At 49.4% G+C, this 57,671-nt stretch carries 51 protein-coding genes, 1 tRNA gene and 3 pseudogenes (1 of these 55 running past the window's edge); 16 read left to right on the forward strand and 39 right to left on the reverse strand.

The features are described from left to right. Positions 1 to 108 (reverse strand): annotated as a pseudogene (locus SHD_RS21530) (transposase); the annotation flags it as partial. A gap of 157 nt (positions 109 to 265) precedes the next feature. Then, positions 266 to 364: pseudogene (locus SHD_RS21535) on the reverse strand (transposase); the annotation flags it as partial. Positions 365 to 570: 206 nt separating this feature from the next. Between SHD_RS21535 and SHD_RS03525 the strand changes: the two are divergent. Both SHD_RS03525 and SHD_RS03530 read left to right on the forward strand, forming a co-directional pair. Next, the gene (locus tag SHD_RS03525; RefSeq protein ID WP_023265875.1) at positions 571 to 1,212 is read left to right on the forward strand and encodes a DUF3157 family protein; all 642 of its coding nucleotides are present in this window, start codon (positions 571 to 573) and stop codon (positions 1,210 to 1,212) included. Positions 1,213 to 1,348: 136 nt separating this feature from the next. Next, positions 1,349 to 2,338 (forward strand): DUF481 domain-containing protein, encoded by a 990-nt coding sequence (locus SHD_RS03530; protein ID WP_039977408.1) that lies wholly within the window; start codon positions 1,349 to 1,351, stop codon positions 2,336 to 2,338. 2 nt (positions 2,339 to 2,340) lie between these two features. On the opposite strand, the gene SHD_RS03535 is transcribed toward SHD_RS03530, so the two are convergent. Beyond that, positions 2,341 to 2,904 carry an MliC family protein gene (locus tag SHD_RS03535; protein ID WP_412084512.1) on the reverse strand — a complete coding sequence of 188 codons (564 nt, stop codon included), beginning with the start codon at positions 2,902 to 2,904 and terminating at the stop codon, positions 2,341 to 2,343. Between the two features lie 434 nt (positions 2,905 to 3,338). Between SHD_RS03535 and SHD_RS03540 the strand changes: the two genes are divergently transcribed. After that, the gene (locus SHD_RS03540) at positions 3,339 to 3,953 is read left to right on the forward strand and encodes a hypothetical protein (protein WP_023265878.1); all 615 of its coding nucleotides are present in this window, start codon (positions 3,339 to 3,341) and stop codon (positions 3,951 to 3,953) included. Positions 3,954 to 4,069: 116 nt separating this feature from the next. Continuing rightward, positions 4,070 to 5,413, forward strand: a complete 1,344-nt coding sequence (locus SHD_RS03545; RefSeq protein ID WP_023265879.1) for a M48 family metallopeptidase — start codon at positions 4,070 to 4,072, stop codon at positions 5,411 to 5,413. A 65-nt stretch (positions 5,414 to 5,478) separates the two neighbouring features. Here SHD_RS03545 and yedF read toward each other — a convergent pair whose 3' ends face one another. From yedF to fdhD, 3 genes are all read right to left on the reverse strand, one after another. Beyond that, entirely contained in the window at positions 5,479 to 5,712 is a 234-nt protein-coding gene (gene yedF, locus SHD_RS03550) for a sulfurtransferase-like selenium metabolism protein YedF (RefSeq protein ID WP_011070517.1), read from the reverse strand. Beyond that, complete coding sequence (yedE, locus tag SHD_RS03555) at positions 5,712 to 6,926, reverse strand: selenium metabolism membrane protein YedE/FdhT (protein ID WP_023265880.1); 1,215 nt, start codon at positions 6,924 to 6,926, stop codon at positions 5,712 to 5,714. The genes yedF and yedE overlap by 1 nt, the downstream gene beginning before the upstream one ends. 125 nt (positions 6,927 to 7,051) lie before the next feature. Then, positions 7,052 to 7,888, reverse strand: a complete 837-nt coding sequence (gene fdhD, locus SHD_RS03560) for a formate dehydrogenase accessory sulfurtransferase FdhD (protein ID WP_023265881.1) — start codon at positions 7,886 to 7,888, stop codon at positions 7,052 to 7,054. Positions 7,889 to 8,029: 141 nt separating this feature from the next. Here fdhD and SHD_RS21780 point away from each other — a divergent pair. Then, a tRNA-Sec gene (locus SHD_RS21780) sits at positions 8,030 to 8,124 on the forward strand. 69 nt (positions 8,125 to 8,193) lie between these two features. On the opposite strand, the pseudogene selB reads toward SHD_RS21780, so the two are convergent. From selB to hutC, 9 genes and pseudogenes are all read right to left on the reverse strand, one after another. Continuing rightward, positions 8,194 to 10,017: pseudogene (selB, locus tag SHD_RS22420) on the reverse strand (selenocysteine-specific translation elongation factor); the annotation flags it as partial. Beyond that, the gene (gene selA, locus SHD_RS03570; RefSeq protein ID WP_039977414.1) at positions 10,014 to 11,435 is read right to left on the reverse strand and encodes an L-seryl-tRNA(Sec) selenium transferase; all 1,422 of its coding nucleotides are present in this window, start codon (positions 11,433 to 11,435) and stop codon (positions 10,014 to 10,016) included. The gene selA and the pseudogene selB, both read right to left, overlap by 4 nt. Positions 11,436 to 11,492: 57 nt before the next feature. Continuing rightward, positions 11,493 to 12,401 carry a formate dehydrogenase accessory protein FdhE gene (fdhE, locus tag SHD_RS03575; RefSeq protein ID WP_023265884.1) on the reverse strand — a complete coding sequence of 303 codons (909 nt, stop codon included), beginning with the start codon at positions 12,399 to 12,401 and terminating at the stop codon, positions 11,493 to 11,495. Next, complete coding sequence (locus tag SHD_RS03580) at positions 12,402 to 13,043, reverse strand: formate dehydrogenase subunit gamma (protein WP_023265885.1); 642 nt, start codon at positions 13,041 to 13,043, stop codon at positions 12,402 to 12,404. Continuing rightward, positions 13,040 to 13,954, reverse strand: a complete 915-nt coding sequence (fdxH, locus tag SHD_RS03585) for a formate dehydrogenase subunit beta (protein ID WP_023265886.1) — start codon at positions 13,952 to 13,954, stop codon at positions 13,040 to 13,042. The genes SHD_RS03580 and fdxH overlap by 4 nt, the downstream gene beginning before the upstream one ends. Before the next feature lie 2 nt (positions 13,955 to 13,956). Further along, positions 13,957 to 16,971 carry a formate dehydrogenase-N subunit alpha gene (fdnG, locus tag SHD_RS03590; RefSeq protein WP_084294827.1) on the reverse strand — a complete coding sequence of 1,005 codons (3,015 nt, stop codon included), beginning with the start codon at positions 16,969 to 16,971 and terminating at the stop codon, positions 13,957 to 13,959. A 607-nt stretch (positions 16,972 to 17,578) separates the two neighbouring features. Then, positions 17,579 to 19,120 carry a histidine ammonia-lyase gene (gene hutH, locus SHD_RS03600; RefSeq protein ID WP_039977417.1) on the reverse strand — a complete coding sequence of 514 codons (1,542 nt, stop codon included), beginning with the start codon at positions 19,118 to 19,120 and terminating at the stop codon, positions 17,579 to 17,581. 47 nt (positions 19,121 to 19,167) lie between these two features. Continuing rightward, positions 19,168 to 20,838, reverse strand: coding sequence for a urocanate hydratase (hutU, locus tag SHD_RS03605; protein WP_039977419.1), 1,671 nt, complete (start codon positions 20,836 to 20,838; stop codon positions 19,168 to 19,170). 123 nt (positions 20,839 to 20,961) lie between these two features. After that, positions 20,962 to 21,669: a histidine utilization repressor gene (gene hutC, locus SHD_RS03610; RefSeq protein WP_023265890.1), complete on the reverse strand. Its 708-nt coding sequence runs from the start codon at positions 21,667 to 21,669 to the stop codon at positions 20,962 to 20,964. 197 nt (positions 21,670 to 21,866) lie between these two features. Between hutC and hutI the strand changes: the two genes are divergently transcribed. Next, positions 21,867 to 23,093 (forward strand): imidazolonepropionase, encoded by a 1,227-nt coding sequence (hutI, locus tag SHD_RS03615; RefSeq protein ID WP_039977422.1) that lies wholly within the window; start codon positions 21,867 to 21,869, stop codon positions 23,091 to 23,093. Positions 23,094 to 23,159: 66 nt separating this feature from the next. Here hutI and SHD_RS03620 read toward each other — a convergent pair whose 3' ends face one another. The 5 genes from SHD_RS03620 to SHD_RS03640 form a co-directional block, all read right to left on the reverse strand. After that, positions 23,160 to 23,912, reverse strand: coding sequence for a siderophore-interacting protein (locus SHD_RS03620; RefSeq protein WP_023265892.1), 753 nt, complete (start codon positions 23,910 to 23,912; stop codon positions 23,160 to 23,162). A gap of 35 nt (positions 23,913 to 23,947) precedes the next feature. Further along, positions 23,948 to 24,376: a MarR family winged helix-turn-helix transcriptional regulator gene (locus tag SHD_RS03625; protein WP_023265893.1), complete on the reverse strand. Its 429-nt coding sequence runs from the start codon at positions 24,374 to 24,376 to the stop codon at positions 23,948 to 23,950. 69 nt (positions 24,377 to 24,445) lie between these two features. Further along, positions 24,446 to 24,988, reverse strand: a complete 543-nt coding sequence (locus SHD_RS03630) for a protein tyrosine phosphatase family protein (RefSeq protein WP_023265894.1) — start codon at positions 24,986 to 24,988, stop codon at positions 24,446 to 24,448. 254 nt (positions 24,989 to 25,242) lie between these two features. After that, positions 25,243 to 25,806 carry a hypothetical protein gene (locus SHD_RS03635; protein ID WP_039977424.1) on the reverse strand — a complete coding sequence of 188 codons (564 nt, stop codon included), beginning with the start codon at positions 25,804 to 25,806 and terminating at the stop codon, positions 25,243 to 25,245. A 51-nt stretch (positions 25,807 to 25,857) separates the two neighbouring features. Further along, the gene (locus SHD_RS03640; protein WP_023265896.1) at positions 25,858 to 26,466 is read right to left on the reverse strand and encodes a hypothetical protein; all 609 of its coding nucleotides are present in this window, start codon (positions 26,464 to 26,466) and stop codon (positions 25,858 to 25,860) included. Between the two features lie 266 nt (positions 26,467 to 26,732). Here SHD_RS03640 and SHD_RS03645 point away from each other — a divergent pair, with 266 nt between their 5' ends. Beyond that, positions 26,733 to 28,628: a DUF885 domain-containing protein gene (locus tag SHD_RS03645; RefSeq protein WP_235056938.1), complete on the forward strand. Its 1,896-nt coding sequence runs from the start codon at positions 26,733 to 26,735 to the stop codon at positions 28,626 to 28,628. A 91-nt stretch (positions 28,629 to 28,719) separates the two neighbouring features. Here the strand turns inward: SHD_RS03645 and SHD_RS03650 are convergent, their stop codons facing one another. The 3 genes from SHD_RS03650 to SHD_RS03660 form a co-directional block, all read right to left on the reverse strand. Continuing rightward, positions 28,720 to 29,448: a hypothetical protein gene (locus SHD_RS03650; protein ID WP_084294828.1), complete on the reverse strand. Its 729-nt coding sequence runs from the start codon at positions 29,446 to 29,448 to the stop codon at positions 28,720 to 28,722. A gap of 131 nt (positions 29,449 to 29,579) precedes the next feature. Then, positions 29,580 to 30,593: a DUF3137 domain-containing protein gene (locus SHD_RS03655; RefSeq protein WP_023265899.1), complete on the reverse strand. Its 1,014-nt coding sequence runs from the start codon at positions 30,591 to 30,593 to the stop codon at positions 29,580 to 29,582. Positions 30,594 to 30,685: 92 nt separating this feature from the next. Then, positions 30,686 to 31,108, reverse strand: coding sequence for a hypothetical protein (locus SHD_RS03660; RefSeq protein WP_023265900.1), 423 nt, complete (start codon positions 31,106 to 31,108; stop codon positions 30,686 to 30,688). 375 nt (positions 31,109 to 31,483) lie between these two features. On the opposite strand from SHD_RS03660, the gene mtnC reads away from it, so the two are divergent. Next, complete coding sequence (gene mtnC / locus SHD_RS03665; RefSeq protein ID WP_023265901.1) at positions 31,484 to 32,164, forward strand: acireductone synthase; 681 nt, start codon at positions 31,484 to 31,486, stop codon at positions 32,162 to 32,164. A 61-nt stretch (positions 32,165 to 32,225) separates the two neighbouring features. Here mtnC and SHD_RS03670 read toward each other — a convergent pair whose 3' ends face one another. Beyond that, complete coding sequence (locus SHD_RS03670) at positions 32,226 to 32,621, reverse strand: GFA family protein (protein ID WP_023265902.1); 396 nt, start codon at positions 32,619 to 32,621, stop codon at positions 32,226 to 32,228. 149 nt (positions 32,622 to 32,770) lie between these two features. Here SHD_RS03670 and SHD_RS03675 point away from each other — a divergent pair, with 149 nt between their 5' ends. Then, positions 32,771 to 33,199, forward strand: coding sequence for an acyl-CoA thioesterase (locus SHD_RS03675; RefSeq protein WP_039977447.1), 429 nt, complete (start codon positions 32,771 to 32,773; stop codon positions 33,197 to 33,199). Positions 33,200 to 33,259: 60 nt separating this feature from the next. After that, positions 33,260 to 33,523 (forward strand): GNAT family N-acetyltransferase, encoded by a 264-nt coding sequence (locus tag SHD_RS03680; protein ID WP_023265904.1) that lies wholly within the window; start codon positions 33,260 to 33,262, stop codon positions 33,521 to 33,523. Positions 33,524 to 33,543: 20 nt separating this feature from the next. On the opposite strand, the gene SHD_RS03685 is transcribed toward SHD_RS03680, so the two are convergent. The 7 genes from SHD_RS03685 to SHD_RS03715 all read right to left on the reverse strand — a co-directional run bounded on the left by SHD_RS03685 (position 33,544) and on the right by SHD_RS03715 (position 41,853). Continuing rightward, positions 33,544 to 34,092, reverse strand: a complete 549-nt coding sequence (locus SHD_RS03685) for an HPP family protein (RefSeq protein WP_039977429.1) — start codon at positions 34,090 to 34,092, stop codon at positions 33,544 to 33,546. A 118-nt stretch (positions 34,093 to 34,210) separates the two neighbouring features. Continuing rightward, the gene (locus tag SHD_RS03690; RefSeq protein WP_023265906.1) at positions 34,211 to 34,621 is read right to left on the reverse strand and encodes an acyl-CoA thioesterase; all 411 of its coding nucleotides are present in this window, start codon (positions 34,619 to 34,621) and stop codon (positions 34,211 to 34,213) included. 107 nt (positions 34,622 to 34,728) lie between these two features. After that, a complete protein-coding gene (locus tag SHD_RS03695; protein WP_023265907.1) occupies positions 34,729 to 37,218 on the reverse strand; it encodes a toxin-antitoxin system YwqK family antitoxin in 2,490 nt (829 codons plus the stop codon). Positions 37,219 to 37,358: 140 nt separating this feature from the next. Continuing rightward, the gene (locus SHD_RS03700; RefSeq protein WP_023265908.1) at positions 37,359 to 39,152 is read right to left on the reverse strand and encodes an AMP-dependent synthetase/ligase; all 1,794 of its coding nucleotides are present in this window, start codon (positions 39,150 to 39,152) and stop codon (positions 37,359 to 37,361) included. Positions 39,153 to 39,280: 128 nt separating this feature from the next. Next, positions 39,281 to 40,591, reverse strand: a complete 1,311-nt coding sequence (locus SHD_RS03705; protein WP_023265909.1) for a hypothetical protein — start codon at positions 40,589 to 40,591, stop codon at positions 39,281 to 39,283. Then, a complete protein-coding gene (locus tag SHD_RS03710; RefSeq protein ID WP_023265910.1) occupies positions 40,588 to 41,451 on the reverse strand; it encodes an ABC transporter ATP-binding protein in 864 nt (287 codons plus the stop codon). Before SHD_RS03710 ends, SHD_RS03705 begins: the two co-directional genes overlap by 4 nt. A gap of 30 nt (positions 41,452 to 41,481) precedes the next feature. Further along, positions 41,482 to 41,853, reverse strand: coding sequence for a GntR family transcriptional regulator (locus tag SHD_RS03715; RefSeq protein WP_023265911.1), 372 nt, complete (start codon positions 41,851 to 41,853; stop codon positions 41,482 to 41,484). 92 nt (positions 41,854 to 41,945) lie between these two features. Between SHD_RS03715 and SHD_RS03720 the strand changes: the two genes are divergently transcribed. The 4 genes from SHD_RS03720 to SHD_RS03735 all read left to right on the forward strand — a co-directional run bounded on the left by SHD_RS03720 (position 41,946) and on the right by SHD_RS03735 (position 45,844). Then, positions 41,946 to 43,553, forward strand: a complete 1,608-nt coding sequence (locus SHD_RS03720) for an alpha/beta hydrolase (protein WP_039977432.1) — start codon at positions 41,946 to 41,948, stop codon at positions 43,551 to 43,553. Between the two features lie 3 nt (positions 43,554 to 43,556). Further along, positions 43,557 to 44,291, forward strand: coding sequence for an ABC transporter ATP-binding protein (locus tag SHD_RS03725; protein WP_023265913.1), 735 nt, complete (start codon positions 43,557 to 43,559; stop codon positions 44,289 to 44,291). A gap of 88 nt (positions 44,292 to 44,379) precedes the next feature. Further along, positions 44,380 to 45,519 carry an ABC transporter permease gene (locus tag SHD_RS03730; protein ID WP_023265914.1) on the forward strand — a complete coding sequence of 380 codons (1,140 nt, stop codon included), beginning with the start codon at positions 44,380 to 44,382 and terminating at the stop codon, positions 45,517 to 45,519. A gap of 64 nt (positions 45,520 to 45,583) precedes the next feature. Then, complete coding sequence (locus SHD_RS03735; RefSeq protein WP_023265915.1) at positions 45,584 to 45,844, forward strand: phage shock protein B; 261 nt, start codon at positions 45,584 to 45,586, stop codon at positions 45,842 to 45,844. Between the two features lie 172 nt (positions 45,845 to 46,016). Here SHD_RS03735 and mog read toward each other — a convergent pair whose 3' ends face one another. The 4 genes from mog to SHD_RS03755 all read right to left on the reverse strand — a co-directional run bounded on the left by mog (position 46,017) and on the right by SHD_RS03755 (position 51,684). Next, the gene (gene mog / locus SHD_RS03740) at positions 46,017 to 46,550 is read right to left on the reverse strand and encodes a molybdopterin adenylyltransferase (RefSeq protein WP_006083754.1); all 534 of its coding nucleotides are present in this window, start codon (positions 46,548 to 46,550) and stop codon (positions 46,017 to 46,019) included. A 206-nt stretch (positions 46,551 to 46,756) separates the two neighbouring features. Continuing rightward, on the reverse strand, positions 46,757 to 47,716 hold the full coding sequence (locus SHD_RS03745) for a carbohydrate kinase family protein (RefSeq protein ID WP_023265917.1): 960 nt from the start codon (positions 47,714 to 47,716) through the stop codon (positions 46,757 to 46,759). A gap of 92 nt (positions 47,717 to 47,808) precedes the next feature. Then, positions 47,809 to 50,205, reverse strand: coding sequence for a TonB-dependent receptor domain-containing protein (locus SHD_RS03750; RefSeq protein WP_039977434.1), 2,397 nt, complete (start codon positions 50,203 to 50,205; stop codon positions 47,809 to 47,811). Positions 50,206 to 50,463: 258 nt separating this feature from the next. Next, complete coding sequence (locus tag SHD_RS03755; protein WP_023265919.1) at positions 50,464 to 51,684, reverse strand: MFS transporter; 1,221 nt, start codon at positions 51,682 to 51,684, stop codon at positions 50,464 to 50,466. 257 nt (positions 51,685 to 51,941) lie between these two features. Between SHD_RS03755 and gtfA the strand changes: the two genes are divergently transcribed. Further along, on the forward strand, positions 51,942 to 53,426 hold the full coding sequence (gene gtfA / locus SHD_RS03760; RefSeq protein ID WP_023265920.1) for a sucrose phosphorylase: 1,485 nt from the start codon (positions 51,942 to 51,944) through the stop codon (positions 53,424 to 53,426). Positions 53,427 to 53,486: 60 nt separating this feature from the next. On the opposite strand, the gene SHD_RS03765 is transcribed toward gtfA, so the two are convergent. From SHD_RS03765 to SHD_RS03780, 4 genes are all read right to left on the reverse strand, one after another. Then, positions 53,487 to 54,515, reverse strand: a complete 1,029-nt coding sequence (locus tag SHD_RS03765) for a LacI family DNA-binding transcriptional regulator (protein WP_023265921.1) — start codon at positions 54,513 to 54,515, stop codon at positions 53,487 to 53,489. 89 nt (positions 54,516 to 54,604) lie between these two features. Beyond that, positions 54,605 to 56,074 carry an MFS transporter gene (locus tag SHD_RS03770; RefSeq protein ID WP_039977437.1) on the reverse strand — a complete coding sequence of 490 codons (1,470 nt, stop codon included), beginning with the start codon at positions 56,072 to 56,074 and terminating at the stop codon, positions 54,605 to 54,607. 24 nt (positions 56,075 to 56,098) lie between these two features. Then, a complete protein-coding gene (locus SHD_RS03775; RefSeq protein ID WP_039977464.1) occupies positions 56,099 to 56,563 on the reverse strand; it encodes an NlpC/P60 family protein in 465 nt (154 codons plus the stop codon). Positions 56,564 to 56,678: 115 nt separating this feature from the next. Next, complete coding sequence (locus tag SHD_RS03780) at positions 56,679 to 57,416, reverse strand: sulfite exporter TauE/SafE family protein (protein ID WP_023265925.1); 738 nt, start codon at positions 57,414 to 57,416, stop codon at positions 56,679 to 56,681. A 134-nt stretch (positions 57,417 to 57,550) separates the two neighbouring features. On the opposite strand from SHD_RS03780, the gene SHD_RS03785 reads away from it, so the two are divergent. Then, a protein-coding gene (locus tag SHD_RS03785; RefSeq protein WP_023265926.1) for a pirin family protein crosses the window boundary here: on the forward strand, positions 57,551 to 57,671 show its beginning. It continues 806 nt past the right edge of the window; 121 of the gene's 927 nt are visible here — the first part of the coding sequence; it begins with the start codon at positions 57,551 to 57,553; its stop codon lies beyond the right edge, outside the window.

Genomic DNA, 57,671 nt, shown 5'->3' on the forward strand with positions numbered 1-57,671 from the left:
CGAAAAGGCATCATCACCACATAAAAATGCCCGCCGCACCACGCGGCTACAGCAATGATAATAGGGCGTGTCTTCAAGACTTATCTGAGTTCTGCGAGGGCGCGGCATACAAACCTCCTTGTTCAATGCTTAACCAAAGCATAGTCGGAGGTTAACTACCGCGCTATTAAAGCTGGGTGTCCAAGTTTAGTTACTTAACCAAAGCATAGTCGGAGGTTAACTACCACGCTATTAAGGTTGGGTGTCCAAGTTTAGTTCTAGTTCAGTCATCACCACATAAAAATGCCCGCCGCACCACGCGGCTACAGCAATGATAATAGGGAGTGTCTTCAAGACTTATCTGAGTTCTGCGAGGGCGCGGCATACAAACCTCCTTGTTCAATGCTTAACCAAAGCATAGTAGGAGGTTTACTTCCGCGCTATTAAGGCTGGGTGTCCAAGTTTAGTTAAGTTAAATCCAGACTAACTCCACTTTATTCACCAAAACACGACTTAGACAGTGACGACTATGCTGCAAATTGTTTATGTTAGGGCAAATTATTGACTCGACTGATATCGGAGCCAGAAACCATGCCCAATTCATTTCGCCTCAGCGCGCTCAGCTCATTATTGCTACTATCTTCATCTGTGATGGCCGCCGATGTGGCAACTATCACCCTAGAGAATGGCGCTCAGGTCAGACTCAAGGATGACTTTACTTGGGAATATATCATCACAGAGACCAAAGTCGCGGCAGCGCCAGCGATTGCCACTGTTACAGCCCCAACTACCGAGGTGACATCAACCCCAGCGGCAACAGCCGTAGCCAGCAATACGCCCGCGGTTGCAACTGCTGCGCCAGTCACCACGCTAACTGCCAATGCCATTGCGCGCCCAGAACTCTTGGGATCAACCGCCAAAGATGGCATTAAGGTCACCTTCAGCGAGAGCCAATGGAAAAAGGATAAACTCGGCCTAACTTTCGAGCTTGCTAGTACCAGCGGTGAGCATGTGACCTTAGTAGAGGTAGAAGCTAGCTTCTTTGCCGACGATGGCACCTTGCTCAAAACCGAAAAACTCGAAGTCTGGGAAGCCATTTTCCGTATGCCGGAAACCTACCTACGTAAAGGCGAGCAACGTAAGAGCCCTGTGATTTGGGTTGAAGGTGTCGATAAAAACCGTTGGCAGAAACAACTGATTAATCTCAAAATCACCGAAATCAATTCTCGTTGATCACTTACTTAAGAGAAGAAATTGGGCGGTAATGCCCAATTTCTGTTGTCGCTATTTATTGATCTTGCCTTACTGACCGCTATATAAGCTAGAATGCCCAAATCTTCGACACTGTTTATTTTAGAGCCAGTCATCAATGCCTAATCGCCACTCACTGTTATCTATGGCCACGTTTCTGGCAATCATAAGCTGGCCAAGTGTTGCAGATACCGTCTTATTAAAAAATGGCGATAAAATTACTGGTGAAATTAAAAAATTCGACGAAGAGCATTTAGTCATTAAGCCCAGCTATTCTCCTAAAATATCCATAGAGCGAAGCGCGATTAAAAGCTTTGAAACCGATCAAAAGCAGCATTGGAGCATTAATCGCACGCTGAAGGATGTGAGCATACAGTCTTCCGAACTTGATGGTTTTGTGTTGGTTAACAATCAACAAACACCTATTAGCGAGTTGGTTTTTTCAGACCGAAAAAGTGACTCAGAGTGGCGCTATAGTGGCAGTGTTGAAGCTGCAATTGATGTCACCAGCAACACTAAAAATACCCAAAAACTCCATGCTAAAAGTGATATTACCGCCGAAACCTTACAATGGCGTCATAACCTTAAAAGTGAAGTGCGCTACGAAACTGAAGAGAAAACCACTAAACGCAATACGCTTGAGGCTCACTACAGCCTTGACTACCTTATCAGTGAGCATTGGTTATTGCGGCAAGAGGATTATTTTCAAGAAGATAGGCGCGATTTTCCGATAAGTAATTATTACGCCGCACTCGGTCCAGGTTATCGATTTTGGGGTATAGGGCGAGATAAACTAGACTTTGTTGTTACGTACAACCATTTTTGGTTGGAGACCCAAATTTTTACTTATCAACTCAACGCTTGGGCAGCCACACTTAACTACAAGCAATATTGGTTCGATGGCGTATTGGAGACCTATGCCGATCTCCAAATTGCCTTTCCTGATACGCCAACCATTGATTATATTTCTGACGCAACGCTAGGGCTTAAGTATCTGCTAACACAACAGATTTATCTCTCATTTAAATATGATATCAATCAGACTAAATCTGCTGCGCAGCATTCTCGGGATATTTCCTACAACCTAGGCTTAGGCGTTAACTTCTAAATTTACTGAGGTTTTACCACGCAGGTCATTTCTGGCGCTTCGTATCCCCAAACAATTTTAGCTTCGCCATGGTGTTCCCATAGGCTTTCGTTGCGCCCCTGATACTTAGCGCCGCTGCCACTTGGCTGAACAAACATCAAGGAGGTTTGATCGCCACGTTCGGCTATCAGAGTAGCTGGCTCAGTCTTAAAGTAACTCACCACGACTTCATTCGTAGGATTGCCATCGCAGGCATAAAATACCGGCCCAGTCATTTCCACCAAACGATATTGCGCCTGTAGCTCGGCAATCCGCGTCTGGTAACTCGACTCGATACAGGCACGTTTATCTTCACTCTTCCAACATTCATTGCGACCTTTGACCCAGCCCCGCTGCATGGCTTTTAATACTGGAGGTTGTTCATTTTTGGCTTTATCAGTGGCCTTGGCATACACCTCAGCCAATTTTTGGTCGAGTTTAGTTAAGCCTTCATCCTGACACACCATCTCTTCGATACTGCCCGCTTCAACCTTGCCACAGTCAAAGGAAGGCTTTTCTGCGGCCATAGCAGACATACTCAAGGCCATGGCTAACAGCCCTACTATTCCTGCGTTTTGCGTATTGATAATCTTAGTTAACGTCATACTTTTATTCCCTTATATCAACGACCAATCACTATTCATTGCCATAGCTAACGCCATACCAGCTTCACCTAAGCTGACTTAAGCAAAATACGCTTACCGAACAGGCAAAAATCAGCACTAATGCACAAATACCACTCAATGCCAGCTCTACATGCTAACGGCTTTTCACAAACTCGAGTAAGTGTAGTGCAGCCTTGTGGGTTATCCCAAAAGTGTCCACTGAATCGGACACTTTTAAACTGAACACGCGGACACATTCAGGCCGACTAGGCGGACACCATTTTTATCGCAATGATAAATAAGGAATATTTTATTGGCACGGACTCTGCTTATACCGGAGTGTTAATCACAAACTCTCATTCATACAAGGAAGCATTATGAACACTCGCACTAAAGTATTCGGCGGTTTATTGATCCTCGCACTTATCCCCTGTGGAATTTGGGCTGCACAGCAGGTAAGTACTCAGTCATCTAGCGACACCAACATCTCGATCAATAGCCGTAACTATCCTGACTTTTCGTGGATTTATGTACGCCAAGGTGGCGAGCTCACGATTGGCGCGGGAGAGAGCCAAGATTGGAATAAACTCAAACGCCAAGGCAATGCATATCAAACCGACTATCTGTGGGTCAAAACCGCCGGAAACAGCTATGTGATTACCGATCCGGCCCTTGTAAATCAAGTGAAAGAGGCAGTGCGTCCAATGCAACTGCAAGGCGAAAAAATGCAGCGACTGGGTGAACAAATGCAGGTTAAGGGTGATGCCATCAGTGCCGAAACCAGCAAACTCTTAATCAATCTCACCTCAAATGAAAAAGATACTGAGGTTAACACTCAAATCGAAAGTCTAGGCACGTCGATGGAAGTGATGGGTAAAGAGATGGAACAACTCGGCGAAGAACACCAAGCATTAGTCGATGTGGCCGAGAAGCAGGTTTACGAGCTGGCGCAAAACGCGATAAAAAATGGCACCGCCGTATTGGCACCTTAAGCCATTTTTAGCACTTAAAGGTAAATTATCGGTTATTCCAGTTATAGAGATTGAATTTCCTAGTGAAATTGACTATTTTCACGCCGCTTTGTTATTTCACTAGGAAAAGGATCAACATGGAACAAGCGATTAGCACAGGGAACGACAACCCCATTCAAATGGCCGATACCGTCTATTCGAAAGAAAAGTCACTGTTTGCAATTTTAGCGATTATTTCAGGGCTAATTTGGGCCGTGCTGATCTTAGCCACCAAAGGTCTCGCCCTGATTTATGTGCTGATGTTTTTTATCATTTACCTCTTTACCCACTCGGCGTTTATCAGCTACCTAAAGGGCACGGCGGTTGAAATCAGCCCTGAGCAGTTCCCCGATTTACACAAACAATACCTCGCCTGCTGCGAGCGTTTAGAGATTAAAGAACCGCCCCGCGCCTACCTGTTAGCCGCCGATGGCATGCTAAATGCCCTCGCCACCCGCTTTTTACGCCGTAATTACATAGTGCTGTTCTCATCGATTGTGGATGCACTCGAGTCCGATAAAGATGCCCTTAACTTCTATATCGGCCATGAGCTTGGCCATATTCGCCGTAACCATATTGGTAAAGAGCCGCTGTTAGTGTTCGCCACTTGGCTGCCGTTAGTGGGCGCAGCCTATGCTCGCGCCTGTGAATACACCTGCGACTTACACGGCTTGCGTTGCTGCAATAGCTTACGCTCGGCCACCAATGCGGTTGCGGTACTCGCCGCTGGGGTTGAGCAGTGGAAACGGATGAATGTGGATCAATATATTCGCCAAACCCAAGAGTCGAGCGAATTTTGGATGTCCTTCCATGAGCTCAATAGCAGCTATCCATGGCTGACTAAACGCATGGCAAGAGTGCAAGCAACCGCACAGGGCAAAGTGTATGCAGCGCCTTCTCGCAGCGTATTCGCCTACCTCTTTAGCCTGTTTATGCCACGTATGGGCACCGCGGGCGGCGGGATTATCATCCTTGCGGCCATTATCGGTGTGGCCGCTGCGGTCGCGATTCCCGCATATAAGAAATACCAAGAGAAAGCGGGCGCAGCCAGCATTAACTATGATGATGCCAACTACGCTACCAGTACTCCGCAAATGGAGACTGAGCCCGCTAACGTGCCCGATGCCGCACTGGCTATCGAACATATCGACCAGTTACATCAATCATTAGCGCCGATTACTGGGGTGCTGACTCAATACTACCAAAGCCATAAAGCTTGGCCGACTGAGTTAGAGCCGCTAGGTTTTAGCGATGAGCAGCTAACCACCTTTAACCTTTATTCCGAGGGGATTGTTGGTTTTGTTGCCGGCGAAGCCTTAGGAGATTATCAAGGTTATGAGGTGTATCTGTCGCCCCAAGTTGACGAGCAAGATAATGTCACTTGGGTATGTAGCAGTAACGGTATTCCCGACGAATATTTACCTGCCGATTGCCAAGGCTAAGATCAAAAAGCGCTGCCAATGCAGCGCTTTTTATTTGCCTTAATGGCCCTATTCGAATAACTCAATTAACGCTGGATCAGATACCTAATCGTTGGCCCATTTTGCTCAATTTCTAGCACTTTATAGCCATGATTCTTGGCATCGAGTGGAATGTTATTGATTGACTGTGGGCAGTCACTGATCACTTCTAATATCTCCCCTGGCTTCAATGTCGGCATAGCCTCAAGGGTTGCCACTGCGGGATAAGGGCAAGGCTCGCCCACCATATCGAGTTGATAATCTGGAATATATTGACTCATTACGCCGCCTCCGCGATCAGTTGTTCATCCCGCTTCGCCTTACGGGCAAAGAAACGTTTTTCCCACAGCAACATGGCCGCAAACGACAGCGCCAGCAGCAGATAGGTCAGCAATAAACCGCCCTTATCGCCAAAGCTTGAGAGCAAGTTAACCTTGTCCCAACTTGTGGCTAATGGCTGGGCTAAATCATCCCAGTAATAGGCCAGCAGGGTTGACCCCAGCACGTTGCCTAAACCAACCCACCAGAAATGCACTTGGCCTTCGACGGCGCGATACATCCAACCCGTCTCACAACCACCCGCCAGCACAATGCCAAATCCAAACAGCAGGCCACCAATCACCGCATTCGGGCCAGCCCACATGATTTTCGGCGGCACACCTAATTGCACATAGCTATAAATCCCGATGGCACTCACCGCCATACCGAGAATAATCGCCTTAGCCATATGGGTACGCCCGGTGATCCACATATCACGAAATGCCGAGGTAAAGCAGATTTGCGCCCGCTCAATCAACAGACCAAAACCCACACCGCAGAGCATGGCGATACCCAGTTTAGGCGCATTGAACATCGTCAATAATCCCCAGCCGATAATGGCTGCGAACACTAACATACCGATACGAAAACGTCGTCTGGCTTGGTTTTCATCCTGTTTAACCGAAGTCGCCTTATCGACTTTCTTCAATTTCACCGGAATGCGAAACATGGGCAGCAGGGTAAAACGCGCACCAAAGTAAGAGCCCGCCGCCGTCGCCAAAGCAAAAAACCACGCATGTAAGGAAAACTGCGGAATCCCAGTGAAGAAGGCCGCTAAGTTACAACCCATCGCTAAACGCGCCCCAAAGCCAGCAATAATGCCGCCAATTAACGCCTGAGCGATGCGGATACGGCTCTGTGGCATACGCAGTTTAACGTTATTGGCCCACAGCGCCGCCGCAATACAACCACCAAACATGCCGATGATCATCATGCCGTCGATACGGTCTAAGGGAGAACCCTGTAAACCAATCACCTTGAAATAACCCCAAGTTTCAGGGTTCGCGCCTATAAGTTGCAATAAGTGCCCACCCCAGCGAGTAAATTCCCCCGTGACAGCCCAAAAAGTGCCAGTTAAACCAAAATAGTAAGTAGAAAGGATACCGGCGGCGATAACCGCAGGCATAGGAGCCCAAAAACGGACTAAATATTGTTGTTTAAATTGTTGCCATGTCATGTCATTACCCTAATGAACGAGACTATAAAAAATAAGCGCGGAGCTTATACCTGTTGCCACACAAGCAAGGCACAATTCCTTAAAAAATAAGGCGCTAAAGAATCTTAATTGTGTGGCGACACGCTTTAGATAGCTTTTGCTAAACAGGCACGATTCTGCCCCAATAGCCGATAGCCGTGGGTGTAGAGCGTAGCTCTGCCATTACGACAAAAACCGATAAGCGTGATGTTGCTTTTCTCTGCTAATTCCAACGCCAGTGAGGTCACGGCGGACATAGCAAACAGAATTTGGATATTGGCACTGGCGGCCTTTTGCACCATTTCGAAACTGGCGCGACTGGTGAGCAACACGGCGACAGGTCGCTCTGCCTTACGCATTGAAAATCCACCGATTAATTTATCCAGTGCGATGTGCCGACCTATGTCCTCAAAGGCGGCGATGATTTGTCCTTCCGCATCTAAGCCCATGGCAGCGTGGGTCGCCCCAGTAAGCTTAAAGTGATGCTGATTTTCCTTAAGTTGCCCAAGCGCGACTTGAAGATGATCGATATTAAATCTGGCGTCCGAGTCTACGCGGATAACGGGCTTAACCGCCTCTTCTAGCTGCGCAACACCACAGAGTCCGCAACCCGTGCGCCCTGCCATATTACGCCGCTGCTGCTTGAGTTCCATAAAGCATCTTTGGGTGATCTCTACCTGAATGAGCACGCCTTCGGGGGTGAACTCCAGATCCACACCTTTGATTTCATTCACATGGGAAACAATTCGCTCCGACAAGGTAAAGCCAATCGCGAACTCTTCGAGATTTTCTGGGCTGGCGAGCATCACAGTGTGGGCGATGCCGTTATACACCAGCGCCACTCGCACCTCGTTAGCCACATAATCGGTTAACTCGGAAGCCTGTCCCTGTTCTAAAAGGGTCACCTTTCTTTCAGTAACCACGGCGTGTGAATGATATTCCATAGCGACCCTCTAAAATCATAAATTCAAATAAAAACAATTGGTTTGCCAATAATGTTCGACTCAAGTCACAAAGTGGCTAACTAAATACGAATGCACTTGATTCAGGTTTATGCATTTTCTACTATCGGTTTGTCTTCTATTGGAAGAACGTCGTCTCCGGTGAGGCGTCCGGACTTCAAATCCGGGTAGGGCTGCCAGCAGTCCTGGGTAGGTTCGACTCCTATGTTCTTCCGCCAATTATCATGGGAATAAAATAGTTCCCCATCCCGGATCTCCCGACTGTTACTGCGATACTTCCTACGGGTAAAACCACTGCGGTCAAAAAACTCCAACAGCTGAATACTGACCTTGCGGCCTAGGCCAATCAGATCCTTAAACTCTGCGGTTTCGAGCTTGCCGTGGGTTTCCACATGCTCACGCACCAGATTGGCGTAATGACACAACTGCTCGCTCAGCAGATATCTGTCCTTCACTACGGCGGTAATAAAGCCCTGTTGCACTAGTTGAAAACACAGCAATCTGAGTTTGGCGGGCTCGAGTTCCAGATATTCCCCCATCTCAGTCACCCACACAGGCGAGGTTTGCAGCGCCAACCAAGGGGCCAAGCGTTGCCAGCATTGCTGCGCCTCACTATCGAGGACAATCCTGTGATCCGCCAACTGTAGTAAGGCGCCGCGCAGCACCATCTGTCCGTCTTGGCAGAGGCTATCGAGCACCTTATTGGCAAGCTCGCTAGGCAATACACTGTGGCTCATGCGTTGTAGGCGATTACGCCCCAGCCCTAATTGGTCGGGGTGCTGTTGGTGATATTCACGTAGCAGATCGATAAATTGCTGTTTTTCTTGCTCAAGTAACTGGGTCGATAGCCCATAGGCTCCGAGGCGAGTCAGCCCCGCCTGCGCCAGCATGGCAGCCAGCCCTTCATCGGTTAGCTGCCAGCGCCAACGGATTTCATCGATACCGAGCGCTTCGCTCTGACCGAGTAACGCCAGCACATTCACTGGGTTGGAGAACTGAGCCAGCTGTTGCAACTTACTGACACGCTCCGGCGTGCGCTTCTTACGATTAGGAACTTTTAATGCCAGCACCCGCCCCGCGCCCAGCGTTTGCTTGCCGCCAATATGCCTGAGCACTATCGGGTCGTCTTGGCATAACAGCAGTGGCTTATCGAGCACAATTTCGGCCAGATAACGCCCCTGCTCATCGGCCTCATCCAGAAGCGATACTCGCCCTAAAGTGTGGTCGGCTCCGTGGTGACAATGCACATTTTGCCAATGGGTTAAGGGTTCAAAACTGCGAATTTGCACTACGGGTCTGGCGCACAACTCAGCTTGAGGCAGACTGCTTAACCAGTCGCCGCGGGCGGGCGCCCTATGGTTATCAACACCCGTAAGATTTAAGGCGACCCGAGTGCCACTCAAGGCCCTGTGGACTTCCATCCCTTGGCAGTGAATGCCGCGCACCCGTAATTTCGCATTTTGCCCAGAGCTGTAGAGGCTATCGCCAATACACACACTGCCGCTAATCACAGTGCCCGTGACCACACAGCCGGCACCTTTAACGCTAAAGGCGCGATCGAGCGTCATCCTAAAGCTGCTGGCATCTTCCGCTTGGGTCGATTGCTGCTCGGCAATATCCAAAATATGTTGTTTAAGGGTTTCTACTCCTGCATCGCCTGCATCATTCGCGCAAACCTCAAATACGCCACTGGCCTCGATACCGTATTCGGCAAGCAGCGCCATCCCCTCTTGAGTCAACTTGGCGGCGGTTTGGTCATCGACCAGATCCCGCTTGGTCAGCACTAAGGTCAAACTGTTTAGCGGTAAAAGCGCGAGGATTTGCAGATGCTCGCGGGTTTGTGGCATCACGCCATCGTCACAGGCCAACACCAGCAGCGCGTGGCGCACATGGCTCACACCCACCAGCATGTTATTGATAAATTTTTCATGGCCGGGCACATCGATAAAGGCTAAGCGAGTGCCATCTCGCAGTGGCATAAAGGCGTAGCCGAGATCGATAGTCATGCCACGGCGTTTTTCTTCGGGGAGCCTGTCGGTGTTCATACCCGTTAAGGCACGGATCAACGTGCTCTTGCCGTGGTCGACATGGCCCGCGGTGACCATAATCATAGCTGCACACCCAAGGTGCTGAGTTCGGCTAACAATTCGGCCTCATCATCGATACCGCGCAGATCGAGGCGAAGTTGATCCTGAGCCATTCGGCCAATCACAGGGCGCTGCGCCTGCTTAAAATGCTGCTCGAGCAGCGTTAGACTGCCACCCTCTTGCGCGTTAAAGCACAGGGCGATTGAGGGCAAAAAGGTATCGGGCTGTGAGCCGCTACCGACTTGAGTTTGGCACTCCACTAATTCGATGCCATAGCTCGGGGCAAACAGTGGCGCTAAGGCACGCTGCAGGCGCTCACCGATTTGACGCAACTCTGCTTGGCTGCGGGCAAATTTCGCCATAATCGGCAGTTCCCGATCCAAGGTTTCGGGATTGAGATAGTGGATCAGCGTCGCCTCGAGCGCCGCGAGAATCAGCTTGTCGCAGCGCAATGCACGCTTGAGCGGATGACTTTGAAGCTTATTAATTAACGCCTGTTTACCGACAATCAAACCCGATTGCGGGCCGCCGAGGAGTTTATCGCCGGAGAAGCTAACCAAATCGACCCCATCCGCCAGCATGGCTTGGGGAGTCGGCTCTTGTTTCAGGCCAAAACGGCGTAAGTCGGTGAGTGAACCACTGCCAAGATCCGAAATGAGTGATATGCCACGCTCACGGCATAACTGACCCAGCCTAGCCTCCTCCACTGCGGCGGTAAAGCCACTGATATGATAGTTGCTGGTATGCACCTTCATGATAGCTGCGGTATTTTCGGTTATCGCCTGCTCATAGTCCTTAAGGTGAGTACGGTTAGTACTGCCGACCTCCACTAAGGTGCAGCCCGCTTGGCGCATAATGTCTGGAATGCGAAAGGCGCCGCCGATTTCCACCAGCTCACCGCGGGAGACAATCACTTCTTTGCCCGCCGCGACCGCCGACAACATCAGCAGCACAGCGGCGGCGTTGTTATTCACCACACAGCAGGCTTCAGCGCCTGTTAGGCGCTGGATTAATCCACTAATGGCATTATCTCGATGGCCGCGCTCACCGGCGGCTAATTCAAATTCCAGCGGAGTGGGATAACGCATCACAGAGGTCACCGCCCGAATGGCCGCCTCAGACTGCTGGGCGCGGCCAAGATTGGTATGCAGTATGGTTCCCGTGAGGTTCCACACGGGTTTTAGACTATGGCTATAGTCCTTAGACAATTGATCAACCAAATATCCGTTCAATAACGCCGGGTTAGCACACCAAGCGGGCAAGCGCCGCTCTTGGGCAATCAGCTCACGCGCCGTGCGTAACTGACTATCCAACGCCGCTTTTACTGCCGCTTTACCATAGCGTTGCAGCAAAGGGGCTAACGCCGCATCGGCGAGCAAACTGTCCATCGACGGCAGCGCACGGTACAGGGCTTGGGGTGTATCGGGTACTTGGGTCATCATTTGTATCATCTTGATAAATATAAGGGGAAGAGCTCAGTGAGCCCTTCCCGACTTTGGTTATTGCTCAGTTTCGTGGGCCAGCAGCAATGGATTGACCGTGGTCGCCCCAAAGCCCTTGGCATTTAGCTCACTGTCGAGCATCAGGGTCGCTAAGTCGTCGGCCGCAACATCCATCAGCGGTGACTTTTCGACGAACAGCATCTTGGTGTAACCATGGCATTCGTCGCAGCTCTCGATGCGCACCTGCGCCTTGGCATCATCGAATGACCAGAGTGTCGTCCCTTTATCCTGACCACAGCTAGTGCAATGGGCGCGAATGTAATGCCATTCGCTCTCACACAAACTGCAATGCAGATAACGCAGACCCGCTCTCGGCTGGTCGACGATCACGCTCGCCACGGGATGACACCCGCAAATCGGGCAGAGGTTCTGCTGCACGACTTTGCGTTGATCGATCCGTTTAATCACCATAGGTGCCCAATGGGACCAGTAGACCCCCATCGCCGCCCAGATAAACAAACTGAAGCGCGCGGGCACTTCGCTCATATGGCCCTGACGCAATGCACTGCCCCAGGAGGTGAGTTGTTCTGGGGATTGCTGCATCAACAAACGCAGCACTCGCGCCATATCCTCATCCACCTGCGGCAGCAGATCGCTTAACAGTTGTTGTAGCAGTCCTTGCCAATAGCTATCTGCCTCTGAACCCAAGTGGGAAAGCGGAATCGCTTCATCTTTCCCCCAAGCGAGAAGCTGACCGAAGTCAGCCTCCGCCGCCAATCTGGCCTGAATCGCAACCACACGGCGGCATAGCTCAAAGTAGTCGGCCAGCGGCGAGTCCTTAGCCAACGACAGCAAACGCTGCGCCCGTCTGTGATAAACAGCTTTAGGGTCCACCGCCTTTATGGGTTTAAGCTCCAGCGGCGATTCGCTGCCGGGGACCATAGGTATCTCGGCTGTATGACTCATTTAATGTTTCTCCACGTCCGAATGTTCATCCAACATCAGCGGATGATGTTTACGGCACCAAGCCTTAGAGACTTTGCCGTAAAGCATGCCTGTGATAGAACCTTCCACCCAGGTCGCCATCCAAAAGTGCACCATCACAAACATCAGCATGATCAAGGCGCTAATGGCATGCAGCACGATCGCCCAACCCACTACAGTGGCCGAGAAGTAAGGCGCAAAGTAGGGTTGCCACATGATGAATCCCGTCACGGTTAAGGTGATAGACGTCAGCACGAAGGCACGGAACAGCACTTTTTGACCAGGGTTGTAATGGCCGATAGGCGGGATTTTTTCCTCGTTCTCGAACATCACGTCCTTGATGGCAAGCATCCAAGCCAGATCGTGTTTTTCCCATTTGTTGTGGTGGTAATAACGCACCAACATCAACATCAGCGGTAAACACATCATCAGGCCGGCAATTGGGTGAATAAACTTCGCCAATTGCGGCGTGCCCGCTATCGCGCCCAACCATTGGAAGGAGGGATAGAAGAAGGAAAAGCCCGTCAGAAACGTGACTAGCCCCACGGCCACAATGAACCAATGACAGATGCGGTCGAACAGTTTGTGACGCACTAACATTTCTTGCTTGTTATGCTTGCTCATTTCTTGGCCTCCTCTTCCGCTTGCGCCTTGTCCTCTGGCGGCTGATAGCCGGGTTGGTCCTCTTCCACTATGTTGCGACCGACGGTGATCTTATGCAGGCAGGCCACAGCCGCCGTGGCAAGAAGTCCGACAGTACCTAGTGGTTTCACCCAGTCCTGCCACAGGGTGACAGATAATGGGATTTGCGGATCCTTTGGCATTTCGTAGGTTTCAGGCTGAGTGACATCGTGCAATATCATCAGCATGCCTGTGCCACCTACGCCCTCAGGGTTGTAGAGTCCCGCCTTGGCAAAACCACGTTCTTTCAGCTCGTTAACACGCTTTTCGGCGGAGAACAGCATGTCTTCGCGCGTACCAAAACGCAGCGCACCTGTGGTACAGGACTTAACGCAGGAAGGCTCAAGCCCAACAGCCAAGCGGTCAGAGCACATAGTGCACTTGTAGGCTTTGTTGTCGACGGCGCTGATCTTCGGGATATCGAATGGACAGGCACTGGCACAATAACCACAGCCAATACATTTGTCCGAATCGAAATCCACAGTGCCATTGGCATGTTGAACAATCGCGCCAGAGGTAGAACAGGCCTTTAAGCAGGCGGGATCCGCACAGTGCATACAAGCACTGTGGGTAAACTGCCAACGTAATTTGCCTTGGTCTTCGATCTCGTTGTACTTCATCAGGGTCCAGCACTCTGGGGACAGAGATGCTGGGTTTTGATAAGTCCCTTGGAACGAACCCACCTCTTCACGCAGGTCATTCCATTCGGAACAAGCGACCTGACAGGCTTTACAACCATTACACTTAGTCGCGTCAAACAGCTTCGCAATTTGCTTCACGCCACCGACTCTCGCCTGTGCAGGAGGAGTCGCTTGCGAAGTGCCGGAACGTTGAATGATATCTTGAGTCGCCATTATCAGACCTCCGCCTTTTCAACATTCACGAGGAACGCTTTGTACTCAGGCACACCCGTGTTGGCATCACCCATCTCAGTAGTAAGGACGTTACAGCTATAGGCCTTACGTGTGAGCGCGTTATGGCTGCCGTGACGTGGAATACCGAGTGTGTGTACCGTTTGACCATTGACCTGCAATGGGCGCATACGCTTAGTCACTAAGGCTTTGGTGAGAATGTGGCCACGTTTCGAGCTCACTTTCACCCAATCGCCATTCTTAATGCCTTTTTCTGCCGCCAATTGCTCATTCATTTCCACAAAGGTCTCTGGCATGGCAATCGCCGCTAAACGGCAGTGTGTCGTCCAGAAGTTAAAGTGTTCTGTGAGTGAGTAAGTGGTACAGGCGTATGGGTATTCCTCTTTAGTACCGATAGTGTCTTTCACCCCTTCGAACCAACGCAGCACAGGGCTGTGCACCACATTCGGATGCAGAGGGTTGGTGCCGATGGGCGATTCGACAGGTTCGTAATGCTCAGGGAACGGTCCTTCTTTCAGCAGTTTGAGCGCGAAGAAACGACCTACGCCTTCAGCCTGCATAATGAAAGGATGCGCACTTTCCTGTGGATTCAACTTGGCATTAAAGTCGGGCACGTCTATCCCTTCCCACTTGCCGTCTTTCCACTCGACAATCTTACGGTGCTCATCCCAAGGTTTACCGTTCACATCGCAAGAGGCACGGTTGTAGAGGACGCGGCGGTTAAGCGGCCATGCGAAGGCCCAGCCCGGTGTGATGCCCTTACCCGATGGGTCATGGTTATCACGGCGAGCCATTTGGTTACCGGCTTCGGTCCAAGACCCCGCGTAAATCCAACAGGCACTGGCGGTACTACCATCGGCCTTCAGTTCAGCAAAGCTGCTGATCTGACGCTTAGTCGCGACATCATAACCATTCAACTCTTTCGTCAATTCGATAGAGCTTGGGTTGTGCGGATCGGTATAGTTCCAGTTAATCGCTTCAATCGGCTCAGGCAGTTTGCCGCCCTCTTCACGATATAACCTTCTCAACTCCAGCAGCAGACCAGAGACAATCTCTGAGTCCGACATTGCTTCGCCTGGAGGATTAGCGCCTTTATAGTGCCATTGCATCCAGCGGCCAGAGTTCACGATCGAACCTTCTTCCTCTGCGAACACGGTCGCAGGTAGGCGGAAGACCTCGGTTTGAATACTGGCGGTATCGACCTCATTGAAACCGGGTTCGTTTTGCCAGAAGGTGGCGGTTTCCGATGACAAGTTATCAAGCACTACTAGGTACTTAAGGTTACTCAGTGCCTTGATATTCTTGTTGCGGTTAGGCATGGAGTTAATGGCGTTAACCCCTTGCACGATGCAACCGTTCACTTTGCCACGGTACATCATGTCCAGATGCTTACCGAAGTCATACATCTGATCCCACTTAGGTAACCACTGATAACCGAACTCGTTTTCAGGCGTAGCATGCTCACCCCAGAAGGCTTTGAGCAGGGACACATAAAACTTCGGATAGTTTTGCCAGTAGTTGGTTTGACCCGGACGCAATGGCTTAGGCGTATTCGCCGCCAAGTGAGCCGCTAAGGTAGGTTCTTTATCGTTTGGCAGTTTTAGGTAACCGGGTAAACTTTGGGCCAATAGCCCCATGTCGGTTGAGCCTTGAACGTTGGCGTGACCACGCAATGCGTTAACACCACCGCCTAACTGACCAATGTTGCCCAGTAATAACTGGATCATCGCCATAGAACGGATGTTCTGCGCACCTTTACTATGGTGGGTCCAGCCCAGCGCATACATAAAGGTTGCCACACGATCTTTAGTATGAGTGCTCGCAATAGCATCACATACCACTTGGTAATCAGCGATTGGCGTACCAGTGATATTAGTTACCGTTGCAAAATCATAACGTTCTACGTGTTGTTTGAGTAAGTTCCACACACAACGCGGGTGCTCAAGTGTTTCATCCACTTTGGCATAGCCGTCTTCGTCGAGTTGGTAGAACCAGGATTCTTTGTTGTACTCGCCTTTTGCTTCATCAAAGCCTGAGAATAGGCCGTCATGGAAGTCAAAATCATCCCGCACCAGATAACTGGCGTTGGTATAGGCTTTCACATAATCGAAGTTAACTTGATTGGTCGAAATCAAATAGCGAATCACACCCAGAAGGAATGCTATGTCAGTTCCTGAGCGGATTGGGGCATAGTGATCTGCCAATGACGCACTGCGGTTGAAACGTGGGTCAACCACAATCAACTTAGCATTGTTATGCTGCATAGCTTCTGTAACCCAGCCGAATCCGACAGGGTGAGCTTCTGCGGCATTACCGCCCATAATAATCACTACGTTAGAATTTTTAATATCGATCCAGTGGTTGGTCATGGCACCACGCCCAAATGTTGGAGCAAGACTTGCTACCGTTGGGGAGTGTCAGTTACGTGCAATAGTATCGATAGCTACAAGGCCTAAAGCGCGCGCAAATTTTTGTGTCGCTAAGCCGCTTTCATTGGCCATACCGGATGAGGTCATCATCCCTGTGGTTAACCAACGGTTAACTGTTACGCCATCGGCGTTTTTCTCAATCAGGTTCGCATCACGGTCATCTTTCATTAAACGAGCAATACGTTTAAAGGCATCATGCCAGCTGATCCGTTCCCACTTGTTGCTGCCGGGGGCGCGATATTCTGGATACTGTAAACGGTGTGGACTGTTAACATAATCCACAAGGCCTGCACCCTTAGAGCACAATGCACCGCGGTTTACTGGATGATCGGCATCACCCTCGATATGGAAAATAGCATGTTCAGAGTTTTTGCCCCCGCTGCCTTGGCTGTACATCAGCAGGCCACAACCAACCGAGCAATACGGACAGTTGTTACGGGTTTCTTTGGCTCCGATCAGCTTAAACTCTCGCACTGCTGCATAGGCCTTTTCGGACATCAATCCCAGCGCTGAAATCGCTGAGGTTGCCGCTCCGGCCGCACACAGTTTAAAAAACTGGCGTCTGTTCATAGCGTTCTCTCACACTTTTGTCGTTATGAGTTGGGTAATTGCAGTGGTAACGCTGCAATCGTTTGAGTGAGTCAATAAAGCCCCCACTTAATTTAAGATTATCCTTAAAGTGAAAATAGATAACAAATAATGACATGAGATCAAGATCTCAATTCACCAGCTACAGAATAAATGACCGTTAATCCAGGTTTAATTGAAAATATTTAGATTTTAACTTCAAAAACAAATAACAAATAAATATATAAACCCAAAACGCGCCAAAAGACATTTTGTCCAACAAGCAAGACCCATTTTGTCTCACATGGGCATGTTGAGGTTATATAAAGCATGAGTTTAAAGCCGAAACGAAATAAGAGATGGTTAAAAACACCTCAGATTTACCAGTTTTGGACGGATAGACAGCGATCAAAGCTGACAATGTAAAGATTGGATAAAAAAGCACTCATCCTGCGGTGTTAAACACACCTAAAGTACAAAGTGCAAAAACAGCGAAATCGCCGCATAGATAGACAAAAGGCATAGCAAATCGCTATGCCTTTCACTTTATTGAGCACTTACTTCGGCACTTTTCACCCCTGGATGGGTTATCGGTGCCAAAGACTGCGTATTACAGACTCGGCAATACGCCTAGGGGCAAGTAAGCATTGAAGCTGGCGGTATAAAGCAGATCCGTTGCCGCATCGATATCCGGCGCAAAGTATCTGTCTTTATCATAGTAGGCAACCACTTCGCGTAGCTCGGCCTTCGCCTGCGCCACTGCTTTGCTTGGCATTAACGGCGCACGGAAATCCAAGCCTTGGGCTGCCGCCAATAACTCAACCGCTAACACGCCACGGGTATTCTCGCTCATATCCCGTAAACGGCGCGCCGCGAAAGTCGCCATAGACACATGGTCTTCTTGGTTAGCCGAGGTCGGTAAACTGTCGACCGATGCTGGATGGGCGTAGGTTTTGTTTTCAGAGGCCAATGCCGCCGCCGTCACTTGGGCGATCATAAAGCCCGAGTTCACCCCACCGTTTTTAACCAGGAAAGGTGGCAGTTTAGACAGGCTAGAGTCGATAAGCAGCGCGATACGACGCTCTGCAATCGCGCCTAATTCGGCAATCGCAATCGCCAAGTTATCGGCGGCCATAGCAACCGGCTCGGCATGGAAGTTACCGCCGGAGATAATATCGCCAGTATCTTGGAATACCAGCGGGTTATCGGTCACACCGTTGGCTTCTGTGCCTAAGACCTCGGCCGCTTGACGGATTTGGGTTAAGCACGCACCTAATACCTGTGGTTGGCAGCGCAGTGAGTAAGGATCTTGTACCTTTTCGCAGTTGAGGTGGCTTAAGCTGATTTCAGACTCTTCGCCCAGCAGATGACGGAACACCATGGCCGCATCGATTTGTCCTTTCTGACCACGGGCCGCATGAATGCGTGGGTCAAACGGACTGCGGCTACCCATGGCCGCTTCGACGCTCATGGCGCCAATCACTGAGCTTGCAGCAAATAAGTCTTCAGCGTGGAACAGACCTTCCAGCGCCAGTGCCGTAGAAGCTTGAGTACCATTGAGTAGGGCTAAGCCTTCTTTCGCGGCTAAATCGATTGGCTTAAGGCCCGCGATTTCTAAGCCTTCGGCGGCCGAAATAATCTGCCCTTGATAGCTCATCTCGCCTTCACCCAACAGCGGCAAACACATATGGGCTAACGGCGCTAAGTCGCCAGAGGCACCCACAGAACCTTTTTCAGGCACGCAAGGATAAACCTCGGCATTCACTAGGCTGATAAGGAAGTTGATCACTTCTAAGCGGATACCCGAGAAGCCACGGCTTAGGGAGTTGATCTTTAACACCATCATCAGGCGCACGGTGGCGTCCTGCATGTATTGGCCCGTGCCCGCTGCGTGGGATAACACGATAGAGCGTTGCAGTAATTGCAGATCGTCCGGGGCAATCTTAGTGTTGGCCAGCAGACCAAAACCCGTGTTGATGCCGTAAACGGTGCGACCTTCATCCAGCACCTTTTGCACGATTTGCGCGCTGGTGTTGATCTCGGTAATCGCCTCTGGCGCCAGTTCGAGTGTCAGCTTATGGCGGCTGATTTCACGCAGTTGCGCCAGACTTAAACTGCCAGGCGTTAATACTAAATGATTGACTGATTTCATTTTTACATCCGTATTCTTGTCGTTGTTTTTCACGGTTTGTTGAACAGTTAGTCTTTAAGCATGGGCAGATCTAAGCCCTGCTCTTTTGCACAGTTTTTCGCGATCTCGTAACCCGCATCCGCATGGCGCATCACACCTGTCGCAGGGTCGTTCCACAGCACGCGGCCAACACGTTTGGCGGCGGCTTCAGTACCGTCACACACGATCACTACACCCGAGTGTTGGCTAAAGCCCATGCCGACACCACCACCGTGGTGCAGCGATACCCAAGTCGCGCCGCTGGCAGTGTTCAGCAGAGCGTTCAGCAATGGCCAGTCAGAGACTGCGTCTGAACCGTCCATCATAGATTCGGTTTCACGGTTAGGGCTGGCGACTGAACCTGAATCTAAGTGGTCACGACCAATGACGATGGGCGCCGACAGCTCGCCGTTTTTCACCATCTCGTTAAAGGCTTGGGCTAAACGCGCACGGTCCTTTAAGCCCACCCAGCAGATACGCGCTGGTAGACCTTGGAAGGCGATACGCTCACGGGCCATATCTAACCAGTTGTGTAGGTGTGGATTGTCGGGGATCAGTTCCTTCACTTTGGCGTCAGTCTTGTAGATATCCTCAGGATCGCCAGACAGGGCCACCCAACGGAACGGGCCGATACCTTCGCAGAACAGTGGACGAATATAAGCAGGCACAAAACCGGGGAAATCGAACGCGTTTTTAACGCCAGTTTCGAAGGCCATTTGGCGAATGTTGTTACCATAGTCTAAGGTCGCCGCGCCTGCCGCTTGCAGATCCAGCATGGCTTGCACCTGCACCGCCATCGAGGCTTTAGCCGCTTTTACGACGGCGGCTTCATCGGTTTTACGCATATCAGCGGCTTGCGCCATGGTCCAACCCTGTGGCAAATAGCCGTTCAACGGATCGTGGGCAGAGGTTTGGTCGGTGACAACGTCAGGGGTAATGCCACGCTTCACTAATTCGGCAAAGATATCGGCGGCGTTAGCCAGCAGGCCCACAGATACGGGTTTGCCCGCGGCATTGGCGTCGTTGATCATAACCAAGGCTTCGTCTAATGAAGTGGCCTTTTTATCAACATAACGGGTACGCAGACGAAAATCGATACGGGTTTCATCCACTTCACAGGCAAGCACTGAGAAACCAGCCATAGTACCGGCCAGCGTTTGCGCGCCGCCCATACCGCCTAAACCACCGGTGAGGATCCACTTACCGGCAGCCACGCCGCCAAAGTGTTGTTTTGCCACGGCCACGAAGGTTTCGTAGGTACCTTGGACAATGCCCTGAGTCCCGATATAAATCCACGAACCCGCGGTCATCTGGCCATACATGGCCAGACCTTGCTTATCTAACTCGTTGAAGTGCTCCCAGTTTGCCCAATGTGGCACTAGGTTAGAGTTAGCAATCAGCACGCGCGGAGCATCAGCGTGGGTGCGGAATACGCCCACAGGTTTGCCCGATTGCACCATTAAGGTTTCGTCATCTTCGAGGCGTTTGAGCACTTCGATAATCTTGTCGTAGCAGTCCCAGTCGCGGGCCGCGCGGCCGATACCGCCGTAAACCACTAAATCCTCTGGACGCTCGGCCACATCGGGATGTAAGTTGTTCATTAACATGCGCATTGGCGCTTCGGTTAACCAGCTTTTACAGCTTAGTTGGCTACCATGGGGCGCAATAATGCGGCGGCTTGGATCGTGTCGCTTGTCCATTGAGATGTCCTCTTTCAACCTGTTGAACTCACTCGCCATTCGGCTAAGTGCTATTGTTTTTATTGTGTTTTTGTCGCTAAACATCGGATGAATGCAATAAGCCTTCATCTCTGTTTGCGTACGTTATTTATTGAATGTCAGGTGTCCGCCGAGCTTAAAGCGGCTACCCGGGTGTACTAATTTGGCAAAACTCACCACCCCTTGGCGTGACCAAGTGCGGCGTGAAATCTGTAAACAGGGTTCGGTCGCCGGAATGGCTAACCTCTGTTGCAATTCGACACTGGCAATAATGGCTTCGATGGTATGGTGCGCCTCGGTCAGCGGAGCCACCTGCGACAGGTATTCATGGGGTGTCTGCTCGCTAAAGTCCTGCGCTAGGTAATCGGGCGCAAAGGCGGGATTCACATAACGCTCCTCAACTTGCAGCGGTACGCCCTGCTCGCAATGCACTAACACTGAATGAAACACCGGACTCCCGAGCTCCAGCGCCAGTGCGATAGCGATAGGCGCGGTGGCATTCACTTGCTCAAGTGCCAATTGCTGCACACTGTAACCATGACCACGGTCTTTGATTTCGTCGGCAATGTTGCGGATCGCCAACATGGAGGATTGCGACTTTCGCCCCGCCACAAAGGTGCCCAGCCCCTGTGAGCGCTCAAGCACGCCGTTGTCTGTCAGCTCAGTCAGGGCGCGACGCGCCGTCATCCGGCTACAGACAAACAGTTCGGCCAGCTGGTTTTCCGAGGGGACACGGGCATTTTCTTCCCACTCACCAGACTCGATACAGCCAATGATATATTGCTTAATTTCTGCAAACTTAGGCGTAGCCAAAACACTTCCTCAAGATAAAATCTACCTAGGTTTGGCGTGGTAGGTACTCACACACCAAAACACTGAGCCACTTTCAAACGTTCAAAATTGCGGCTACAATCCTAGCTTGTATATACAAGTAAATACAAGCTAGCTCACATAACTTTCGATAATAAAGAGTTTGCGGGGCCAAAAAGCCAACGCAGCGAGGGATAACAATGTCTTGGGATCAGGTTTGGATAGACGTTAACGTAGCAACAATGGACCCTTCCATATCAGCACCTTACGGCGCAATTACCAATGCGGCTATCGCAGTTAAAGACGGTAAAATTGCCTGGTTAGGCCCACGCAGCGAGCTGCCCGCCTTCGATGTGTTGTCCATTCCTGTTTACAGGGGCAAGGGCGGTTGGATCACTCCAGGGCTGATTGATGCCCACACCCATTTGGTCTTTGCCGGTAATCGTGCCAACGAATTCGAGCTACGCCTAAAGGGCGCCACCTACGAGGAAATCGCCCGTGCTGGCGGCGGGATTATTTCCACGGTTAACGCCTGCCGCGAAGCCGATGAAGCCGAACTATTTGACCTCGGGCGCCAACGTTTAAATGCCTTGGCGAAGGAAGGCGTTACCACGGTTGAGATTAAATCTGGCTATGGCTTAGATACCGAAACCGAACTCAAAATCCTACGCGTGGCCCGCGAACTCGGCCAACATCACCATGTGGATGTAAAGACCACCTTCCTCGGTGCCCATGCGGTGCCACCCGAATTTAAAGACAATAGCGACGGCTATGTCGACTTAATAATCAATAAAATGCTGCCTGCGGTGATTGCCGAGAATCTTGCCGATGCGGTGGATGTGTTCTGTGAGAATATCGCCTTTAACCTAGAGCAAACCGAGCGCGTACTGAGCGCCGCCAATGCGGCTGGCCTGCAAGTTAAACTGCACGCCGAGCAATTATCCAATATGGGCGGCTCTGAATTAGCCGCACGTTTAGGGGCTAAGTCGGTCGATCATATTGAATATTTGGATGAGGCTGGCGTTAAAGCCCTAAGTGAAAGTGGCACCTGCGCCGTGCTGTTACCGGGCGCGTTTTACTTTTTGCGGGAAACCCAAAAACCGCCTATCGATTTACTGCGCCAATACGGCGTACCTATGGTGCTCGCCAGCGACTTTAATCCCGGCTCATCGCCCATCTGCTCGACCCTGTTGATGCTTAACATGGGTTGCACCCTGTTCCGCTTAACCCCAGAGGAAGCACTTGCGGGTTTAACATTGAATGCCGCCAAGGCACTAGGGATTGAAGAGAATGTCGGCAGTTTAGTGGTCGGCAAACAGGCGGATTTCTGTCTATGGGATATCGCCACCCCAGCACAACTCGCCTATAGCTACGGCGTGAATCCCTGCAAGGATGTAGTGAAAAACGGTAAGTTAATTCATCAATAACTATCGGTTCAGCTAAACAAGGTCGCCATGGATACTGGCGGCCTTGTTTAGTCATCATATCTGCGGTTATTGAGCGCCATTTTCTAACTGCTCATCTTGTTGTTTTACCAGCTTATGCTCGCCTTCATTACAGCCGATTTTCCAGTAACTTGATGTATAAAAATGGCTTTTCGGTAAGTCGTATGTTTGCTTTAGCAGCTTTCTTAGGGCGCGCATACTGCTAAATTCGCAGGCGAGCCATACGGCGCCTTGCCCCTCAAGTTTTGGCAACTGGGCAATGCGTTCGGCTAAGGGCTTACCTTCTGGGTCGGCCTCTGGATTAATCACCCAATGCAATTGCACATGGCTAGGATGCTCTAAGGGCTGAATATCGGCTTCACTTAGCACCTCAATCACAGCGTAACCCACTGCATTGCTTGGCAATTGCGCCAAGTTCACGCTGATGGCGGGCAAGGCCGTCATATCCCCTGCCAGTAAAAACCATTCGGCATCTAAGTTGATCAGTTTTTTCAGTCCGGGGCCACCGATTTGGATGGTATCCCCAATCTCGGTCGACTTTGCCCAACGGGATGCGGGGCCATCGGTATCGTGCAGCACAAAGTCCACATCGATTTCGTTCATCCGCTGCTGACGAATGGTATAAGTGCGCATTAATGGCCGCTCATCCCCCGGCTGCGGAAATAGTAATTTGATATAGGCGCTTTCTTGATCGGCGGGAAAACCTGCAAAGCCAGCGCCGCCTAAGGTGATACGTAGCATATGTGGCGTGACTTGGGTTTTACCTATCACGGTCAATTCGCGCGGAGCGGGTCTGTTCATACTTAAACTCCAAAAAGATAAATAGCACTCAATTTTTAGCTTTCCGCCACGCTATCGCTGATCTGGTTGGCAATACGGATGAACACCGCAATTTCATCCTGATCGAGTGCTTGGGTCATATGGGCAACGGTGGCTTTTTCGGCGGCAATAATTTGCGTCATCAACTGCTCGCCCTGCGCCGTCGGTCTCAGCAACTGACTACGGCCATCCTTAGGATTATCGACCTTGAGGATATAACCACCCTGCTGTAGCTCATTGAGCACCCGCGTAATTTGGGCTTTATCCCGCTGCATACGCAGGGCAATAGACTGCGCCGTGGCCTCGGGATGACGGTAAATCCCCTTGAGCGCCCGAATATGGGTGACAGGTAATTCAATCTGCTGCGCGGCAATATCCGCACGCAGCTGTTTTTTGTAGGCATGCACTAATCTGTGCAAGGTTTCACCGAGGGAAATAGCAGACATAATGGCATCTCGATATAGTTGACAATATCAACAATACCGAGATTAATTGACAGTGTCAACCATTTGAAATTAGAAACCGTATTTTTGACTTACATCAGCTAGCAATGCCTGCCATTTAGGATAGTTTGATAACTCTCCATTCCATGGCGCCATTGTCTTTTCTATTTCTGGTTTTTGGCCTTGTTTTAACTGATATAAATAGGCAAACGCTGAAGCTCGATAATTAGCAAGGCAATGAACTAACACATTTTTCCCCTTATGCTGATCCATTGCTGTAAAGAAGGCTTCAACATCTTCTACTTTAGGGTTTTGCCAATCCACGGGAATATACACGTACTCCATTCCAGCCTGAGTCACGAGTTTTCTTTCATCTGGATGGGCATCTTTATTACTATCGGGCATAAGATTGATCACCACATCCACGCCCGCCTGTTTAAGCTGCGCAAACTGTTGCTCACTCGGTAAGCCCGAGCTTAATAACTGCGGCGCTTGCTGTTGTAATGCCCTCACTTGCTTTATCTTTTCAACCGATTCAGATTCAATAGTGGCATTCGCCAGCGGAGCCCCTAAAAGCAGGGCAAAAACAAGACTCGAAAGTGCGGTTTTCCTCATCTACAACTCCTTGGTTAACATAAAAAATCATAGGCTTGCTTAATGCTCTGATAATCCCTTATCAGCTAAGTTCAGCAAATATCGCAACCGATGCAAAAACCTTTGAGCAAGTACTCATTTTTGGCATTAGTCGGTTTTATAAAAAATGACTTGCTAGCCTTCATGATTGAGAAGGAATAAGACATGCTTTCTCTGTTAGATATGAATTAGGTGCTTTATTGTATTATGTCGATGGGAATCCATTTGAAAGCTACCTATTTGAGAGTGGTTGCCCTCGCCTCTGAAATAAACTGGCTAATGCGGCCTGCGCATTCTTTCGCTTCATGGTCCCTCATAAAACTACAGATATCGACTTTTAAACCATCAGGCATTTGTAAGGTGACAAAAGGTTGGTCGTAGTCAGAATTTTGTGCTGGCAATCCAACCTTTGTGATTTCAATTCGGTCGAGTGAATATACGGTTACTTGCTGGCTTATCAGGTTGCGCCGCGTTAGTACAACTTCATTTGTCACTGCATTAATCCGCAACTCTATCGACATGGCTAAGCCAGCAAACCAGAGGGAGAATATAATAATCGCAGTAGGTAACAGGCACAAAAACAAGGCATGAATACCGAGAAACAACAAAGCAGGAGGATTTGACCAATCTATTTGCAGCCAATGAGATAGAAAATACCCGAGCGGAAGCAGAGGAGTTAACCCCCCAACCAAACCTACTAATAACCTGAGCCAGCCCGGAATAGGATTATGATAAAAGATCGCCCGCTCTTGATAGAGCAGGCAATCATCTCTTTTTCGCAGTGAGTTAAGCCATGCCATTAATGCCATCCTAACGACATGCGGATAAGTAAAATATCTCAGAAGAGAAGCTTAGTTTAAAACCCTTTGCTCATCATCAACTTGATGATAAAACTTAACTTCTTTAATCTTTTGCTCTGACTCTTCTTCCGTTAGCACTTCTTGCTTAACTAGCCATTTGAATTTGTTGATCTCATTATTCAACTCATTCTCAGGGTTGATATCAGCATACCAATGGGCCAACTGTGCTTTGCGGCGCGCCATTAACTCTTCAATCAAGGCATCATGATGCTTGTCTTTGATAATAAAGATATTGGCACCCTCAGCTTTAAATACAGTGTAAGTTACCTTGGTCATTAGTGCCCATGTTAAGCAGGCAGCCCCAATAAATATCCACATGGGGTCAAAGTAAAAGGCGCCTCGCGTAAAACTGCCATAGCCACTTTGAAACAGGCCAAGCAAGATCCACAATACACCTACGTTTCTAAGCCAATCATTTTGCTCAGTTTGCTCTGAACGTTTAAGGGGTAAATCACCGTAATAAACTTCAACATCCCCTTTAGCGGATCCATCTTCATAGGCGTATTCAAACTGCTCTTGCCCTAAGCGAAAAGTATGTTTGTTTTTTCCCTTCTTTTGTATAACTTCCATTTTTTGTCCTTTTATTGCTCGCTCATCCAAAACAATGAGATTTAAGCAACTTATACATTAAGCCGTCAACAAATTAGCAACAAATTACGATTTAAAGCAGTAATAAAATGAAAGTCGTGGCTTACAGCGCTGGCTTTAATCCACTCAAAACGAGTAACAAAAGTTATACGGTTTGAGTGCAATAAACTGTTAGGATAACCGTTCAAATTTGAGCTTGATCACACTAATCACGGTTTAACGCTTGCGGCACAAGTCCAACAACGGATTTGCCACAATGTTTTTGTATGAGTAACCTGATGAAAAGAATAGTAAATGCTTTAATTCTGGCCATGTTAGCAACGGGCTGTAGCGATCCAAACCCAACACAGACTAATCAAACCGCTGAGCAGGCCAAGGCCGAAAAGGCCGTCCCAGTATTGAGCCTTAAGCAGCAACTCGCGCCAATCACCCAGCGTTATTTTGCCCTTAGACCCGAAATCGCCACCTATTATGGCGTGGCCGAGGATGAGGCAGGCAAGGATGTACTCTCTAAGCTGACCGATTACAGCCCGTCGGGTGAAAATCATCGCCGTAAAGCACTTAAGGCCATATTAACCGAACTCAATGCTATCGATGCCAGCCAGCTTAGCGCCTCGGAGCAAGTGAGTTTAGGGTCAATTAAATCCGAAATCGCTGGCGCCCTGCTGCCTGCCGAAACCGTGGCCTATGGCACTATGCTTGGCGAATACGGTGTTTGGTTTTTACCTTATGTCGTCAATCACTTATCCGGGTTGCATGTTGAGTTTCCGAGCTATATGGAAGATAAGTTTGCAGTCAGCACCCCAGAGCAAGCTAAGGCCTATCTCAACCGTTTAAGCATGTACCCTGCCGCCATGGGTACAGTTATCGATAAGCTGGATCAAGATGTGCAGATGGGGGTAATCCCACCCGATTTTATTATCGATAAGACCATAGCTGGCTTACAGCAACAGTTAGTCCACCATGCTAGTGAACATCCCTTAGTTAGCAGTTTTAAAGCCAAACTAACCGCCGCCCAAGTACCAGACAGTGAGGCGTTGGCGAACTCTGCCGCCGAACTGGTGGAGACTAAATATTACCCTGCGACGCGTCAGTTGATTTCCGCACTGCAAGCTGTGCGCATCAAAGCTACCCATTTAGCGGGACTTGGGCACCAACCTCAGGGTGCGAAACTCTACAAGGCGATGATTAAGCACCTCGCCAATTCGGATAAGACCCCAGATGAGATCCACCAACTGGGATTAGACGAAGTTGCCCGCATTACCGCCGAGATGGATGTGTTACTCAAACAAGTGGGTTACCGCAAAGGTACAGTTGGCGAGCGCATGCAGCGATTGCTCAAGGATCCTAAATATATCTACCCTAATACCACCGAGGGCAAACAGCAGTTAATGTCGGACATTCACGGCTATCTGGCGAAAGTAAATACCAAATTACCACTGTGGTTTGGGCAGTTACCGAATCAAGAAGTTGCAGTTGAAGCCGTGCCCGATAGTCGTGCCGCCGCAACCAGCGGTGCATTTTACGATGCGCCTTCTCAAGATGGTTTGCGTAAGGGCACTTTCTGGATAAGCCTATACGATATGGCGGCGCTGCCCTCCTATTCGCTGCAAACCTTAACCTATCACGAGACCAATCCCGGCCATCACTTACAGACTCTCATCGGTCTGTCGGATACCTTGCCGCTGCTGAGTACCATTTTTTACTCTAATGCCGCGGGAGAAGGCTGGGCGCTGTATGCCGAGCGGTTAGCCGCCGAGATGGGCATGTATAAGGATAATCCGATTAACGACCTTGGCCGCTTGCAGTCTGAGCTACACCGCGCGGTGCGCTTAGTGGTCGACACTGGGATGCATGCCAAGGATTGGAGCCGCGAGCAAGCCATTGATTATGCAGTGGCAACTGAGGGAATACACCGCTCAGAAGCTATGTCCGAAATCGAGCGCTATGTGGTTTGGCCTGGGCAAGCCTTAGGTTACAAGCTGGGTGAGCTGAAAATTATCGAACTGCGAGCTAAGGCCAAACAAGCCTTGGGCGATAAGTTGGATATCAAAGTCTTCCACGACAAATTGCTCGAAAATGGCGCCTTGCCCTTAGATTTATTGGAGCAAAAGATGGATCAATGGCTCGAATCCGCTAAGGCAGCCAATGCCGCCGCCGAGACCAAGATTTAACTCGGGTAAAACCGCTTAAATCATCTCAATATAGGGGCAGCTTAGGCGGCCCCTGTTCTTTTTACGGCTCCCTATGCTTTTACGTTTCAGGTTAATCCGCAAAACGACGCTGATACTTGCCGCTTAAATAGCGGATAACCACAAAACCGACAACACCAGGTAGTGTCCACGACAGCAGACGCAAATTGCTATGGTCGATAAACAAACGGCTGCCGCCAAAGGCAAAAAAGGCGGTGTAGCAGGCGATACCCGAGCCAATCATGGCGCCTAAATGCTCTATCCACCACTCAAATTTGGTCAAAGTCGCCTTAAAGCTATAACGCAGGAATCCCGCCCCAACCGTAGTGCCTAACAGACCGAAAATCACTGCGAGGATCAGCTTTTCTTGGTATCCCCATAGCGCCATCACGGGGCCAAGTAGCGTTAAGCTCAGCATTAACGACAGATGCATAGGCGATTTTAATTGCTGACGCTGCGCCTTATAACGCAAGACTAATACGCCATGCCTCACGGTCACTAGGGTTAATAAGCTGATATAGATGAGAAATATCCAAGCATTTTTACGATCCGCAATCTGCGCGGCTAAGGCGTCGGCACTGGCCGCAGGCTGTTTAATCACGGCGAGTGGATCAATGAGGCCCGTCGTTGCCATCGCCACGCCCGTCGCCGCCACTGTGTACATGGCATAAACATAGTAACGACCAAAACGACTGTGGTTCGCGCTGCCCTTTTTCAGCATGGCAGGCATCCAAAATAACACTAATGCCAGTGCGCCCGCGGTGATATGCACAAATTGCGACAGGGTGAAAATCGTGTTCATCATCTTGCTCCATCAAAGTTTGAAGCTTGATATTAACGAGCACGGGGAGTCACCCATAAGTGCCAAAAGTCATGTTTTAAGCTGTAGCATAAAGCAGCCACTTAATGTGGCTGCAATTGAGGCGACTGTCGCTATAACCCAGAATGTTTATCGAGCCTTAAGGTATCGATGATCGAGAAGGTATAACCTAACTCGGTAAACATCCGCTCGATATTGAGCTTAAAATCGATTGGGCGATCTAAATCGAGTTGATTGATAAAGAAATGGTGTTTTGTCGGGATCTTAATCAGCAATTGCTTTTGATAGAAACAGGCTTCAATCTCGGCATTTAGCTCGCGACCTAGGGCCAAGAGATTCTCCATCATCAAGGGATTGAGTAAGTAGCGCGCCTCGACTTGGTCGCTGCTATACACCTCAAAACAACGCTCGAAACGCACATCCTCAAGCTTGACCCGCGACAGCTTTGTCTTAAACCCCTCTATGCGATTTTTTAAACTGCCCTTATCCGTGACTAACAAGGTAGTGCCGTTGAATCGCTTAGGAATATTACACACCAGTAGCACACCATTGAAGATGGTCTCCCGCTGAACCGAGCCATTATCGTTCGACTTAGTGTTGTAAGCATCGACCTCATAAAACTGGAACGGCACCTTGTTATAGGTTCCTTTAAGGCAATTTTGCGCATACTGCTTATCGGTTTTAGGCAGCAACCCCAACTCCAGAAAGGTTGAGAAATCCACCTTAGGCTCCCTCGTTAACGCATAATCATTGCCGAAGTACTTAAGACTAATAGGGTAGAGTTTTTCAAAGGCGGCATTATAGAGTTCATTGCTTTCCTTGCCCGAGGCAATGGCCACTAGGGCTATCACGGGAATGGGCAGGAACGCGCCAATCATCAAAGGCACAAAATAATCCATAGGCACCAGCATAAACTGGACCCCGAGCAACCCGGCGAAGGCGCCCAAAATCACCGTGATGCATAGGTAGTAGATTGGGGTGGTGAACTTGGCATTTTCACGCCGCCTTTGGTTCACGCCCTCACGTTTTGCTTCAAACGGTGCGCATTTAGGGGCGATTTTTTGTTTGTAATACTTCTGAAAGGAAATACGGTGCTCTTCGGGAATATCAAATTCAATCGAACTCATTGGCTCCTACTCTTACGGCTCAAATCCATTTAGGCCAATGATTTTACGGATTTTACTTCTGTAAGGCCAGTTGAAGACCAACAGAGGACCCATTAAGCCTGCACAATCCGGCGGCCACGACGTTGCAGTAAGCCAAAAATAATCAGCACCCCAAAGGCGGCGCTAAAGAGGGTTAAGGCTCTAGCTACACCGTAAAAATCCGTGAGATTAAAGGAAACCCCATCAGCCCACAGCACCAATAACCCCAGCGGCATTTGCATCGCCACCGCTGCGTACCAATCGAATGGCAACCGAGGAAACAGTCGCTGATAGCTAAATAAAATCAGCCCAGAGAGCAGCAATAATAAACCCGCATCATGGGCACCTAACCCCAGATAAACCGGGCTAGTGTGGCTAAGGTTATCGACACTCCCCAGCAAGGTGTACATATAACCCGCCGTTGCAACCAGTGCAAAACTCACAAAGCTCAATACCGCCAACAGAATACCTAAGCCAAATGCGGGTAAATATTTCATAAACAGTCTCATCAGTGCGGGGCGCGCTCGACCTCATCCCTAAAACCCTAAAGGGGAATAAATTCAGTCGAAAGATAGTAAAGCTACAATAACAGCCAAAATTTCCCTTAGCTATTAAGACCATAGTCTTATACCGACAACAAACAGTGGGATTATAAACAGCCTAATTCTCCCTACTAAATCCAGTATTTCATCCATATCCACTAGATAAGCCTCTAAAATTCTTCATTTAATTAAGTTTCAGTCGAATAGCTGAGTGATATGGTGCACAATCTCCCACGGTCTAAGGGCGAAATCCACTAGCCAATTACCCCAATAACGCTTAGGATCGGGGTTGCATTTTTTAGCCAACATATTGTGGAGTATCAAAACATTATGGGTATCAGAGCCATAGTCGTAGACACAGCGGGCACCACGACAGACCTAACCTTTATCCAAGATGTACTATTCCCCTATTCTGTCAAAGCCTTACCAGACTTTTTAGCGCAGAACCAACACAATGTTTTGGTGGAAAACTGCATCTGCGACACCCGAGATATCGCCCTCGAACCCGATGCCGATTTAGCCCGCGTGACTGAAATTTTGCAGCAATGGGTACGTGAAGATCGTAAAGTGACCCCACTCAAAACCCTACAGGGGTTGATTTGGAAGCAAGGTTACGCCCATGGCGAATTTACAGGCCATATCTTCCCCGACTTTATCGAGGCGGTTAGCCGTTTTAGCGCGCAAAAACTGCGTATTTACAGCTTCTCTTCGGGTTCGGTTGAAGCCCAAAAACTGCTGTTCAGCCACAGTGATGGCGGCGATTTAACCGAGATGTTTAGCGGCCATTTTGATACCCGTACTGGTAACAAATTAGATAAACAAGCCTACGCCAATATACTCAACACCATCAGCCTAAGTCCTAAGCAAGTGCTGTTTGTGTCTGACGTGGTTGAAGAGCTTAAAGCCGCCGAAGCCGCAGGCATGATGACCTGCCAAATGGTGCGCGACAGCAAACAACGCACCGGCGATTTTCGCACTATCAAGAGTTTCGATGAACTAGTGATCGAGTAACACCGACACTGCACATAAAAAGCGACCCAAGGGTCGCTTTTTGTTTATCAGGCAACCAAACCTACCTGTCCGCAGGGTGATTCACCCCATCGCAAACGGGCACATCACCTAATTCATAGGGATTTACCCCTTCGAGGCAACCAAGGTTATAGCCATATTCATTGGGATTAGAGCGCCTTTGATGATGGGTATAGATACCGCACACAGAGCAGAAGTAATGTTTGGCGGTTTTGGTATTAAATTCGTAGCACTTTAATACGTTCTCGCCTTTGATAATCTTCAATCCCGCCAGCGGCACTGAGCCGACGATAGCGCCCTTGCGCCGACAGATTGAACAATCGCATCGGCGTGGATTTTCAATGCCATTAGGCAATAACAACTCCAACACCACAGCGCCACAATGGCAAGACGCGAGATGTGTTGCCTTAATAACCGTATCCCCAATCTGTTTTATCACTGCCAACTCCTTGCTTCACTTAATGTTGTCACTATTGTCTAAGGCTTGTCGCAGCTATCTTATACTGCTAGTCTGGCTTCCTTAAACGAGCGTTTTAACTAGAGCTTTTGACTATGAGTAATACAATGGAAAGTCCAACACTAAGTCCAATAGAAAAGTTTCTCGCACAGCATCCCATAGTGACCGAAATCCCCGTCGCTTGGGGCGAAATGGATGCTTTGCAACACGTCAACAACGTGGTCTATTTCCGCTATTTTGAAACCGCACGTATCGACTTTTTCAATCGCCTCTTCCCGCTCGATGCCCTGTATAAATCCGGTGTTGGCCCAGTGATTAGCGAAAATCAAGCCCGCTATAAACGCCCAGTAACCTTCCCTGATACCCTATTGGTCAGCGTGAGTATCAGCGATATTCAAAGTGATAGATTTACCATGCATTATCAGGCGTTTAGTAAACAGCAGCAGGCAATTACAACCCTAGGCACCTCGGTTGCCGTGATGTTTAACTTTAAAACCGGCCAAAAAGCCGAGCTTCCCGCGGAATTACTCGCCATTCTTAAACAACACGAGCAAGCTTAAGCTACCGAGTCGCAGGCTTAATTGCCAGCACACCTTAAGCCAAATTCAGTAGGAGTATGTATGCCAGAAAAAGAGCAAATCGAAACCATCGTTGAACATCAACATGATAAGCAACGCTTTGTGATCCCCGTTGATGGGCATGAAGCCGTGCTGGAATACCGACTCGATGGTCAGCACATCGATTTTAGTCGTACCTTTGTGCCCGACGAACTGCGTGGCAAAGGTCTTGCCGAACGTTTAGTTCGCCATGGCCTCAAATGGGCAAAAGCCCAAGATTACGAGATAGAAGCCAGCTGTTGGTACGTGCAGAAGTTTTTGAAATAACAGGCTTCGCAACAGGTAAGCTAAATCCAATACACTGGATAGTGGCGTTTGGGATCGGTGGAGAGGTTATTCACGACCAGCGCCACCAGCAATAGCAGCAGTGAGCCGAGAAAGACTGGCATCACCGCATAGAGAAACCCGAGTTGATGCACGTTATCACCGCCTATCACAGCAATTAATGCCGTTGCGCCGCCCGGTGGGTGCAGCGTGCGGGTTAAGTACATCAATGCGATGGCAAGTGATACCGCTAACGCACTCGCGAGCACCATATAATCGGCAAATACCTGATAAACAGCCACACCAATCAGTGCCGATAGCACACTGCCACCAATCAAGTTACGTGGCTGAGAAAACTCAGCCAGCGGCGCGCCATAGACTAATACCGCCGACGCCCCAAATGAGCCAATCACAAACATGGTGCCAAGCAGATTATCACCCATATAAGTGGCGAGACTGGCGACTAAGTAAATGCCACAAAAGGCCCCTACCCATGACCAAACGATCTTTTTCAGGGGTTGTCGTGGCGGACAGATGTCCTTAGAACGCATTCGGGTGAAGTAAAATCTCATGCTAGATCCGGCCGGGAGGAATAAAGGCGCGGATAAGTGATCCGCATCACATTTGCGGCCGCCACGTTAACGTTTTCACCGCGCAATTGCAATTGTGCGGTGAAAGCGAATACCGGACTTAAGCAGTTTCGCCGTTCAGGCTAGCTAAGATTTCACGAATATCTTCGGGGATAGGGCGACTCTTCTCGCAGCTGTAGTCGTAGTGTACTAAGGTGGTTTTCACTTCGGCGGTTTTATTGCCAGCCTGCCAACAGCTTTGGGTCAGCTCGAAACTGCTATTACCGATACGGCTAACATAGGTTTTCACCGTCACACTCTTGCCGTAATAAGTCGGCGCGATAAAGGCCACGGTAAAGCCTGCCACTATGAGGTTCCACTGATGCAAATCCAACTCGGGATTAAAAATCTCGAAGATTGGCGTGCGCGCCGCCTCGCACCACACGGGGATCACTGTGTTGTTGATATGGCCTAGGCCATCGGTTTCGGTAAATCTTGGCTGGATGTCCAGGCTGTATTCGGTGACTGACATGCAAACTTCCCTTTTGTTGTTCTTATACTTTTATGCTGTGAATGGGATAAACGAGGCGCTTACCCCGTTTATCCCTACCAAGCCTAACAGAAAAGCGAAGCGCGATGCTAGAACTGGCAGCTCGCGGTATCTGGGGTTTGCTTGCCATTGGCATCGTACTTTTTCATACAGCCAGCCTTACCCATATCATAGATTTTTTCGTATTTGAGCTTGCCACTGCTGTCGTAGGACTTAAACACACCATGGCTTTTTGGGTTTTCTAAGTGATAGATTTTGCGTCCCTTAGTCACATGGGAAAAATCCGAGAATCCAGGTTCTTCCTGATAGATCACTCCGTTGATATAGCGCTTGTGCACCACATGTTGCTCATCAATCCGCAGCATTTCGCTGGCTAACTTACCATTCTGGTCATAACAGACTTTATCCACGGCATAATTGCTGTCGAGATCCTCGATACAACTCACGGCACCGTTATCAAAATACTCTCGCTGGATACCACAGCGCGCAATGGCGTTATCCCAGAAATAAGGTTCGCCGTTCCAGGTTTCGCCTTCTTGCTGGCAATAGTTCCACAAACTCTTTAACTGGCCGTTTGGATAGAAAGTGTAATGGGGGCCAGAAAGACGGTTATTGATAAGATGACCATATTGCACGAGCGAATAGCCGCCGTCGGTGGAATATCGAATGCTTGGGCCATATTCCTTACCCGCTTTATAGGTCTGCAAGGACATTAAGCGACCATTAGAATCGAATCGATATTCTTTATCGACTGACCCATTGGTGTAATAGCTTAATTCGGATAGGCGGCCGCCGCGATATACACGCTGCTCACCATCCTTAATTGAAGTGGTTTCAGCATTTTTTGAACTTAACACCCCCTCACAATCGCCTGCGTAGGGCTCTTTTCGCATCATGCATTCATCCTGCGAAGGCTTAAGTTTTACGGCGTCATTAAACTTATACTGACTCAACTCATTCAGATCGCCGTTAGGCTCGAGCCACATTTGTGGGCCATCTAACTCGCCTTGACGATAGTTAGCAACATTGCTGACGATATTTGGCGCTGAGTACCATAAACTTTCTCCGTGGAGACGGCCCTTATCGTAATGCTTAAGGGCGAACATAAAATTATCTTTATTGAATAACTTTGCTTCACCTTGGCGTAGACCATTCTCATAGTTGACTTCGGTCTTATAGAGATAAGTCACTGATTGTATTGTTGTAAAGGCATCATTCGTATCAGGCGTTCGAATATAGACCCAAGTGCCTGAACGTTTACCATCGAGGTAGCTGCCTTCACCGGTTTGAAAGCGATAATCCCCTTGGGTGACCTTTTCCACCCAAGCGCCTTGTTTCAGCCCCTTTTTGTATTGGCCTTTGCTGCCATCGGACTCAAGCCACTCGCCATCTTTTACGCCATTGAGATAAATGCCCTTTTCGGACAACTTCTTCGCGCCTTCGGTGCTGGAATCGTAATCTGGGGTATAGATTTCACTCGGGCCATCGGGCACGCCCTTATTGTAGTGAATAAAGCCGTAGTTATCGGCGTCATCCATAATGGACTGCAACACCCATTTGCCCTGTTTCTTACCGTCGAGATACTCGCCTTCCCAGTAGGTTTCACGGCTGTCGGCTTCAATCCACTTACCCACTTGTTTACCCAGCTTATAATCACCGGCATACATCACACTGCCATTGCGGGCATCGTAGGCGGCAAAGCGACCATCCAGCTCACCCTGCACATAATGGGCTTCACTGGCAACGCCAGCCCAAGTACTGCCCATACTCATGAATTCGTAAAAAGGCCCTGTTCGCGGGATTTTTTCGCTGCCATTTTTAAGCCAATCGATGTCGTCGGCCTCGTAGCCAATGGCCACCAGCATAAAGCTACCATCTTCTTCAACGTAGGCGCTGCGATCAAAGGTTGCCACCAGACTGTATTTTCGTTCACGCCCCTCGGCATCTTTATCGGTGCGAGTCAGGGGATAGCGCAGCTTGTATTCCACTGCGTTTTTGACATCCGTTGCCGTGCCTTCAGAATTGCGATAGCCAATTAAGGTCGGTTTGAGTTTTGAGGTACCATCAAGAATCGCCTTAAGGTCAGGATCTTGGACGCCCTCAGCCTCATAGGTCATGCTGTACTGCTGCGGGGGCAACTGGCTTAATACTTTGCGAACGCCGCCGACGGTAAAGGTGCTAATGGTGGGTGCGACTTCATCGAGCACTGCTTGCAGGCGCGGCAGTTTAGTCAACTCCTCCCCCTCAAAACCATAACCCCGTAGATGCTGGCCATCGGCATCCTTGAGCATGACGATCACTTCTTTGGTGCCGCCTTTGTCGAAGTCATAGTAAAACACCGCCACGATTTCGGCGCGGCCGTAATCGTCAATGCGTACACCTGGCGCATCGCCATAGAGCATTTCGCCCCATACCTGCTGATCTTTTTGATAAAAATTGAGCCATTGGCCATTGGGAAGATCCACGGGACCGTGAACCATTTTGTCATATTCCGCCGCAAGTGCAGCAGGAATAACCGCAAACGAAGAAAGCAACACCGCACCAACTGCGGCGCATAAACGACGAATCGAAAGTTCCATTTAACTATCCTTTACACCGACACCTTGCGCCTCGTGCGCACCAGTAAGCGGGGCGAATTTTAAGCGAAGTCCGCTGCTTCAGGAAGTGGCAAACACAAAAAAGGCCGCAAAGCGGCCTTTTAAGATCAAAGCTTTAACAATCAATTATTGTACATAGCATTAATTTCATGGGCGTACTTGTGGTAAATCATTTTGCGGCGCAATTTCAGCGTCGGCGTGATTAATCCCGCCTCCATCGAAAAGGCTTCGGGCAGCAGGGTAAACTTTTTGATTTGCTCAAACCCCGCCAACTCTTGCTGCAAATGCTTTAAACGCTGCTCGAAATGCTCAACAACATGGCTGTGACGCAGCAGCTCGATAGGTGACTCGTATTTCAAGCCCTTATCCTTAGCCCAGGCTTCGAGGGATTCAAAGGCTGGCACAATCAGCGCCGTCACATAGTTACGGGCATCGGCAATCACAGCTACTTGTTCGATAAAGGGGCAACGGCCCACAGTGCCTTCAACCCGCTGCGGCGCAATGTATTTACCGTTAGAGGTTTTCATTAACTCTTTAATGCGGTCGGTAATAAATAAATTACCATTGGCATCGAGTCGCCCTGCATCGCCCGTCTTTAACCAGCCATCTTCGAAGGCAGCTGCGGTATCTTCAGGGCGATTGTAATAACCGCGCATCACAGTATCACCACGGACTAAGATTTCATCGTCCTTACCCAGCTTAATTTGGATTTCGGGTAAGACTTTACCGTTTGATCCTGCAACTCGGTTATCTAGGGTATTACAGGTCACAGTAGCGTTGGTTTCCGTCATGCCGTAACCGCAAAGCACTGGAATACCAATGGCATGGAAGAAAGACGCTACATTTAAATCGAGTGCAGCACCACCGCAGGGCATAAACTTTAACCGTCCACCGAGTACAGCCTGCAACTTGCTGTAAACCAGTTTGTTCGCCAAACGCCATTGCAAGGATAACCACAAACCGCCCTTAGCGCTGCCTTGGCCCACTTCAAACTGACGCTCACCAACACCCATAGCCCAGGCGAACAATTTTTTACGGCCTTCGGCGGATTTAGCGACCTTATCCTGCACGGCGCTGTATACCTTCTCGAGGAAACGCGGCACCACGCACAGGGTATGCGGACGCACGGCGCTGATGGCCTCTTTCACTCTTTGAGTATTTTGCAGATACACATTGTGGCCGCCACGGCACAGCACGTAGAAGCTCCAACCACGCTCAAACACATGGCTGAGCGGTAGGAAAGCCAAAGACACATCGCCGGTTTTGAAAGGCAAAATCTGATCGTGCTGACGCACAGTCGAGGCCATATTGCGGTAATCCAGCATCACGCCCTTAGGGTCGCCGGTGGTACCAGAGGTATAAATCAGAGTTAACAAATCATCGAGATTAGCGTCTTTTAAGCGCTGCTCAAGTTCAGCACTCTGGTCATATTCTTTGGCTAACAAGCTGTCTAAATGCTGATGTTGGGCAATGTCTTTCGCCAGATCAACACTCGCGTCGAACACAATCACATGCTCTAGGGTCGGACACTGTTTTTGCAACTCACAGGCCAGCGCATATTGCTTGGCGTCGTCGACAAAAATCACCTTGGCCGCCGCATCATTAATGATAAAGCTGGCTTGCTCTAAGGTGCTGGTTGGGTAGATAGGTACTACAATGGCACGGCTTTTCAGAATGCCGATATCAGCACAGGTCCATTGAGGACAGTTTTGCGACAGGATCACACAACGGTCTTGCACTTGTACGCCAAGTTCAATCAACACCTGTGCAATTTTATGGCTGATTTGATCGAATGCCTGCCAACTGACTTGATGCCAAGGTGCAGCCATTTCAAAACCTTCCAGCGCAATAGCCTCCTTTAATGACTGGCTTTGCTGCTGTAATAGTCGAATTACGTGATATTGTTCCAGCGACATGAATGACTCACCTTTTAGCTTACAAGTGTACCGCTTTTGCGGCATTCTACCTGAAGGCAAGCCAAAAACTAAGAGTTTTTGCTCTAATCTTGTGCAAATGTCGCCCAAATCACGCCATTTCAGCGCAATTAGAGCCCGGTAATGTCGCCCTGCCAGAGCTTTTTACTACCCCAAAACAGTGCCATTTGTCCAAGGATCAGCAGTAACAAGTCACCCAACAACCAATGAAATAGACTGCCATCATGTTGCAGCGCTGCAAGACTAATCGACACCCATAGCGAATGCCCCAGCACCACCAGCATGGTCAGGCTCACCTGTAATACTCGGCGGCATAGGCAGCCTAAACCTAACACTAAAGCGCAGGCCCAATAAGTGCTCATGACTAAGTGTGCCAGCAGAGGCAAGCTCAAATCACCATCGAGCCAAGTAATAAACAGACTACAGCACAAAATGCCTATGCCGATGAAAAACAGTAATCGTTGCTGCCCACGGGCAAAGGCTTTAACTAATCCTGCGCGACCATCAAAGCCCGGCATTAATAAGAGCAATTCTGTCGCCCGAGAGCGCTGTACTCGGCTCCAGTGTACTAGCGAGCAACTAATTACACTAAACTGCGCCAACAGCAGTAATACTGGAAAATCCCAATGCAGCTCGTGGGAGGCGATCCCAAGCCCGATGGTTAACACGGGGAGCAACAGCAGTAATACGGTCAGCATAGGACCGATAAAGAAGTTCACCGGATGCAGGTAGCGCTCTAATCGGCTCAAGATCCGCATCGATTGCAGACTCGGCAACCAAAACCAGCCCATCTCGAGTCCATTGAGGTACACGCTGCGCGCCTCCACCCGCCAAGGTAACACTAGGCATCGGCGCCAAATCAGTACTACAAACACAAACAGCACTATGATGCTCAGCCACAATGGAACTTGCTCGGCCAAGGTGCTAGAAAACGGCACTAAGATAAACAGTAAAAATGAGCTGTAAAACCACTGGGTTTGCAACAGACACAGCAGAATAAAGCCTAGACTTATCCCCTGCGCAAACACCAGTAACGACAGGCTCGAGGTAAAGTCATACAACACACAAAGTAGCACGGCTAAGCTAAACACACCGATAAGCATCACTTCGCATTGAATAAACACATTTTGTCGATAACGGGGAATCAATATCGAGCACTCATTGGCCATCAAACGAATAAGCTGCCAAGCCACGGCCGCCGAAGTCGAGACGATAGCCATGGCAATGAAGATGTCGAAACTCTCTTTCTGCCCCGCCCATCCCGCTAAGATACTCAGCACCAAGCCAAATATACCTGTGCCGAGAAAACTCACACTGCCAACATCAAACAACCACAGACGCAGCATGCCGTTAAAGGGATTAATCGAATGGTGCGTCCCCAGTTTTTCAGGTACTTGAACTAAGGGTTTAGCTGAACTCATTTGTGCAGCTCCACAAAGAGTTGCTCCAAATTCAGCGCCTCACTGCGCAGCACACCAGGGAGATTAAGCTCAATATTACCCCTGTCCACCAGCATAGAATCACCATCGCGGCTGAGGATACGCACCTGTTCCGGCAGCTCGGCGCCGTCCGCGAGCTTAACGAGTCGCACCTCTTCCCGCAGGGCATCTATCTCCTTAAACAACACTAGCTCGCCCTGTTTAATCAGGGCGACATGGCTTGCGACCCGTTCTAAATCAGAGGTGATATGGGATGAAAACAACACGGCCGAGCCGGATTCGAGGGCCAGGTCGAACAAATCGACCATAAACTTGCGTCTGACTATTGGGTCGAGGCTGGCCACGGGCTCATCGAGGATCAGCAACTCAGGGCGATAGGCCATGGCCATGATCAAGGCTAAGGATTGGCGCTGACCAACGGACAGGCGTTGCACCTGTTGAGTCACATCTAATTCGAAGCGGGCGAGCCAATCCTGCTCTAACTGCATGTCCCAGTGGGGATAAAAACTGCGGTGCAAATCGAGGGCGCGCTCAACAGTAAAACCTTCATAACCAAAGGGTTGCTGCGGCACATAGCCTAGGCGTTCCTTCGCCGCCGAGGAGAGCTGCTCCGGCGTTTCACCTAAGGTGCGGATTTCACCCGAATCCGGCGAGAGGATCCCCAGAGCACAGCGCATTAGGGTCGATTTGCCCGCACCGTTTTGTCCCAATAACCCCACAACCATACCGGCAGATAAACGTAAGGTCAGATCCTTGAGTGCACGTTTTTCACTGGCACCTTTGCCACGAAATACTTTGTTTACATTAGAAAACTCAAGTATTGGGGAAAACTCTTGATCCATCGAATTGCATCCTTTTTATTCTCGTTTTAGCTAGGCTTGCCAACGTTCATTAATCAATTGCAGTAACTCGGGCAGACTCACGCCCAATTGTTTTGCCTGAGTCAGCAAGGCATCTAATTGCGGCTCAAGCAGACTCACGCCCGACTCCATCGCCTCACTACGGGCGGCAACCCGAGTCGCCTGACCACGGCGGCGCTCTAACCAGCCTTGGTCAACAAGTTGCTGAATCGCGCGGGAGACCGTCATGGGGTTAACCGCGAGAAATTCCGCAATTTGACGCACTGAGGGCAATACGTCTTCCTCTTGCAGTTGGCCGCCCACAATCAAGCGCACGATTTGCTCGTGTAATTGCTTGTAAATTGGCTCACCACTGCTGGGGTTGACATTTAAAAGTTCTAACATTAGTCTTTACACACTGTATTAATACATTGATACACCGATACACTGTATTTAAAGTATCACACTCATCCTGAAATGCAAAAAGGAAAGCGCTCATGAGATATAGCATGACCCACAGGAAGTCCCATAATGCCAGCGCTCGCTTTGCGATTAAGCGCTCAGAAAACCGTTGGCTCAAGGGCACACAAGGACACAAGCTCTTAGGCCTGAGTGCACTAATGCTCGCCATCTGCAGTTCTGTTACTTGGGCAAGCGACAATGCTGTTAACCCTATTCCCCCTACAAATACCTGTTATGTAGAAGGTGTATCGGACCGTTTAAACTGCGGCTTTGTGACTGTCCCCGAAAACCCTAACAAGCCGGATGGCGAACAGATCCAAGTGCATTATGTGGTCCTGCCCGCGGTAAAAAACGTCAATCATGAAGAAGCATTGCTGGCGATAGCAGGCGGCCCAGGTCAATCGGCCATCGATAACGCGGCAAGCTTTGATAGCATGCTGAATAAAGTACGTCAGCAGCGGGATATTTTGCTTATTGATCAACGCGGTACTGGCCGCTCCAATGTGCTCAATTGTGACGCTGGCCCACAATCGCCACTGTCCTTCGACGATGATAATGTCGATACCTTGGCCGAAGCGCAAAAATGCCGCGATCAATTCCCCGATACTGATGTCACCCAATACGGCAGCCTTAATGCCGTCAAAGACTTCGAGGCCGTACGCGCCCATTTAGGCTACAAAAAGCTGCACCTCTACGGTATTTCCTACGGCACGCGTATGGCGCAGCTCTATATGCGTTTGTATCCCGAGCATTTAGCCACTGTCACCTTAGACGGCATAGTGCCAATGCAGCAGAGCGTATTAGAAATCGGCTCGGCAATTGAGCGCGGCTTTGACTTACTGTTTAAAGATTGCCAAGAAACCGCAGCCTGCCATGCCGAGTTTCCAGAGCTCAAAGCCGAGTTTGACCAAGTGGTTGCAAGACTGACCGAAGGGCCAGTAATGGAGCAAGTACACGACCCCGTCACGGGTGAAAAGTCCTTACTCACGCTCACCCGTGCGAAGTTTTACGGCGCGATCAGAATGGCGTTATATCAAACCAATGTGCGTGCCTTAGTGCCCCATGCAATTCATCAGGCCGCCAAAGAAAACTATCAACCGTTACTCGGATTGTATGCCTTAACTACCGATGGTGCAGGCATGGCGATGGGCATGCACGCCTCAGTCGTCTGCGGTGAAGACATACATCGCATCACCCCTGCGATGCGCGAACAGGCCAAAACCTCCTATGTAGGCAAAACCATGCTCGAAAGCTTAGAGGCATCGTGTTCAGTGTGGAAGGTGCCGCCCGTCGATGCCAGCTTTAGCGAACCTATCAAGAGCGATATCCCAACCCTGTTGCTATCGGGCGAAATTGATCCAGCAACCCCACCGAGCTGGGGAGAACTGGCGATGGAAAAACTCACCAACGCTAAACACTTTGTCGCACCTTATGCTACCCATGGTGTGGCCTATCAGTCCTGCGCCAATAACCTAGTCGCCGAGTTAGTACGTACTGGTTCGGTTAAAGATCTCGATGGTGAATGTTTGAAGAAGGATGTGCGCCGTAGCTTCTATTTAAATGCCAGCTCGGTTGAGCCACTCGCGACCGAAGATGCAACCCACTCTTCCAAAGATAAGCCCAGCACTGGAGCCAAGGAGTAAGTCATGATCAAAGTATCCCATCTTTCTAAGCGCATCGGCGAAGTGCAGGCCTTAAACGATTTGAGCTTCGTGGCCGAAAACGGCCAGATCACCGGCCTACTCGGCCCTAATGGCGCGGGTAAAACCACCTGTTTGCGCACAATTTTCGGTCTGTTAAAACCCGATACTGGCACGGCTGAAATTGAAGGTATCGACGTTGCCATCGACCCGATTGGTGCTAAGCAGCAATTAGGATTATTCCCCGACCCGTTCGGCCTGTACGAGCGCTTAACACCGCGGGAATATATCCGTTACTTTGCCGAACTTAGCGGCTTATCCGCGAGCGATGCCAAGGCGGCCACCGACAATGTCATCGCCAAACTGCGCCTCGAAGATATCAGCGATCGCCGCTGTAAAGGCTTCTCCCAAGGGCAACGAATGAAAACCGCCCTCGCCCAAGCCATAGTCCACAGCCCGAGCAATATTATCCTCGACGAGCCGACCCGTGGACTCGATGTGATGAGCACTCGCTTGCTGCGCGATATTCTTATCGACCTTAAGAATCAAGGGCATTGCGTGCTGTTTTCCAGCCATGTGATGCAGGAAGTCGCGGCCTTGTGCGACCAAGTGATCGTGATGGCGCAGGGCCGAGTGGTCGCCATCGGCAGTCCAGAGCAACTCTGCGCGCAAACGGGTAAGGCCTCACTCGAAGATGCCTTTATCCAGCTGATCGGCACCGATGAGGGCATTGCCGCATGATGACTCACAGCATTAACGCTCACACAAATTGCGATAACACCTGCTTCGACCTAATGGCGAACAGACAAACTTGGGATAAGGAATAATCATGAACAAAATCATCGCAATGGTTCGCAAGGAACTGATAGACGCCGCCCGCGATAAACGCTCTGTGATGGCGGGACTCTACTACGCCATTGGTACGCCGCTGATCATGTGTGGCCTGTTTATGGTGCTTATCGGCCAGCTGACCAGCCCAGACGATCTGAAAATCAGCATCACTAACCCCGACAAGGCGCCGGACTTAGTGAGATTTTTATCCAACAAAGGCATTACCCAAGGCGAAGCAGGCGCTAAGGATCTGAAAGCCATAGAGCTGATTATCAGCCCCGACTATGCCAAGCAGATGAACCAAGGCAAAGGCGCCGAGATCACTATCGTGGCCGATAACTCAGAGGAAAAACTGCAAAACTCGATTCGCCGCTTAGAGAAACAGTTGCAGGCCTATAGCGCCGAAATGGGCAGCCTGCGCTTAATCGCCCGTGGCATCGACCCTCGAGTGGTGCAGCCACTGAAAGTGAATGTGCATGACCAAGCCACAACCGACTCTAAGGGCGGGATGATCTTAGGTATCGCCATTTTCACTATGATTTACTCAGTGTTTATCTCGGGGATGAATTTGGCCATCGACACCAGCGCCGGTGAGCGTGAGCGTAACTCCTTGGCATTGTTGCTCAGCCATCCGCTGACCACGCGCCAATTAGTGCTCTCTAAAATCATTGCCGTCGGCCTATTTGCCCTACTCGGTTTAGTGTTGATTCTACTGGTGTCTAAGGTCGCCTATACCTTCGTGCCTTGGCAGGAGCTCGGTTTTAGCGTCAGCATTACCAGTGAATTTATGGCGTTGATGCTGCTAGTTGGTATTCCCGTCGCCCTGATGGCTGCCTGCCTGCAATTGTTTGTGTCCTTTATGGCGAAAACCTTTAAGGAAGCCCAGTCCTATCTAACCATGGTGCTGTTTGTGCCTTTGGCGTTATCGATGGCGGCCAGCTACAACATAGCGCCGGACATACTGCAGTGGTTGCCTGTTTCGGGTCAGCAACAGGCGCTGATGGACTTTATTAAAGGTAAGGACATGAACATGCTGCAATTGCTGGTATCGACACTGGGCACCCTAGCCATCGCCCTGGTGTTGGCATTCGGCATGGAAAAGTCCTTAAAGAGTGAAAAGGTAGTCTTCGGTTTATAACGCTATCGACCCGCAGAGGGCGCGCCGCGCCCTCGAACCTCAAATAGGGTTAAAGGAGCCTGTTATGGAAAACGAATATGTGCTGATGGTGATCATGGTGACTTTTGTGGTGGGTGTGAGTGCCACAGAAATGTTTAAGCATTATCTAAAAATCCGCCAACTGGGCGGCGGCAACGAGCGACAGCTTGAGGATAAACTCACCCAGTTGAGCTTGCAGAATCAGGTTCTTATCGAGCGTGTGCAAGTGCTGGAGCGCATAGTGACAGATGCAGAGGACAACGCCGCCAAGACAACACTGGCACAGCAAATTGAGGCATTAAAATAGTCGTTAATGCACCGCAGTTAAACTCGTATTACAAGGTATTAAAATTAAGGTTGTGTCTATAGGCGCTAAGTCAAGTTGCGAACTTCCGACTTAGCGCGACCACAACAGCCCATAAGGGATACCAATAAAAAACCCAAGCTAGGCTTGGGTTTATGTCATCTTGCAGCGCGGATTATTTTGCCTTAGGTCTAAAAGGCTTAATCACAGCTTCGTTACACTCGAGGTACGGCCCTTCCATCAGGTCGATGCAGTAAGGGATGGCGGGGAATACGGCATCTAAACATTCGCGAATAGATTTTGGCTTGCCAGGCAGGTTCACAATTAATGAATCACCGCGTAAGCCCGCAGTTTGGCGCGAGAGAATCGCCGTCGGTACAAACTTTAACGACTCGGCGCGCATCAGTTCACCAAAGCCAGGCATCATGCGATCGCACACGGCCTCGGTTGCCTCAGGGGTGACATCGCGTTTTGCAGGGCCTGTACCACCCGTAGTCACAATCAAGCAGCAATCCTGCTCATCGGCCATCTTGATCAGGGTCGCTTCAATCACATCCTGCTCGTCGGGGATCACTTGATAAATCGGTTCCCACTCACTGGTGAGGTAGTCATTGAGAGTATCGATAATCGCCTTGCCCGAGATATCCTCATAAATCCCCGCGCTGGCACGATCGCTCACCGTAACAATCCCGATTTTTGCTTTGCTCATTGGAAATCCCCAATCATGTTGAAATAAAACCATATCGACCGTGAGCAGAGGAGAAACCTATGCTCCTTCGACTATAAGCCGCAGCTAAAATAGCATAAATGCTCGGCCAATGGGGCAAGTAAAACGTGATGAAGTTCGCGCAATATGCTCGAAAAAAGCTAAGGCAAGCCATAGCTCACCTTAGCTTGATAGTTTGGAGTGAAGGGTTAACTCACCTGCAACAACGTGGGTAAAGCAGGAAAAGCGCCTTTCTGGCAACAGGTTACAGCGCCGCAACGCACCGCAAACTCAACCGCCTTGCGCAACTGTGCCTGACACGCAAGTCGATGTTTTAAGGTTAAATGCTCGAGATCAAACTCCAACTCAGAACCCAGTGCAAACAAAAATCCCGCCATAAAGCTGTCACCCGCCGCCGTGGTATCTACGGCTTTAATTTGGGGGACTGGTACGCTAAATCGCTCATCTACTGTTATGCATAGCACTGGATTGGCGCCGTCAGTAATCAAAATCACTTCAACACCTTGCGCCAAACAAAACTGCAAATAATCTTCGAAACTCTTATTCCGCGTTAAGGCTAAATAGTCGGCTTCTTCACGGCTCATTTTCAGCACTTGTGTGTAACGAAAACACTGCTCTACTCGCTCTGCAAGCAATGCGGTATCGGGCCAGAGTGATAAGCGCAAGTTAACATCAAAACTCACTATCTTATTGAATGAATTAGCACAACGGGCGCCATAGAGACTCGCGTTAAAAATGTTCGCTTCGGTAAAGGTATTAGAACAGAGATGGAAAATATCCATCTGCGGCCATGGAATGGCATCGAAATGGCGCGGGCTATAACACAGATCGGCCGTAGCCTGACGGTTAAACTCGAAGGTTCGTTCACCATTTTCATCCAAATTTACGACCACTGTCGCCGTTGCCGCACCTGGCACTTCGGCCAAATAATCCGTAGCAACACCTTCGTTCTCGAGGGCTTGTTTTAACATTGCGCCATAATCATCACAGCTAATGCCGCCAGCAAAATAACTCTTACCGCCCAGTTTGGCATAACCTACAGCCACGTTTGCAGGCGCGCCGCCCGCAATGGCTTGATGGGATTTGTCGCTAGCCTCCGTGGGTAATAAATCCACTAACACCTCACCAAAACTGAGTAATACCGTCATATGGATCCCTTTATATTTCTATTAGTTAAGCAAAAAGCCCATGCTGGATGGGCCTTTTAAATTGTCGGTTTTAAACCCCAACCCCGCCGGAGTTAAAACTCGTATTTCAAGGTTGCACTCGTGGTTCTGCCATTAATAGTGCGAGCGCGGATAATATTGTTATCAGGAATCGAACCTTCCTCTGCTTCGGTGATACCCGTAGCGTCAAACAGGTTGTTGACGTTTAAGGAGACACTTAAGGCCTGAGTTAAGTTGTAGGTTGCAAAGGCATTGACCTGATTGTAACCATCAAACTTGAGACCATTATTATCCTGTGCATAGGAGTCAGTAGTGCCAATCAGGTTGATGCCCACTGAACCTTGGTCAAAGTTATAACGTCCCATCAGCGAGTAGATAAAGTCGGCCTGTCTTCTTGGAGTATTCCCGACAACGTCGGGTGTTAGAGCGTCCTTAGCAATTTCAGCGTCGGTCCAAGTGACATTGCCCCTAAAATCGAAGTCACCAATAAAATAGGCCGATTCAATTTCAATTCCTTTAGCTTTGTACTTACGGTCGAAGAAACGCTGACTCGTCGCCTCAAAGTTTTGCTCCTCGGTCTCTGAATAGAAGGCGGTCGCGAACACCGATAAGTCCTCGTAACGGTACTTAACGCCTAACTCATATTGATCCACATTATCGACAGCATCTTCTTTTGCCACTGAACCATCGGCACGAACCTTACCAAACAACAGGCGATCCGCATTGGCGCGGCCACCATGACTCAAGCGACCAAATGCAGCTAAATCACTGGAAAACTGATAGTTTGCACCGAGAGAATAGGAGGTGTAACTCCAGTCATAATTCACGGGTTGTGGATTAGCATTATCGATAGAAGAGACACTTTGCTCAGGAATAGAGATTACACCATCCAAGTTCATATCGACTTGCGATTGCACATTGCCGGCGTAGTAACCACTGGCATCACCGCTGTCGTAACGCACACTGGCATCCAGCGATAAATCCCCAAAGCTCGACGCGACCGCAAGATAAGGCGCCTTAATGTTGTATTCGGTATCGTAATTACGTTGGCAACAGTTGCCCCAATAAGGCACGCCATAGCCGTACAGTCCAGCACCTGAATAGGCGGTACCATCGGCGGCCACAACATCAAGCAATGCGGCATTATCCCCTTTGACTTCCATCAAATAGGAGTTCCACATCCAGGTCATATTGATATTTTGGGTGGCATTGTAATAACCCAGAGTAACGCTGGTATCGTCAAAGGTTTTCGTTAATTTTAAGTCGTTTACGATTGAGCCAAAGTCATTCATCTTAACGTCGAAGGTATGGATCCGCATGGCGAGTCCATCCATAGGATTGCCCGCATCAGGGCCATTGGCATAAATCAACTTGGCGCCAGTGCCCGCAATACTAGCCGCAATGTCGGCGCCATTAGCCACTTCGGCTGGGAATGGTGCCATAAAATTGCCGCTCACATCCGAGAAACGGAAGCGGTTTTCGACCTGCCAATCATTGCCTAAATCAAAAGACGCCTCTAAACCCACAGAGTTAACCTCAGGGTTCATACCATCGCGCATATCACCACGACGACGCTCACCATCGGCGCCCAAACTCAGGGTCGAGAGGAAATATGCTGACTGAATGGCATCGGATTTCGCATTAAAACCTGGGACAGAGCTACCGTCCGAATACATTGGCATGGGTAAGTAGCCAATACTTTTATCATCTAAGTGTTTGAAATAAAGACGAACATAGCCACTATCGAACTCTTTGGTTATGTTAGCTTTTACCTGACCGCCCTTGTTGGCGTCATAACCTGCTTGGCGAGGGCCTTCACCAGTACGCACAAAACCACCCACATGGAAACGCAGGCTGTCATTGATGCTGGTGCCATATTCAAAGTCGGTACGGAAGGTATCGTAGTCCAAGCCAAAGGTGGTCGACACGCTGCCAGCATCTGAACTTCCGGTTTTACTGATCACGTTAATAATGCCACCGGGAGCATTACTCGCCGCAGTGGATGCCGAACCACCACGAATAGATTCAATGGTTTGTACTGTAGAGTCTAAACGTAAAAAGATATCCGCATTACCAAAGGCAATATCGCCAAACTGTAGAATTGGTAAACCATCTTCTTGAATTTGAAGAAACTTAGCACCACCCGATGCCACAGGTAAGCCACGTACAGCAATGTTAGCATTACCTTCGCCGCCCGTTGATTCCACCTTCATCCCTGGAATGATCCGAAATGCTTCGGCGGATGAACGTGGAGTACTAACCTCCAACTCGGCGAGTGATACGCTGCTGACTGACACGCTCGAGTCCATGACGCGGGTGCCACGGGCCACGCCCGTAACAGTAATGCGCTCAAGGCCTAACGCATCTTTCTTGGTTTCTTCCTGTGCAGGTGCATCGGCAGCCCAAAGCTGAGAACTCACCAAGACGGCGATTGTGCTTAACAAGAATTGTTGTGATGTGCGATTTATCATTTTTATGTCCCCACCCATATTTGAGAAGCCGCCCCTCTCCCCACGGCGACTTCTACTGAAATTGTTGTTAATCGATTAGCCTGTTATTTCACTTTACTAAAAAACATCTTAATCGATTAAGTTAACAAGTTAGCAACTAAATAACAAAAAGCAAGTGTGTTTTTTGTACAGACCCACAAACTTAAAGTGAGAAAAATAGATAGTTAATTGATTAATCGGAGAAATGTGACAGAAAAAATTTTTCTTTCACATTCCAATTTAAGCGGTTTCACGGCCCAACAATGATTGGGTAGGATCTTTAATCAGGTTAACGCCCGCTAACAGGCACAGTAAAACCGCAAACCCAGTAGCGAGGTAAAAGCCATACTTCACATGGCCGAAAATATCTCCAACTAACCCCATACAAAGGGGAGCCAGCGCCGCAGAAACCGCGGTAAAGAACAGGATTACCCCTGCCACAGAACCGTGCTGCGCCACGGGGAAACAACTGATCCCCTTGGAGTTTAAGGTGGGATATATCATTGACATAAACAGCCCAGAGAGAGGCAAGAGAATCACAGCGGCCTCAACCCCATAGAGCATAGAACCGAGATAGCAAAGGCTAATCGCTAAGCTAAACCAAAACATAACCTGTTGCCACGAAAAGTGATTTAGTATCCATCCGCCCAAAAACCGCCCACCTGCTCGCAGGGTAAAAAAGAGGGTCAAGGCATAAGCCGCCAGTACAGTGTAATCGCCCTGATACTCTTGCAGCAGGCTAGGCATCCATACATAAATCGCCACTTCGGTGGCCACATACAAACCAATCGCAAGGGAAAACCCTAATGCATAAGCGTTTTTCATCATGCGGAAGGTGTTCGCCAGATTAATTGTCTCCGTCGAGGATTGCTTAACCTGCGGATAATCAGCCTTAAACGCTAACCAACAAAGTAGTAGACAAAAAATCCCCGCCCCAAAATACAAATACTTCCATGACACACCACTGATAAGCAGATAGCTGACGATGGCAGGGCCCACCATAGCGCCGACCCCAAAAAATCCTTCGACCGTATTCATGGTGCTGGAATGTTGTTTTGGCGACTGAGAAATATCGCCAATCAGGGCTAAGGCTCCGGTTTTAAATACCCCAATCGCCAAGCCCACCAAGGCTAATAGCAGCAGGAAATAATAAAACGACTCCCCAAGCGCAAATAAAAAACAGGCAATGGCGAACAACAACAGCCCTAATAAAATGGTTAGTTTACGCCCTATTTTATCCGCCAAGAAACCCAGAAACAGACCACTTATTGCGATAAAAATCATCGGCATATAATGGAAGGCACTCGCCTGAGACAAAGAGAGGCCAAATTCAGATATCAGCTGCGGGATAATCACACCCACGGCATCGGAGGTCATAGCAAACATAAAAAACATTAAATACGTCAGCACTCTAATACGAATGTGATGGCGATTTTCTACAGAATTTGAATCACTTACCATACTGTTTCACCTTATTGTTATCGCGCCTAACTCCCTCTGAAGCTAGCTAAGCTCCAAACAGCTTTAGGCATTATTTATGTACAGCAGTGAGCTAATCCCCCCAAAACCTAAGACTAACTCAAAAATCAAACAAACCACTTGAATAATGTTTCACATTGGTTAAATATACAACTTAATCGATTAAGTTTGTTTGCGCAATTTATAAATAAACGCGGTCAAACTTTACTCTGGGAAGGCAACTCAAACGTGGGCAAAGTATGAAAAATCAAGTGCAATTGATCACCTATGTCGATCGGATAACCGGTGCCGGACTCAAAGAACTCAAAGCCTTACTCAATAACGAATTGCAGGGGTTATTTGGGGGCGTTCACTTATTGCCCTTTTACTATCCCATCGATGGCAGCGATGCGGGTTTTGATCCCATAGACCATGTGCAGGTGGATTCACGCTTAGGTGATTGGGACGATGTCAAAAGCATAGGTGAAGAGTTCGACATCATGGCCGACTTGATCGTTAACCATATGTCCGCGGAGTCTCCCGAGTTTAAAGATGTGCTCAAGCATGGCAAACAATCGGCTTACTGGGATTTATTCCTAACCAAGGACAAGGTATTCCCCGAAGGATTAAGCGAGCAGGATCAAAAAGCTATCTACCGCCCTCGCCCAGGGAGCTGTTTTAGCACTTACACCTTAGCGGATGGTTCAACGGAAGAGTTTTGGACCACCTTTACCCGCAACCAGATCGATATCGACGTTAATTCCGCAGCAGGTAAGGATTACTTAAACCGCGTATTGGCGCGATTTAACCACAGCAAAGTCAATTTAATCCGCTTAGATGCCGCAGGTTATGCAATCAAAAAGCCCGGCACTAGCTGCTTTATGATTGAGGAGTCCTTCGAGTTCGTGGATAAATTAGCAAAGCAAGCCAATCAGTTAGGCATGACAACCCTAGCCGAAATCCACTCACATCATATGACGCAAATCGATATCGCCAAACGGGTCGATATGGTTTACGACTTTGCATTACCGCCGCTGATTTTACACACGCTCTTCAGCCAAGATTGTCGCGCCCTGAGCCACTGGCTTGAAATGGCGCCTCGCAACTGCATTACCGTACTCGATACCCACGATGGTATTGGCATTATCGATGTCGGCCCAATGGATGGCTTGCGCGGATTATTAGACGAAAAACAAATCGATAATCTAGTTGAAACCATACACAGCAACAGTCAAGGCGAGAGTTTACAAGCCACAGGGGCGGCCGCCAGCAATGTCGATTTGTATCAAATCAACTGCACCTACTACGATGCCCTAGGGCAAAATGACCTAGATTACTTGATGGCGCGAGCAATTCAGTTTTTCGCACCGGGTATTCCACAGGTCTACTACACAGGCCTGCTTGCCATACCAAACGACATGACGTTGCTGAATCAAACCCACGTCGGCCGAGACATTAATCGCCCCTATTTAAACCGAGAAAAGGTGCAACAAGCCCTGCAAAAACCTGTCGTTAACGCTTTAATTAAATTGATAAGACTGCGTAATAGTAGCGCAGCATTCAATGGCGGCTTTTCGATGGCTGCCAGTGGAAAATCACTAACACTCACATGGTCTGCACAAAGTGCATCGGCCAGTTTTAATCTCGACTTTGCCCATAAACAAGGGCTGATCACCCTGCTTGATGAGCAAGGCATCGAAACCCAAATTGCCTTGACCGACCTGCTTACCCCTGCGCAGGGGTAAATACCAAACATAAAACAAAAGGCGCTTTAACAGCGCCTTTTGCATTTAAAAATCAATATATTAGCAGCTTTTACCTAACCGTAATTCATACCCTAATACCTGAGCATGCACGGCATCGTCGATAAACATCTGCGCCGCCATTTGGCCTTTTTGCTCTGAGTATTGATAAACCGTGGTCAGCGGTGGAGTTGAGCGAGTTGCCTCATCAATACCATCAAATCCCACAACACGAATATCCTCTGGAATTGCTAATCCCATGGCCTGCGCCTCACCCAGCACACTGAGAGCAATCAAGTCACTCATGCATAAAAATACATTGGGTCTTGGGGTCGAATTCAGTGCCTCCTTAGCCGCTATCCGTGCATATTCCGCATTACTTTCTGGAATATTCCAAATCCGATCATTACCAAGGGTGACACCCGTTTCCTCAATCGCCTGTAAGTATCCCTGCAACCTCTGGTGTGCAATCGACATATCGATTTCGAGCAAATTCAAATCGTAAACTCGGCAGGTTAAATGGGTATCGAGCAACCTTAACCCTAATACAGCCACCTGATCGGTGGGAGATTTTAACGCTAATTTGGCCACCTCATAGGCGGCTAACTTATTGTCGATGCTGACAGAAGCGTTGCGGTGGATATCAAAATCCACAGTAACCACCTTCTTCTTAACTTGTTTTAGTTGCTCGGCAAGCAAGGCATTGCGCGGGCGACCATAACAAATAAACCCATCCACAAAATCGGCCACCGCATTCACACTGTCGGAGCTGCCAGAAAACAACAATAAGTTGAGTTTTTCCCGCTCCAGTACCGCTGCCACTCCTTTCATAAACTTACTGGCGACAGGATCGGACACCATATATTCAACACTATCGGACAATACCAGCGCGACGGTATCAAATTTGCCCCTACGTAAGGATTGAGCCGCCTTGTTTGGGCCAAAGTAACCCAATTTGGAGCAGGCGGCCAAAATCTCGTTGCGGCGCTTTTCCGAAAGCTGATCGGGACGATTAAAAGCATTAGAAACAGTGGCATTAGAGACACCTAGCTCGTTTGCTATGCTCTTTAAGGTCCAGTTTTTAGTTGTCATGCAGAATTCCTGGCAAAGAATGGGGTCACAGCGGAAGCTAACCTATCGCAAATACTACACAGCTTAAATCCGTCGTGCACCAACAAATCTTATTCGTGATTGGCAGCATCGCTCTCGTGATCCTTAAGCAAGGTTGCGGGCGAGAGATAGCCGACAATCGCGCAGCTAAACGCCACCAGAGCCGCCGCGATAAAGCCCCATTGGAAGGCGTGATGCACAACCTCTATGGGTAACTGCTTTATCGCTGCAATCCCCACCTGCGCACCTTCGAGCGGTAACAAGCCATATAACAACAGACTGAATAGGGCCGTGCCAATTGCCGCGCCCATGGAACGACTCAAGGACACCATAGCAGTGATTTGGCTTAAACGCGCCTTGCCCGACACACTCTGCACCACCAGCTGCACGCTGGGCATCACAGTCCCTAAACCAATACCCACCAGCACACCTAAGGTGCCAATAAGATCCGCATTCGGTGGCACTAAACCGATTAAGAGCAATCCGATAAATGCCAGCAACATTCCGAAAGTCGGCAACCATTTAGGCGCCACATCCCGGCTCAACAACCTGCCCGCTATGGTGGATCCCGTCACTATGCCAAAGGTCATTGGCATCAACAGCAAGCCCGTTTTGGCCGGATTAGTGTGTAAGCCAACCTGTAAGTAAATGGGTAAAAAGAAGATCATCGCAAACAGGCAGGCGGCAAACAGTGCGGCCGTGAAGAGCGGCATATAAATGGCTTTATTGGCGAGTAAATCAAGCGGCAGGAAAGGACTGTCACGCTGACGCTCCCACCACAGTAGCACAACGGCGCCCACACAGATAAATCCCATAAAGCCTAAGCTTGTGGCCGATAGCCAAGCAAAATCTTGCCCTGCCACAGATAACCAATACAACAGCGCCGTAATGATAGTGGGAAATAGCAACACGCCGAGCAAGTCAAACCGCCCTTGCCGTACGGGTTTAACACTCTGTTTATGCAAGCGATTAAGCCGCCAAACCGCCAGCATGACCAAAGGAATATTCGCCCAAAATAACCAGTGCCAAGAATAGGCATGCACCACAAAGCCGCCAATCACTGGGCCGCCCACACTGGCGAGGGTAAACATAGCAGCAAAATACCCCTGAAAACGCGCCCGTTGCCGTATCGGCACCAATTCCCCCACAAGGGATTGGGACAGACTCATCAGCCCGCCACCGCCGAGGCCTTGGAGGATCCGCCCGGCAATCATATGGTCCATAGTCCAAGCGCTGGCAGAAACAACCGAGCCCAGCGCAAACACCACTAAGGCGATCATCAGAATTTTAGCGCGGCCAAAGTTATCCCCCAGCCAGCCGTAAATAGGTACGCTAGCCGCCATTGCCAGCATATAGCCAATAGTGATCCACGAGGCTTGCCTGAGGCCGCCCAAATCTTCAACGATGGCAGGAGTTGCGGTGGCGAGTAGGGTTTGATCGACCGCCGCCAGAAACATGGGTAAGAAAACGGCGGAGAAAATCGCCAGAAAAACCGAGGTGGGCAGAGGCTCATGCGGGGACGAAGCAGGCGCTGGGGTCATAGAGTCTCCACCTGTGATTAAGGCTTAAATTCGCCTTGCATTCCAATACTTTGATGCCCAATAACTATTAAGCAGGCTCGAAATTTTTACCCCATGGCTCGTCGAGACATGGAGAAAATTATTCCCGCCCACATAAATGCCAACATGGTGCGTGCTCCAACCCGTTTTGAAAAATACCAAGTCACCTTTACGCAGTTGATCCCGCGCCACGGGTTTGCCGAGAGCTTGCTGCGCTTGAACGGTGCGCGGCAAAGTCATGCCCAGCATTTTTTGATAGGCGACCGACACAAAGGCCGAGCAATCAATGCCTTTCTTGGTCGCGCCCCCTAAACGATAGGGCACGCCGCGCCATTCGGAATGCAATTCGGCGATATTGCTATCATTCCATACCGAGACGGGTTCAACTTGCTTTACCACAGGCTTAGGTTCTGGCGCGCTCGCACAGGCGCCAAGACCTAAGGCCAAGATAACTATCAGTAATCGTTTCATTAGCGTAAAACTCATCGCGGGTAATTCTTGCGTAATATCGGGTGCTATCAAAGCGATAACTAACATACCGTGAAAAAAACGATGGTAACAGCCTAAGCTAATCCCAAGCTTAAAACTATAACGCCGTGCACAGTAAACGAATACCCACCAGTACCATTAAAATCAAGATGATACGCTTAAACAGCCTATCGCTGATTTTATCTTGGATCGACAGCCCCAGTTTTACGCCTAACCAAGCCAAAGGCGCAAGCAACAAGGAGATCAGAATGTTACCTTGGTTAATTTGCCCAAGCAGACTGTAGGGCACCAACTTAACCAGATTCACCACCGCAAAAAACACCACGGCCGTGGCTAAAAACTCTGGTTTAGCCAAGCGTAACGGCAGCAAATAGGCATTGAGTGGCGGCCCGCCCGCATGGGCCACAAAGCTGGTAAAACCTGCGGTTAAGCCGCAGAGCCGCCCCACGAGTGGCGAAGGCGTTGCTTGGGTTTTATCCCCTAAAACCAAGCCATAAAGACCAAACCCTAAGGATACACAGCCTAAAATAGCCCGTAAGTAATCTTCGTTTAATCGGTCGAACAGCCAATAGGCTATGCCTATGCCCACAATCGCCGCGGGTAAAAGGATCCATAATTGGCGTGGATTATGTTGGCCCCACCACGAACGAACACTTAAAAAATCCATATAAATCAGCAAAGGTAACATGATTGCCGCCGCGGTTGCCGGGCTTATGGCCAGCGCTAGCAGGGGCACAGTCAAACCACCGACGCCGCCGGCAAAACCCGATTTAGAGATCCCAGTGATCAACACCGCAGGAATCGCCACCAGCCAAAAAAGAGGGTCTGTTAACATCCCTTATTCCCAATATTGCGTTAAAGTCATTAAGGTCGAGCATCGAGTAACAGACCTTGAGGGCGAAACATCGCCTCGCTGCACCAGCATAAATGTTAAGTCTATCCGTGTCTAAATGAAGATAAGGAGTCGAGATGAGTCAAATGCAAACATCGCCATTTTACGGCGGCCCAAGGGAATGTCCCGTCGAAGATGGGCGGATCCAAATCCAGCAGATTGCCCCAAAAATCAGTGATGTGGGCGGGATACCCGTAG

The organism is Shewanella decolorationis S12, assembly GCF_000485795.1.
GTDB classification, from domain to species: domain Bacteria; phylum Pseudomonadota; class Gammaproteobacteria; order Enterobacterales; family Shewanellaceae; genus Shewanella; species Shewanella decolorationis.

Bases quoted from the DNA above. Each gene is read 5' to 3' on its own strand.
- SHD_RS03625 (WP_023265893.1), bottom strand. From the start codon at position 24,376: ATGTCTGCTATTTCCCTCGGTGAAACCTTGCACAGATTAGTGCATGCC.
- hutU (WP_039977419.1), bottom strand. From the start codon at position 20,838: ATGGACAAGCGACACGATCCAAGCCGCCGCATTATTGCGCCCCATGGT.
- fdhE (WP_023265884.1), bottom strand. From the start codon at position 12,401: ATGAGTCATACAGCCGAGATACCTATGGTCCCCGGCAGCGAATCGCCG.
- SHD_RS03660 (WP_023265900.1), bottom strand. From the start codon at position 31,108: ATGAAATATTTACCCGCATTTGGCTTAGGTATTCTGTTGGCGGTATTG.
- SHD_RS03545 (WP_023265879.1), top strand. From the start codon at position 4,070: ATGGAACAAGCGATTAGCACAGGGAACGACAACCCCATTCAAATGGCC.
- SHD_RS03725 (WP_023265913.1), top strand. From the start codon at position 43,557: ATGATCAAAGTATCCCATCTTTCTAAGCGCATCGGCGAAGTGCAGGCC.
- fdhD (WP_023265881.1), bottom strand. From the start codon at position 7,888: ATGGAATATCATTCACACGCCGTGGTTACTGAAAGAAAGGTGACCCTT.
- SHD_RS03635 (WP_039977424.1), bottom strand. From the start codon at position 25,806: ATGGCATGGCTTAACTCACTGCGAAAAAGAGATGATTGCCTGCTCTAT.
- SHD_RS03730 (WP_023265914.1), top strand. From the start codon at position 44,380: ATGAACAAAATCATCGCAATGGTTCGCAAGGAACTGATAGACGCCGCC.
- fdxH (WP_023265886.1), bottom strand. From the start codon at position 13,954: ATGGCGACTCAAGATATCATTCAACGTTCCGGCACTTCGCAAGCGACT.
- SHD_RS03700 (WP_023265908.1), bottom strand. From the start codon at position 39,152: ATGTCGCTGGAACAATATCACGTAATTCGACTATTACAGCAGCAAAGC.
- SHD_RS03755 (WP_023265919.1), bottom strand. From the start codon at position 51,684: ATGGTAAGTGATTCAAATTCTGTAGAAAATCGCCATCACATTCGTATT.
- SHD_RS03705 (WP_023265909.1), bottom strand. From the start codon at position 40,591: ATGAGTTCAGCTAAACCCTTAGTTCAAGTACCTGAAAAACTGGGGACG.
- SHD_RS03530 (WP_039977408.1), top strand. From the start codon at position 1,349: ATGCCTAATCGCCACTCACTGTTATCTATGGCCACGTTTCTGGCAATC.
- yedE (WP_023265880.1), bottom strand. From the start codon at position 6,926: ATGACATGGCAACAATTTAAACAACAATATTTAGTCCGTTTTTGGGCT.
- SHD_RS03655 (WP_023265899.1), bottom strand. From the start codon at position 30,593: ATGAGTTCGATTGAATTTGATATTCCCGAAGAGCACCGTATTTCCTTT.
- SHD_RS03750 (WP_039977434.1), bottom strand. From the start codon at position 50,205: ATGATAAATCGCACATCACAACAATTCTTGTTAAGCACAATCGCCGTC.
- SHD_RS03745 (WP_023265917.1), bottom strand. From the start codon at position 47,716: ATGACGGTATTACTCAGTTTTGGTGAGGTGTTAGTGGATTTATTACCC.
- SHD_RS03685 (WP_039977429.1), bottom strand. From the start codon at position 34,092: ATGAGATTTTACTTCACCCGAATGCGTTCTAAGGACATCTGTCCGCCA.
- SHD_RS03540 (WP_023265878.1), top strand. From the start codon at position 3,339: ATGAACACTCGCACTAAAGTATTCGGCGGTTTATTGATCCTCGCACTT.
- SHD_RS03735 (WP_023265915.1), top strand. From the start codon at position 45,584: ATGGAAAACGAATATGTGCTGATGGTGATCATGGTGACTTTTGTGGTG.
- SHD_RS03775 (WP_039977464.1), bottom strand. From the start codon at position 56,563: ATGAAACGATTACTGATAGTTATCTTGGCCTTAGGTCTTGGCGCCTGT.
- SHD_RS03645 (WP_235056938.1), top strand. From the start codon at position 26,733: ATGAAAAGAATAGTAAATGCTTTAATTCTGGCCATGTTAGCAACGGGC.
- mtnC (WP_023265901.1), top strand. From the start codon at position 31,484: ATGGGTATCAGAGCCATAGTCGTAGACACAGCGGGCACCACGACAGAC.
- SHD_RS03780 (WP_023265925.1), bottom strand. From the start codon at position 57,416: ATGTTAACAGACCCTCTTTTTTGGCTGGTGGCGATTCCTGCGGTGTTG.
- selA (WP_039977414.1), bottom strand. From the start codon at position 11,435: ATGATGACCCAAGTACCCGATACACCCCAAGCCCTGTACCGTGCGCTG.
- SHD_RS03535 (WP_412084512.1), bottom strand. From the start codon at position 2,904: ATGGCCTTGAGTATGTCTGCTATGGCCGCAGAAAAGCCTTCCTTTGAC.
- SHD_RS03680 (WP_023265904.1), top strand. From the start codon at position 33,260: ATGCCAGAAAAAGAGCAAATCGAAACCATCGTTGAACATCAACATGAT.
- hutI (WP_039977422.1), top strand. From the start codon at position 21,867: ATGTCTTGGGATCAGGTTTGGATAGACGTTAACGTAGCAACAATGGAC.
- SHD_RS03710 (WP_023265910.1), bottom strand. From the start codon at position 41,451: ATGGATCAAGAGTTTTCCCCAATACTTGAGTTTTCTAATGTAAACAAA.
- SHD_RS03630 (WP_023265894.1), bottom strand. From the start codon at position 24,988: ATGAGGAAAACCGCACTTTCGAGTCTTGTTTTTGCCCTGCTTTTAGGG.
- SHD_RS03715 (WP_023265911.1), bottom strand. From the start codon at position 41,853: ATGTTAGAACTTTTAAATGTCAACCCCAGCAGTGGTGAGCCAATTTAC.
- hutH (WP_039977417.1), bottom strand. From the start codon at position 19,120: ATGAAATCAGTCAATCATTTAGTATTAACGCCTGGCAGTTTAAGTCTG.
- mog (WP_006083754.1), bottom strand. From the start codon at position 46,550: ATGAGCAAAGCAAAAATCGGGATTGTTACGGTGAGCGATCGTGCCAGC.
- SHD_RS03650 (WP_084294828.1), bottom strand. From the start codon at position 29,448: ATGAACACGATTTTCACCCTGTCGCAATTTGTGCATATCACCGCGGGC.
- gtfA (WP_023265920.1), top strand. From the start codon at position 51,942: ATGAAAAATCAAGTGCAATTGATCACCTATGTCGATCGGATAACCGGT.
- SHD_RS03580 (WP_023265885.1), bottom strand. From the start codon at position 13,043: ATGAGCAAGCATAACAAGCAAGAAATGTTAGTGCGTCACAAACTGTTC.
- SHD_RS03620 (WP_023265892.1), bottom strand. From the start codon at position 23,912: ATGAACAGACCCGCTCCGCGCGAATTGACCGTGATAGGTAAAACCCAA.
- SHD_RS03525 (WP_023265875.1), top strand. From the start codon at position 571: ATGCCCAATTCATTTCGCCTCAGCGCGCTCAGCTCATTATTGCTACTA.
- SHD_RS03765 (WP_023265921.1), bottom strand. From the start codon at position 54,515: ATGACAACTAAAAACTGGACCTTAAAGAGCATAGCAAACGAGCTAGGT.
- SHD_RS03770 (WP_039977437.1), bottom strand. From the start codon at position 56,074: ATGACCCCAGCGCCTGCTTCGTCCCCGCATGAGCCTCTGCCCACCTCG.
- SHD_RS03695 (WP_023265907.1), bottom strand. From the start codon at position 37,218: ATGGAACTTTCGATTCGTCGTTTATGCGCCGCAGTTGGTGCGGTGTTG.
- SHD_RS03690 (WP_023265906.1), bottom strand. From the start codon at position 34,621: ATGTCAGTCACCGAATACAGCCTGGACATCCAGCCAAGATTTACCGAA.
- yedF (WP_011070517.1), bottom strand. From the start codon at position 5,712: ATGAGTCAATATATTCCAGATTATCAACTCGATATGGTGGGCGAGCCT.
- SHD_RS03720 (WP_039977432.1), top strand. From the start codon at position 41,946: ATGAGATATAGCATGACCCACAGGAAGTCCCATAATGCCAGCGCTCGC.